The sequence below is a fragment of the Streptomyces sp. AF1A genome, from assembly GCF_047340315.1.
In the GTDB taxonomy this organism is placed as follows: Bacteria; Actinomycetota; Actinomycetes; order Streptomycetales; family Streptomycetaceae; genus Streptomyces.
The window spans coordinates 1-53248 of sequence record NZ_JBLEBI010000032.1; the positions used below are offsets into that span (position 1 = coordinate 1).

General features: G+C 71.5%; 47 protein-coding genes, 1 tRNA gene and 3 pseudogenes. 30 read left to right on the forward strand and 21 right to left on the reverse strand.

What is annotated here, in order from left to right; all coding sequences use genetic code 11:
- The 6 genes and pseudogenes from ACLU3S_RS12760 to ACLU3S_RS12785 all read left to right on the forward strand — a co-directional run.
- A pseudogene (locus tag ACLU3S_RS12760) lies at nt 1-652 on the forward strand (dTMP kinase); the annotation flags it as partial.
- A 169-nt stretch (nt 653-821) separates the two neighbouring features.
- The gene (locus tag ACLU3S_RS12765; protein WP_413951901.1) at nt 822-2027 is read left to right on the forward strand and encodes a DNA polymerase III subunit delta'; all 1206 of its coding nucleotides are present in this window, start codon (nt 822-824) and stop codon (nt 2025-2027) included.
- 120 nt (nt 2028-2147) lie between these two features.
- On the forward strand, nt 2148-3731 hold the full coding sequence (locus tag ACLU3S_RS12770) for an alpha/beta hydrolase (protein WP_413951902.1): 1584 nt from the start codon (nt 2148-2150) through the stop codon (nt 3729-3731).
- 108 nt (nt 3732-3839) lie between these two features.
- Nucleotides 3840-3916, forward strand: a tRNA-Thr gene (locus ACLU3S_RS12775).
- 137 nt (nt 3917-4053) lie between these two features.
- Nucleotides 4054-4316 (forward strand): annotated as a pseudogene (locus ACLU3S_RS12780) (IS256 family transposase); the annotation flags it as partial.
- A gap of 89 nt (nt 4317-4405) precedes the next feature.
- Nucleotides 4406-4792, forward strand: a complete 387-nt coding sequence (locus tag ACLU3S_RS12785) for a VOC family protein (RefSeq protein WP_413951903.1) — start codon at nt 4406-4408, stop codon at nt 4790-4792.
- 287 nt (nt 4793-5079) lie between these two features.
- Here the strand turns inward: ACLU3S_RS12785 and ACLU3S_RS12790 are convergent, their stop codons facing one another.
- The 5 genes from ACLU3S_RS12790 to ACLU3S_RS12810 form a co-directional block, all read right to left on the reverse strand.
- The gene (locus tag ACLU3S_RS12790; RefSeq protein ID WP_413951904.1) at nt 5080-6696 is read right to left on the reverse strand and encodes a glycosyltransferase; all 1617 of its coding nucleotides are present in this window, start codon (nt 6694-6696) and stop codon (nt 5080-5082) included.
- The gene (locus tag ACLU3S_RS12795; RefSeq protein ID WP_413951905.1) at nt 6693-6863 is read right to left on the reverse strand and encodes a hypothetical protein; all 171 of its coding nucleotides are present in this window, start codon (nt 6861-6863) and stop codon (nt 6693-6695) included. The genes ACLU3S_RS12790 and ACLU3S_RS12795 overlap by 4 nt, the downstream gene beginning before the upstream one ends.
- A gap of 161 nt (nt 6864-7024) precedes the next feature.
- Nucleotides 7025-8404: a UDP-glucose dehydrogenase family protein gene (locus tag ACLU3S_RS12800; protein WP_413951906.1), complete on the reverse strand. Its 1380-nt coding sequence runs from the start codon at nt 8402-8404 to the stop codon at nt 7025-7027.
- A gap of 554 nt (nt 8405-8958) precedes the next feature.
- A complete protein-coding gene (locus ACLU3S_RS12805) occupies nt 8959-9531 on the reverse strand; it encodes a hypothetical protein (RefSeq protein ID WP_413951907.1) in 573 nt (190 codons plus the stop codon).
- A 193-nt stretch (nt 9532-9724) separates the two neighbouring features.
- Nucleotides 9725-10054 carry a hypothetical protein gene (locus tag ACLU3S_RS12810; protein WP_413951908.1) on the reverse strand — a complete coding sequence of 110 codons (330 nt, stop codon included), beginning with the start codon at nt 10052-10054 and terminating at the stop codon, nt 9725-9727.
- A gap of 205 nt (nt 10055-10259) precedes the next feature.
- On the opposite strand from ACLU3S_RS12810, the gene ACLU3S_RS12815 reads away from it, so the two are divergent.
- Nucleotides 10260-12413, forward strand: coding sequence for an N-6 DNA methylase (locus ACLU3S_RS12815; protein ID WP_413951909.1), 2154 nt, complete (start codon nt 10260-10262; stop codon nt 12411-12413).
- Nucleotides 12414-12620: 207 nt separating this feature from the next.
- On the opposite strand, the gene ACLU3S_RS12820 is transcribed toward ACLU3S_RS12815, so the two are convergent.
- Complete coding sequence (locus tag ACLU3S_RS12820) at nt 12621-12929, reverse strand: hypothetical protein (RefSeq protein WP_413951910.1); 309 nt, start codon at nt 12927-12929, stop codon at nt 12621-12623.
- A gap of 336 nt (nt 12930-13265) precedes the next feature.
- Here ACLU3S_RS12820 and ACLU3S_RS12825 point away from each other — a divergent pair, with 336 nt between their 5' ends.
- The 5 genes from ACLU3S_RS12825 (at nt 13266) to ACLU3S_RS12845 (ending at nt 20806) form a co-directional block, all read left to right on the forward strand.
- A complete protein-coding gene (locus ACLU3S_RS12825) occupies nt 13266-13730 on the forward strand; it encodes an HIT family protein (protein WP_413951911.1) in 465 nt (154 codons plus the stop codon).
- A 368-nt stretch (nt 13731-14098) separates the two neighbouring features.
- Nucleotides 14099-14545 carry a DUF485 domain-containing protein gene (locus ACLU3S_RS12830; RefSeq protein WP_413951912.1) on the forward strand — a complete coding sequence of 149 codons (447 nt, stop codon included), beginning with the start codon at nt 14099-14101 and terminating at the stop codon, nt 14543-14545.
- 26 nt (nt 14546-14571) lie between these two features.
- A complete protein-coding gene (locus ACLU3S_RS12835) occupies nt 14572-16152 on the forward strand; it encodes a cation acetate symporter (protein WP_413951913.1) in 1581 nt (526 codons plus the stop codon).
- 207 nt (nt 16153-16359) lie between these two features.
- Nucleotides 16360-17253, forward strand: coding sequence for a glycosyltransferase family 2 protein (locus ACLU3S_RS12840; protein ID WP_413951914.1), 894 nt, complete (start codon nt 16360-16362; stop codon nt 17251-17253).
- A gap of 397 nt (nt 17254-17650) precedes the next feature.
- Nucleotides 17651-20806 (forward strand): BTAD domain-containing putative transcriptional regulator, encoded by a 3156-nt coding sequence (locus ACLU3S_RS12845; protein WP_413951915.1) that lies wholly within the window; start codon nt 17651-17653, stop codon nt 20804-20806.
- Nucleotides 20807-20825: 19 nt separating this feature from the next.
- Here ACLU3S_RS12845 and ACLU3S_RS12850 read toward each other — a convergent pair whose 3' ends face one another.
- Together ACLU3S_RS12850 and ACLU3S_RS12855 are read right to left on the reverse strand one after the other, a co-directional pair.
- Entirely contained in the window at nt 20826-22514 is a 1689-nt protein-coding gene (locus ACLU3S_RS12850; protein ID WP_413951916.1) for a bifunctional 3'-5' exonuclease/DNA polymerase, read from the reverse strand.
- Nucleotides 22515-22562: 48 nt separating this feature from the next.
- Entirely contained in the window at nt 22563-23303 is a 741-nt protein-coding gene (locus tag ACLU3S_RS12855) for a Clp protease N-terminal domain-containing protein (protein WP_413951917.1), read from the reverse strand.
- 159 nt (nt 23304-23462) lie between these two features.
- On the opposite strand from ACLU3S_RS12855, the gene ACLU3S_RS12860 reads away from it, so the two are divergent.
- Complete coding sequence (locus ACLU3S_RS12860; protein ID WP_413951918.1) at nt 23463-24572, forward strand: DUF2786 domain-containing protein; 1110 nt, start codon at nt 23463-23465, stop codon at nt 24570-24572.
- A 38-nt stretch (nt 24573-24610) separates the two neighbouring features.
- Here ACLU3S_RS12860 and ACLU3S_RS12865 read toward each other — a convergent pair whose 3' ends face one another.
- Together ACLU3S_RS12865 and ACLU3S_RS12870 are read right to left on the reverse strand one after the other, a co-directional pair.
- The gene (locus ACLU3S_RS12865; RefSeq protein WP_413951919.1) at nt 24611-25129 is read right to left on the reverse strand and encodes a DUF4232 domain-containing protein; all 519 of its coding nucleotides are present in this window, start codon (nt 25127-25129) and stop codon (nt 24611-24613) included.
- A gap of 484 nt (nt 25130-25613) precedes the next feature.
- Nucleotides 25614-26117, reverse strand: coding sequence for a hypothetical protein (locus ACLU3S_RS12870; protein WP_413951920.1), 504 nt, complete (start codon nt 26115-26117; stop codon nt 25614-25616).
- A 182-nt stretch (nt 26118-26299) separates the two neighbouring features.
- On the opposite strand from ACLU3S_RS12870, the gene ACLU3S_RS12875 reads away from it, so the two are divergent.
- From ACLU3S_RS12875 to ACLU3S_RS12890, 4 genes are all read left to right on the forward strand, one after another.
- The gene (locus tag ACLU3S_RS12875; RefSeq protein ID WP_413951921.1) at nt 26300-26674 is read left to right on the forward strand and encodes a VOC family protein; all 375 of its coding nucleotides are present in this window, start codon (nt 26300-26302) and stop codon (nt 26672-26674) included.
- Between the two features lie 7 nt (nt 26675-26681).
- Complete coding sequence (locus ACLU3S_RS12880) at nt 26682-27041, forward strand: ArsR/SmtB family transcription factor (protein ID WP_413951922.1); 360 nt, start codon at nt 26682-26684, stop codon at nt 27039-27041.
- A complete protein-coding gene (locus ACLU3S_RS12885; protein ID WP_413951923.1) occupies nt 27025-27498 on the forward strand; it encodes an SRPBCC family protein in 474 nt (157 codons plus the stop codon). The genes ACLU3S_RS12880 and ACLU3S_RS12885 overlap by 17 nt, the downstream gene beginning before the upstream one ends.
- A gap of 169 nt (nt 27499-27667) precedes the next feature.
- Nucleotides 27668-27937, forward strand: coding sequence for a DUF397 domain-containing protein (locus ACLU3S_RS12890; RefSeq protein ID WP_413951924.1), 270 nt, complete (start codon nt 27668-27670; stop codon nt 27935-27937).
- Nucleotides 27938-28037: 100 nt separating this feature from the next.
- On the opposite strand, the gene ACLU3S_RS12895 is transcribed toward ACLU3S_RS12890, so the two are convergent.
- A complete protein-coding gene (locus ACLU3S_RS12895) occupies nt 28038-28529 on the reverse strand; it encodes an ATP-binding protein (RefSeq protein WP_413951925.1) in 492 nt (163 codons plus the stop codon).
- 343 nt (nt 28530-28872) lie between these two features.
- On the opposite strand from ACLU3S_RS12895, the gene ACLU3S_RS12900 reads away from it, so the two are divergent.
- From ACLU3S_RS12900 to ACLU3S_RS12910, 3 genes are all read left to right on the forward strand, one after another.
- Complete coding sequence (locus ACLU3S_RS12900; protein WP_413951945.1) at nt 28873-29697, forward strand: helix-turn-helix domain-containing protein; 825 nt, start codon at nt 28873-28875, stop codon at nt 29695-29697.
- 69 nt (nt 29698-29766) lie between these two features.
- Nucleotides 29767-31227 carry an aldehyde dehydrogenase family protein gene (locus tag ACLU3S_RS12905; RefSeq protein WP_413951926.1) on the forward strand — a complete coding sequence of 487 codons (1461 nt, stop codon included), beginning with the start codon at nt 29767-29769 and terminating at the stop codon, nt 31225-31227.
- A 103-nt stretch (nt 31228-31330) separates the two neighbouring features.
- Nucleotides 31331-31873: a DinB family protein gene (locus ACLU3S_RS12910; protein WP_413951927.1), complete on the forward strand. Its 543-nt coding sequence runs from the start codon at nt 31331-31333 to the stop codon at nt 31871-31873.
- 63 nt (nt 31874-31936) lie between these two features.
- Here the strand turns inward: ACLU3S_RS12910 and ACLU3S_RS12915 are convergent, their stop codons facing one another.
- Nucleotides 31937-33343 (reverse strand): glutamate decarboxylase, encoded by a 1407-nt coding sequence (locus ACLU3S_RS12915; RefSeq protein WP_413951928.1) that lies wholly within the window; start codon nt 33341-33343, stop codon nt 31937-31939.
- 126 nt (nt 33344-33469) lie between these two features.
- Here ACLU3S_RS12915 and ACLU3S_RS12920 point away from each other — a divergent pair, with 126 nt between their 5' ends.
- Nucleotides 33470-34231, forward strand: a complete 762-nt coding sequence (locus tag ACLU3S_RS12920; RefSeq protein WP_413951929.1) for a MerR family transcriptional regulator — start codon at nt 33470-33472, stop codon at nt 34229-34231.
- Nucleotides 34232-34259: 28 nt separating this feature from the next.
- Here ACLU3S_RS12920 and ACLU3S_RS12925 read toward each other — a convergent pair whose 3' ends face one another.
- Nucleotides 34260-34625: a YbjQ family protein gene (locus tag ACLU3S_RS12925; RefSeq protein ID WP_413951930.1), complete on the reverse strand. Its 366-nt coding sequence runs from the start codon at nt 34623-34625 to the stop codon at nt 34260-34262.
- A gap of 142 nt (nt 34626-34767) precedes the next feature.
- Between ACLU3S_RS12925 and ACLU3S_RS12930 the strand changes: the two genes are divergently transcribed.
- Nucleotides 34768-35691, forward strand: coding sequence for a DedA family protein (locus ACLU3S_RS12930; protein WP_413951931.1), 924 nt, complete (start codon nt 34768-34770; stop codon nt 35689-35691).
- A gap of 34 nt (nt 35692-35725) precedes the next feature.
- On the opposite strand, the gene ACLU3S_RS12935 is transcribed toward ACLU3S_RS12930, so the two are convergent.
- Both ACLU3S_RS12935 and ACLU3S_RS12940 read right to left on the reverse strand, forming a co-directional pair.
- Nucleotides 35726-37378: a threonine/serine exporter family protein gene (locus ACLU3S_RS12935; protein ID WP_413951932.1), complete on the reverse strand. Its 1653-nt coding sequence runs from the start codon at nt 37376-37378 to the stop codon at nt 35726-35728.
- Nucleotides 37379-37525: 147 nt separating this feature from the next.
- On the reverse strand, nt 37526-38017 hold the full coding sequence (locus ACLU3S_RS12940; protein WP_413951946.1) for an inorganic diphosphatase: 492 nt from the start codon (nt 38015-38017) through the stop codon (nt 37526-37528).
- Between the two features lie 124 nt (nt 38018-38141).
- Between ACLU3S_RS12940 and dacB the strand changes: the two genes are divergently transcribed.
- From dacB to folE, 6 genes are all read left to right on the forward strand, one after another.
- On the forward strand, nt 38142-39698 hold the full coding sequence (gene dacB, locus ACLU3S_RS12945) for a D-alanyl-D-alanine carboxypeptidase/D-alanyl-D-alanine-endopeptidase (RefSeq protein WP_413951947.1): 1557 nt from the start codon (nt 38142-38144) through the stop codon (nt 39696-39698).
- Nucleotides 39699-39798: 100 nt separating this feature from the next.
- Nucleotides 39799-40932 carry a zinc-dependent metalloprotease gene (locus tag ACLU3S_RS12950; RefSeq protein ID WP_413951933.1) on the forward strand — a complete coding sequence of 378 codons (1134 nt, stop codon included), beginning with the start codon at nt 39799-39801 and terminating at the stop codon, nt 40930-40932.
- A gap of 192 nt (nt 40933-41124) precedes the next feature.
- The gene (tilS, locus tag ACLU3S_RS12955) at nt 41125-42156 is read left to right on the forward strand and encodes a tRNA lysidine(34) synthetase TilS (protein WP_413951934.1); all 1032 of its coding nucleotides are present in this window, start codon (nt 41125-41127) and stop codon (nt 42154-42156) included.
- Between the two features lie 76 nt (nt 42157-42232).
- Nucleotides 42233-42793: a hypoxanthine phosphoribosyltransferase gene (gene hpt / locus ACLU3S_RS12960; RefSeq protein ID WP_413951935.1), complete on the forward strand. Its 561-nt coding sequence runs from the start codon at nt 42233-42235 to the stop codon at nt 42791-42793.
- Between the two features lie 214 nt (nt 42794-43007).
- Nucleotides 43008-45047, forward strand: coding sequence for an ATP-dependent zinc metalloprotease FtsH (gene ftsH / locus ACLU3S_RS12965; RefSeq protein WP_413951936.1), 2040 nt, complete (start codon nt 43008-43010; stop codon nt 45045-45047).
- A gap of 132 nt (nt 45048-45179) precedes the next feature.
- Nucleotides 45180-45785, forward strand: a complete 606-nt coding sequence (folE, locus tag ACLU3S_RS12970; protein ID WP_413951937.1) for a GTP cyclohydrolase I FolE — start codon at nt 45180-45182, stop codon at nt 45783-45785.
- 21 nt (nt 45786-45806) lie between these two features.
- Here folE and ACLU3S_RS12975 read toward each other — a convergent pair whose 3' ends face one another.
- From ACLU3S_RS12975 to ACLU3S_RS13000, 6 genes are all read right to left on the reverse strand, one after another.
- Nucleotides 45807-46295: a DUF3180 domain-containing protein gene (locus ACLU3S_RS12975; RefSeq protein ID WP_413951938.1), complete on the reverse strand. Its 489-nt coding sequence runs from the start codon at nt 46293-46295 to the stop codon at nt 45807-45809.
- Between the two features lie 58 nt (nt 46296-46353).
- Nucleotides 46354-46965, reverse strand: coding sequence for a 2-amino-4-hydroxy-6-hydroxymethyldihydropteridine diphosphokinase (gene folK, locus ACLU3S_RS12980; protein WP_413951939.1), 612 nt, complete (start codon nt 46963-46965; stop codon nt 46354-46356).
- Nucleotides 46962-47321, reverse strand: a complete 360-nt coding sequence (gene folB / locus ACLU3S_RS12985) for a dihydroneopterin aldolase (protein ID WP_413951940.1) — start codon at nt 47319-47321, stop codon at nt 46962-46964. Before folB ends, folK begins: the two co-directional genes overlap by 4 nt.
- Before the next feature lie 257 nt (nt 47322-47578).
- Nucleotides 47579-48115, reverse strand: a complete 537-nt coding sequence (locus tag ACLU3S_RS12990; protein ID WP_413951941.1) for a nuclear transport factor 2 family protein — start codon at nt 48113-48115, stop codon at nt 47579-47581.
- Nucleotides 48112-49083 carry a dihydropteroate synthase gene (gene folP / locus ACLU3S_RS12995; protein WP_413951942.1) on the reverse strand — a complete coding sequence of 324 codons (972 nt, stop codon included), beginning with the start codon at nt 49081-49083 and terminating at the stop codon, nt 48112-48114. The genes ACLU3S_RS12990 and folP overlap by 4 nt, the downstream gene beginning before the upstream one ends.
- A gap of 120 nt (nt 49084-49203) precedes the next feature.
- Nucleotides 49204-51018 (reverse strand): phosphatidylglycerol lysyltransferase domain-containing protein, encoded by a 1815-nt coding sequence (locus ACLU3S_RS13000; protein WP_413951943.1) that lies wholly within the window; start codon nt 51016-51018, stop codon nt 49204-49206.
- A 227-nt stretch (nt 51019-51245) separates the two neighbouring features.
- On the opposite strand from ACLU3S_RS13000, the gene ACLU3S_RS13005 reads away from it, so the two are divergent.
- The gene (locus ACLU3S_RS13005) at nt 51246-52370 is read left to right on the forward strand and encodes an alpha/beta hydrolase (protein ID WP_413951944.1); all 1125 of its coding nucleotides are present in this window, start codon (nt 51246-51248) and stop codon (nt 52368-52370) included.
- Between the two features lie 96 nt (nt 52371-52466).
- A pseudogene (locus ACLU3S_RS13010) lies at nt 52467-53248 on the forward strand (hypothetical protein); the annotation flags it as partial.

Here is a 53248-nt window from a genome sequence, read left to right on the forward strand (position 1 = left end):
GCCCCTGCCGAACGCACCGGGCGTGGCACCGGACGCCTCGACCGTGCCCACGCCGGTCGTGGCGCCGCGGACGGACGCGGCAGGCGCCCGACCGGGCGCGACGCCGGGCGCCGAGGAGACCGTTCCGACACCGGTGGTCTCGCCCGGCACGGACGGGACGGCGGTGCTGCGCCGGGTGACCGGGGAGCGCGACGGCTCCGCCGGGCAGAGCGCCGACGCCGAGGTGACCGCGGAGCTGCCCCAGCCGGCCGTGTCCGGTGCGGCGGACGAGACGGCGGTCCTTCCGCCGGTGCCGACCGGCCCTGCCGACGAGACCGCGGTGCTGCCGCCGGTGCCCCCGACCGCGGCCGACGAGACGGCCGTCCTGCCTCCCGTACGCGACGAGGACCCGGCGCACCGGGTACCGCCCGGCTTCTTCCGCGAGGAGCGGTCCGCCGTCGGCCCCGACGGCACCGAGGACCGCACCCGCGAGATGCCCCAACTCGACGCCGACGGCACGCCCCGCCGCCGGCCGCGCCCCGACTGGGCCGAGGAGACCCCGCTGGACGACCTGCCGAGCCTGGCGGACGAGCTGCTGGGCTCCTACGACGACCAGGACCACGGCGACCACGACGGGGGCCAGAGCGGCAGGGGCCGGGGCCGTCGCGGCTGACGCCCGCTCGGCAGCGAGCAGGGGCGGCGCCCACCGGGAGAACCGGTGGGCGCCGCCCCTTTTTCTTCCCGGCCGCGCCCGTCTCCCCCGTCGGGAGCCGCGCGTTGTCAGTGGGCACCCGCACAATGGATTCCGGAACGCGGAGTGTGACGGAAGGGCGGCGTGACCGGTGACCGTGTGGGACGACCTCGTCGGGCAGGAGAAGGTGAGCGCGGTGCTCGATGCCGCCGCGCGGGACGCCGACGCCCTCGTCACGGCCGCCGCGGCCGACGAGCCGCTGCCCGAGACGTCGAAGATGACCCACGCCTGGCTGTTCACGGGCCCGCCCGGAGCGGGCCGGAACCAGGCGGCACGGGCCTTCGCCGCGGCCCTGCAGTGCGTGAGCCCCGACCGCGCCCTGGGCGGAGCCCCCGGCTGCGGCTTCTGCGACGGCTGCCACACCGCGCTGCTCGGCACGCACGCGGACGTGTCCACGGTCGCCGCGGTCGGTTCCGAGATCCTGGTGAAGGACATGCGGGACACGGTCCGCAAGTCGTTCACCGCACCGGCGAACGGCCGCTGGCAGATCATCCTGGTCGAGGACGCCGAGCGGCTGAACGAGAAGTCGGCCAACGCCGTCCTCAAGGCCGTGGAGGAGCCCGCCCCCCGCACGGTCTGGCTGCTGTGCGCCCCCTCCATCGAGGACGTCCTGCCGACCATCCGCTCCCGCTGCCGCCACCTGAACCTGCGCACCCCGTCCGTCGACGCGGTCGCCGACATGCTGGTACGGCGCGACGGCATCGAACCGGAGGTCGCCGCGGCCGCCGCCCGCGCCACCCAGGGACACGTCGACCGTGCCCGGCGCCTGGCCACCGACCCGGCGGCCCGCGAGCGCCGCGCGGCCGTGCTGAAGCTGCCCCTGCGCCTGGACGAGGTGGGCGCGTGCCTCAAGGCCGCCCAGGAGCTGGTCGACGCGGCGGCCGAGGACGCCAAGCAGCTTGCCGAGGAGATGGACGGCAAGGAGGCCGAGGAGCTGAAGGCGGCGCTCGGTGCGGCCCAGGGCGGCCGGCTGCCGCGCGGCACGGCGGGCGTCATGAAGGACCTCGAGGACATGCAGAAGCGCCGCAGAACCCGGACGCAGCGCGACAGCCTGGACGTCGCCCTCGGCGACCTCACCGCCTTCTACCGCGATGTCCTCGCGCTCCAGCTCGGCTCCCGCGTGGCGATCGCCAACGCCGACGTGGAGGACGCGTTGGAGCGGCTGGCCCGGGGCAGCCGCCCCGAGTCGACCCTGCGGCGCATCGAGGCGATCGCCGCCTGTCGTGAGGCCCTGGACCGCAACGTGGCCCCGTTGCTGGCCGTGGAGGCGATGACGATGGCCCTGCGGGCGGGGTGAGGGCAGTCCGCGAGGAGGCCGACGACGATGATCCTGCCGCGAAGCCGCCGCTGTCCCTCGTACGAGGCCACATTGCGCACGCACCGCATGCGTGACGTCGCTCAGCGTTACGCTCGCCTGATGCACACCAGGCCATCTCCCGGCACTCGCACCACGGCCCGCCTCACGGCCGCACTCCTCATGGCCGCAACCCTGCTCGTGTCCGCCTGCTCCTCCGGCGGCCCGACCGCGTCGGACGGTGCGGCGCACGCGGCGCTGGCCGCGCTGCCGCGTGCGACGCCCGCGGCACTGACGCCGTACTACACGCAGCGGCTGACGTGGCGCAGTTGCGGCGTCCCCGGATTCCAGTGCGCGACGATGAAGGCCCCGCTGGACTACGCCAGGCCCGGCGCGGGCGACGTGCGGCTCGCCGTCGCGCGCAAGAACGCCACCGGCCCGGGCAAGCCGCTCGGTTCGCTGCTGGTCAACCCGGGTGGTCCGGGCGGCTCGGCGATCGCCTACCTGCAGCAGTACGCCGGCGTCGGCTACCCCACCGGAATCCGCGCCCGCTACGACATCGTCGCGATGGACCCGCGCGGTGTCGCCCGCAGCGAGCCCGTCGAATGCCTCGACGGCCGCCAGATGGACGCGTTCACGCAGACGGACCAGACCCCCGACGACCAACGGGAGCGCGACGCGCTGGTCACGGCGGACCAGGAGTTCGCGCAGAGCTGCGGAGCGCACTCCGCGCGGCTGCTGCGGCACGTCTCGACCGTGGAGGCGGCACGGGACATGGACATCCTGCGGTCGGTACTGGGCGAGCAGAGGCTGAACTACGTCGGGGCGTCGTACGGCACCTTCCTCGGGGCGACGTACGCCGGCCTGTTCCCCGGCCGGGTGGGCCGCATGGTCCTGGACGGCGCGATGGACCCCTCCCTCGACGCCCGCACGATGAACCTCGACCAGACGGCGGGCTTCGAGACGGCGTTCCAGGCCTTCGCCAAGGACTGCGTGCGGCACACGGACTGCCCGCTCGGCGGCAGCGGCACGACACCCGGGCAGGCCGGCGACCGCCTCAAGGCCTTCTTCCGCGAGCTGGACGCCCACCCCATCCCGGCGGGCGACGCGGACGGCCGCCGGCTCGGCGAGGCACTGGCCACCATCGGCGTGATCGCGGCGATGTACGACCAGAGCGCGTGGGAGCAGCTGCGCGAGGCGCTGACCTCGGCGATGCAGGACCACGACGGGGCGGGCCTGCTCGCCCTCGCCGACACCTACTACGAGCGGGACGCGAGCGGCCACTACAGCAACCTGATGATGGCCAACGCCGCCGTGAACTGCCTGGACCTGCCGCCCGCATTCACCGGCCCCGACCAGGTGGAGAAGGCGCTGCCCGCCTTCGAGAAGGCGTCCCCCGTCTTCGGGGAGGGGCTCGCCTGGGCCTCGCTGAACTGCGCGTACTGGCCGGTTGAGGCCACGGGGGTGCCGCACCGCATCGAGGCCAGGGGCGCCGCGCCGATCGTGGTGGTCGGCACCACGCGCGACCCGGCGACCCCCTACCGCTGGGCCCAGTCCCTGGCCCACCAGCTCTCCTCCGGCCGCCTGCTGACCTACGTCGGCGACGGCCACACCGCCTACGGCCGCGGCAGCACCTGCATCGACTCCGCGATCGACACCTACCTCCTCACCGGCACCCCGCCGGCCGAGGGAAAGCGCTGCTCATAGCCCTCGTACTGGCCCCGGACCCACCCGCTCCGGGGCCAGTACGAAGCACCCCCGGAAACTGTGTAGACTTACCGACGTCGCCGATCGCACCATAGGTGCGGGCGACGCGCCGCTTTAGCTCAGATGGCCAGAGCAACGCACTCGTAATGCGTAGGTCTCGGGTTCGAATCCCGAAAGCGGCTCCACGCGAAAGGCCCGGGTCGTAGTCTCTGACCTGGGCCTTCATCGTTCTTGTGGTCAGCGGGCGGGTCCAGTCCACTGCCCTCTGAAGTCGGAAAACCGGCCCGATGGGTCCAAGGTGGTCCGGCGCGTAGTCGCAGGCTACGACTTCCCTGCCGTGCACTGGATCCACCCGCGCATCACCAACCCCATCGAGACCATCTTCGCCACCGTCCGCCCGCGGACCAAGGTCACCCGCGGGGCCGGCTCCCGCACCGCCGCCCTCGCGATGGTCTTCAAGCTCGTCGAGACCGCCCAGCAGCGGTGGCGGGCCGTGAACGCGCCCCATCTCGTCGCCCCCGCCCGTGCCGGAGCCCGTTCGAACGCGGCCGGCTCGTCGAACGACGCGAGCTCAGCGCGGCCTGAGCCCCGTCAACTGATCTACCATCCTCACCAGTTACCCACGAGAGACGTTCGAGTCACCTCGCTCGTGTTCCCTTCCTGAAGGGAGTCCTGTGGCATCCATCAAGGACATCGTCTTCGACAGCCCTCATCCGGCGTCATCCGCCCGATTCTGGGCGCAAGCCCTGGACGACTACGAAATCGCTCCGTACGACGAGGAGGAGCTGGCCCGGCTGCGTTCCCTGGGTATCAACGACCCGGAGGACGACCCCACTGTCCTGCTCGTTGGCACGGACAGCAGGTTGCCCCGCGTCTTCTTTCAACTGGTCCCAGAAGACAAGCGGACCAAGAACCGAGTCCATCTCGACCTGAGCACGACCGATGCGGCCGCAGAGGTCAAACGGCTGTGCGCCCTCGGGGCAACGGTTCAGGTTGAGCGTGAGGACTGGATCACGATGCAGGACCCCGATGGCAACGAGTTCTGCGTCATGCGCCCGTGAGCGGGGGCCGGCCTTCGACCTCATCGAAGGCCTTGTCAGCCTCGCGACATGATCGGCCTCAACTGATCAGGGATTGACAATTACTCCCTCCGGCCCGGTGGAAACCGTTGAGGCGCCGGTCGTATCGCGTTGGGAGCTGAGCGTAGGTGCCGCCGAACGCAGCTCAGCCAGTGCCCCAACCCGTTCGTAACCATGACACTGGCCCGGTAGCAGTCCGGCCATATGTGAGGGCAATGGTTGTTCAGTGCCTGTCCCCGCTGCTGCGGGTGGTCACCGGGGACAGAGGGTCAGGGTGAGGGGGTGGCGGTGGGCGGCCAGTAGTGGTGGGTGGCTGCTTCTTCGTGCCAGGGGTCAGTCGGGGCGTATACCGTCTGCGCGACCTGAGTGGTCGGCGGTACGGCCGCGGGGGCTGGGGTCGGGGTGCTGCCGGCGAGGGACACTTCGGCGCCGTTCTGGCGGGTGCCCCAGCCGGTTTTGGCGCAGGTGGAGATGCCGTACCAGCGCAGCCAGCGGAACCAGGTCCAGGCCATGATGATGGCCAGGGGCATCATCAGCCAGGTCATGATCCTCGAGCGGATACGTTCGTCGGTGCGGATGATGCCGAGGTAGCGGAGACCCTGGGCCCAGCCGAGGAGGAAGGGGATCCACAGCATGCTCAGCGGGGGCCTGTTGTCGTAGGCGACGGGTTCCACCAGGATCAGCCAGATGGTGACGAGCTGGGTGAGAACCATCTGGATCCAACGGATGGCGTGGAGCCAGAAGGCGGGCCGGGCCATGGAGAGGTAGCGCATGCGCCAGATGGAGCGGATCGTGGAGCCGCGCATCCAGCGCAGGTACATCCGTCCGAAATGGTTCCAGCGTTCGGGCATGGCGGTGAAGACGATGGCGGTGGTCTGCTGGACCGTCAGGCCGCGCTCCTGCGCGTAGAGGGTGAGCATGCTGTCGTCGCTGAAGGCGACACCGCGGCCCATGAAGGTCTCGTTCAGGTAGGAGCCGAGGTTGTCGCGGACGACGGCGGCCCGGTAGGCCGCCAGCGGGCCGGAGTTGACCATGACGGCGCCTACGGCGGACTGCCCGGAGCGGTCGACCATCTGCGAGGTCACGAACCACAGGTCCGTGGTGCGGGCCAGGAGTTGACTGCTGCGCCAGTGAAGGAGGGCCTTGCGATGGTCCCGCTTGGCCCGCCGGATGGCCTTGCGGGAGCCGTGTCCCGGCGGCGGGCTGTACACAGGGCGGCTGGGACCCTTGTTGTTCGTCGCGATGACGATGCCGGCGACCGACTGCACGCGGCGCTTGGAGAAGGGCTTGAGGATCTCCTCGACCGCGTGCGGATCGAGGTAGGAGTCGGAGTCCACCGTGATGTAGATGTCGGCGTCCGGGCTGGCTTCGACGCCGTGCGCCTGGGCGTGCCGCTTGCCGCCGTTGGGGACACGCTGCCAGGTCGTGGCAACACCTGCCTGCGGGGCGGCCTGCAACCACCAGTCACGCACTTCGGCGTAGTCCGTGGCGGTGGAACCGTCGTCGACGACGTGAACGCTGTCGGGACGGCGGGTCTGCTGCAGGAACGATTCCAGGCCGAGCCTGAGGTAGCCGGGGTCCTCGTTGTAGACGGGCATCAGGATCGACACGTGGAGCCGGTCGAGGCGTTCACGTGCCTTGGCGGATACGCGGGTGGGCCGGTCCAGGTGGTAGAGGGTGACCTGGATGACGAAGAGAATGAACGTGCTCAGCCACACGAAGGACAGCCGTCCGGTGGTCTTGGAGTCCCAGCTGGAGACCACGAGCACGTGGTGGGCAGTCCAGACGGTGAGCAGGGCCAGGCCAAAGATGGCGATGAGGACCGTGCCCGACCGGTGCTGCCACGCGGACAGCACCGGTGCCTGGCCGCGTTGTCTGCGGCTCACTCCTCACCCACGGACTGACGCCTGCGGAAACCCACGCGGGTGACGAATATCCCCGCAAGGACGATGCCGGCGGCTACCGCGAGCATCCACCAGCCGGTGTAGATCGTCACGCCGGCAATCGTGAGGCCGCCGGCACCCGTTGCAGCAAGCTGTTGTCCATCAGACATGAGAGCTCCCCTCGGAGTAGGAAAGATGGAGAAAATGTGAAGATTGCATGTGCAGGTTGAACGGAATCTCAGGTGTCGCTTTGTGATCCAGAACGCATTGCGCAACGCGACGTCAGTTGCTGGGGGTCTTAGGTGAATTAGGGCTTTGGAGCCCGCGGGCTTCAGGGCCGGCCGAGGGCGCGGTACTCCCAGCCGGCCGCACGCCACTGGGCCGCATCAAGGGCGTGGCGGCCATCGACGATGCGCCGGTGGGCGACAGCGGCACCCATGGCATCGGGATCGATGTGACGGAACTCGTTCCACTCGGTCAGCAGGACGACTACGTCGGCACCCGCCGCTGCAGCAAGGGCATCGGTGGCGTAGGTGAGCTCTGGATGGCAGCGCCGCGCGTTATCGGTGGCGGCAGGATCGACGACAGTGACGACGGCCCCCATGCGATGCAGACTGCGCGCGACGTCCAGGGCCGGCGCGTCACGGATGTCGTCGGAGTTCGGCTTGAAGGCAGCCCCCAGCGCCGTCACCCTCACACCGTGCAGGCTGCCGCCCGCTAGTTCCCTGACGAGGTCCACCGTGCGGGTACGGCGACGCTTGTTGATCGCGTCCACCTCGCGCAGGAAGCCGACCGCCTGACCCACCCCGAGTTCTTCGGCACGGTGCGCGAACGCCCGGATGTCCTTGGGAAGGCAACCCCCGCCAAAGCCCAGCCCGGGACTGAGGAAGCGCCCACCGATCCGGTCGTCGTAGGCCAGCGCCTCGGCCAGTTGGGTCACATCCCCGCCGACCGTCTCGCAGACCTCCGCCATGGCGTTGATGTAGGAGATCTTGGTGGCCAGGAAGGAGTTGGCCGCCACCTTGACCAGCTCGGCGGTCGTCAGGTCAGTCACCACCACCGGCGTACCCTCGGCGATGACAGGCGCGAACGCCGCGCGCAGCTGCTTCTCCGCCCACTCCGAGGAGACACCGAAGACGAGTCGGTCGGGCCGGAGCGTGTCGTCGACGGCGAATCCCTCGCGCAGGAACTCAGGATTCCAGGCCAGTTCGACCTCGTCACCAGCCGGCGCCACACGCCGCACCAGCTCCGTCAGCCGAGCCGCGGTACCAACAGGCACCGTGGACTTGCCGACCACCAGAGCACGCCTGCGCAGATGCGCCGCCAGTTCCTCCACCGCACTGTCGACGTACCGCAGGTCCGCCGCATCGGAATCCGGCCGCTGAGGCGTGCCCACGCAGACGAAGTGGACGTCACCGAAGTCAGCGGCTTCGGCGAAGCTCGTGGTGAACCGCAGCCGGCCAGAGTCCAGCGCCTTGGTCAGCAACTCAGGAAGGCCCGGCTCGAAGAAGGGCACCTGCCCTTCGTTGAGCCTGTCAACCTTGCCCGCGTCCACGTCCACGCCCAGGACGTCGAATCCCAGAACCGCCATGCAGATCGCGTGGGTGGCGCCGAGATAGCCCGTTCCGACGACCGTAAGGCGCGGGGCCGGAGCACCGTCATCGGCCGCCGCCGCGGCAACCGTGGGCCCCTGGGCGGCATTGACTCCCATGTCTAGCTCCATAGCTGTTCCCCGTTGACCATCGGGGACGAAGGGCAGTCACGGTTCGACCGTGCGCAAGGCCAGGGTGCGGCAGCACACACGGCGTGGCAGCGCGGCCTCACATGCGGATGGGCAGAGTCATGCCCGGATCGGGCAGGTCTGCATCCGTCTGCAATTCGTCCCCTTGTTGTTGAAAGCTGCATCAAGTTACATCCAGCAGGCCGATATGTGTGAGAGTTGTGAAGGTGTGTGATGTTCTTGTGATCTTCGGTGTGTCCAACTTGTTTGCCTGCAGCACCGGACAGCATGTCGTCGCGCAGGGCACGCATGGCTGAAGGCGTCCATGGGTACGGCCGTCCGACTGTTGGCCGTGACGGCGTCGGACATGTCGCTGCCCGCAGCGGAGATCGCGGTGGCAAGGGCCGCGACGGCGAGGCAGTCGAGGCCAGGTCTTGGCCTTGCTCTTCTTCTTCGGTGGTATCTGAGCGGGCGGCTGAAACGGCTGCTGCCGCGTGGACGAGGTCCCGCCGTCGCGGGCCGGCGGGACCAGTCGGGTGGCAAGGTCAGTAGTTGCCGTTCGCGATCATGTCGCCGTCCTTGCCGTACACGGTGACGAGCCCGTTCTTCGACTCGTAGCACGACGCGAACGCCGACGCGATCAGCTTCGCGTCACCCTGGTTGGGGCTCATGAGCCCGCCAGTGAAGTCGGTGTACACCTCGGCCGAGTCCAGGATGTCGTTCCGCTTGTCCGTGCCGGTCACCTTCGTGACGTGCTGGACGGCCTTCTTCTCCGTGGTCGTGCCGGACTTGGCGACGCAGGCCTCGAATTGCTCCGCCTGCGTCTTCGTCTGCTGAGCGGGCGTCGACTGAGCCTTGTGGGACTTCGGTGTGCGGCCGGCGGCGACGGCCTTGTCCTTGGCGCCGGTGTCGGTGGAGTCGCCGTTTCCGCCGCCGGCCGCGGCGGCGATCCCGATCAGGACGAAGAGGGCGACGACGCCGAGGCAGCCGAAGCCGACGATCTTCCCTGCCTTCGACTTCTTCGGCGGCTGCGGCTGGAACGGCGGAGTGCCGTAGCCCTGCTGCTGCGGGCCGCCCCAACCGGGCTGCGGCTGCTGCGGGTACTGCTGCTGGCTCATGGTCCCCCCATGGGATGTGGATGCGCCTTGCGGGTGCGTGTGATGTGTGAAGCTGGAATGTGTGTCAGGCCGCCCAGGTGGCGAGGGTGCCTGGAGCCCACAGCGGGACCAGGCGCGGCAGTTCGAGGTGCGGGACGGCGCCGCGCATGCAGCGCGGGCCGGGCTTGGCCGGGAGTCGGCGGCCTCGTGTGGATCAGGCGCCGGTGACGCTCGACGGGTGGACCTGGCCGTAGACCGTGAGGAACAGCTCCAGCTCGGCGCGCTCGTCGGGCCCGACGTGACCGGAGGCGAGGCGGGCGCGAGCCTCGCGGTGGGCGCGGCGGAGGTAGCCGCTGCGCTCCAGGTGGCGCCACAGGAGGCGGAAGGCCTGCTGGTGGTCGTAGAGGTTGGTCTCGTAGGACTTACCGGTGATGTGGCGGGCCTGGCCGAGCAAGGCCCGGAAGTTCTCCCCGTCCTCGCGCTTCGGCAACTGCGCCAGGTGGCGGTGGTACACGGTCAGTTCGGGCTCGCCCGTCTCGGTCAAGCAGGTCTCCCCCCTCGTGAGGCCTCATCTGGTGTCCCAGGGCAGGCCGAAGCGGCCAAAACGGCCCCGGGTGCCTCCGCCGGGCTCACTGCCGACCGGAAGCGTCTACAGATAAGCAGCACACTGAAAGCACTGTCAAACCTGTTAACAGGTTTAGGTAGAGGTATCGTGGCCGCTGTCCCCCCATGAGAGGTGAGAACGCGTCATGGCCCAGCCGTCAGCCCAGGTGACAGCCGCGGAGATCTCCCGCATCGCGGGGGTCACGCGCGCCACCGTCAGCAACTGGCGCCGCCGGCACGAGGACTTCCCGGCACCGACCGGCGGCACCGAGACCAGCCCTCTCTACGACCTGGAAACCGTGCGCGCCTGGCTCCGCTCCCGCGGACAGACCACCGCCGCCGCCCCCGCCGAGGAACTCCGCACCCTGCTGCGACTGCGCCCCGCGGGTGCCGACTCGGCCGCACCGCTGCTCCCGCTCGTCCTCGCCACCTCCGGCCGCTCCCCGCACGAGCTGACCGCGCTGGCCGGCCTGCCGGACGCGGACCTCGCCGCACACGCCGACGCCGCCGTCGCCGAGCTCGCCGACGCAGTGCCGCTGACCGAGGTCGTCCCCTTCACGGCGGCCGACGCAGGCATCGTGCGGGCGCTGATCCACTGCGTACGGGAGGAGGGCGCGCAGGCCGTCCTCGACGTGCTCGCCGAGCGGGAACTGGAGGACAGCGCCTCCACTGGCACCTACCAGACCCCCGACCGCCTGGCCGACCTCATGGCACGTCTGCTGCCCACCGGCACGACCCGCGTCCTGGACCCGGCGTGCGGCAGCGGCACCCTGCTGGCCGCCGCCGCACGCCACGGTGCCCGCGAGCTGTACGGCCAGGACGCCCTGCCGGTGCAGGCCCAACGCAGCGCGGTACGCCTGCTACTCGCCACGCCCGACGCGGCGGTGGCCGTACAGGCCGGTGACAGCCTGCGCCACGACGCCTTCCCGCAGCCCCCAGTGGACGCGGTGCTGTGCAACCCCCCTTACGGCGACCGCGACTGGGGCCACGACGAACTGGCCTACGACCCCCGCTGGGCCTACGGCGTCCCACCGCGCATGGAGTCCGAACTCGCCTGGATCCAGCACGCCCTGGCCCATCTGCGCCCCGGCGGTTACGCGGTGCTGCTCCTGCCCCCCGCCATCGCCGCACGCGCCTCGGGTCGCCGCGTACGCGCCCAACTGGTACGCAGCGGCTCCCTGCGCGCCGTAGCCGCCCTCCCGCCCGGCGCGGCCGCACCCCTGCACATCGGACTCCAGCTGTGGATCCTGCAAGCCCCCGAGCCAGACGGCCCGGACCGCACCTCGGTGCTGTTCGTGGACGCCGGCGGTGAGCGGCAACAGGACAGGCCACGCAGCCGGGCCGACAGCACGCTCGGCCCGCTGGGGACGCGCCGGCGCCGCGGCGCCCTCGACTGGGACGAGTTGACCGACACCGTCCTGGACCACTGGACGGCCTTCCGAGCCGACCCGGAGTCCTTCTCCGACGAGCCCGGCATCGCCCGCGCGGTCCCCGTCGTGGACCTCCTCGACGAGGTCGTCGACCTCACTCCAGCCCGCCAGGTCCGCGCCCTGCCCGCCGACATCGACCCAGCCCAGGTGGCACGGCAGGCCGAGGAGCACCGCAAGCAACTGACCGAGCACACCGGCCTCCTCGCCGAAGCCGCCCAGGGCACATGGCAGCCCACCGGCGGCTTCCCACGGCAGTGGCGCACAGCCACCATCTCCGACCTCGCCCGCGGCGGCGCCCTGGAGATCCTGCGGGCGGCGAACGACGTCCGGGAGAAGACCGAGGGTGCGCGATGGAGGGCCGAGAACGCTGGACGGTTGGTCCTCTACGGCACCGACATCGCGGACGGCGTATCCGCCTCGGGCACCTTCCTCGACAGCGTGCCTTTGAAATCGTCACCGGCCATCGCCGAAGGCGACGTTCTGGTGCGGATGTTCCCCGGGGGCAGCGGGAGCATGGCCCGACTGGCCGAAGAGCGGGACATCGGTGTTCTGCTCGGCCATGACCTCTACCTTCTGCGTCCCGACCCGACACGACTGGACCCCTGGTTCCTCGCGGGCTTCGTCGGCGTGCACGACAACATCACCGGGGCATCCACCGGCAGCACCACCATCCACCTCCAACCCGGCCGACTGCGCGTACCGCTCCTGCCCCTCCAGGAGCAACGCCGCTACGGCGAAGCCTTCCGCCGCGTCCACGAACTACGCACCGCCGCCCGCCAAGCCACCGAACTGGCCCGCGACTACGCGGATCTCCTGACCACCGGCCTGACGGCGGGGGTGCTGCTTCCGCCCGAACCGGCAGCGACCTGACGGGACGCGAAGGCCAAACCGCCGACCTCGCCTCGGACAAGCCTGACGCGGACTGGCATCCACTCCTGGTACGCGGGACCGGTCTTCGACCCGTGCGAGAAAACCTCTTCCGGTCCGGGGCAGAGGAAGGGTGCGTGAAGACCCAGGTCGCTGTCATGGACCTGGGTCTTCTTCGATTCCGGCGTGGGCCTGTGCTGTCTCCCTGACTCAGCCCAGCACGACCACCACGGGGCCGCCGTTGAACCCGGGATAGCCGTAGCCGTAGCCGCCGTAGCCGTAGCCGTAGCCGTAGCCGCCGAAGCCGCCGTAGCCGAAGCCGCCGTTGCGGAAGAAGCCGCCCCGGTTGCCGTAGCCGTAGCCGTAGCAGTCGCCCGACCAGCAGCGGCCGTGGTTGGTGGGGGCGTGGGTCGGAGCGGCTGCGGAGGCCGTTCCCGCCGCGCCGATCGTGGCCGCGCCGGCCATGAGAAGGCCGACCGCGGATGCTGCGAACAGTCGCCTGGCGCGTTGTGCCTTCATGGGCCTTCCTTCCTTCCACCCCCGGCCCGGCCCGTCGTCGGGTGCCCGGCACCAAGGGGATGCCGCGGCGGACCCAAGGAGACTCGTCGCGGTCGTCGATGTCGCCGTGGAGGCGGAGCACGCCTGCGCCTGGCGGCCCGGACACCAGGGCCCTCGCCGTCGGCGGCGGGCGTACGCCCGGATCGCGGCCCTTTCCCTCCACGCTAGTCACCCCTTGACCACCCAGCATCTCGGGCTGTGCCGACCCTGGACGCCCCGGTGGCGGTCGCGAAGGGAAGGGCATCGGGCCCCTCGGACCCAGGGCGGCCTGCCCTGCATGCGGGCATCATTCCGGACATGACACATGAGCTCGGGCTGCCGGACTGCTTCGTCTGCGGCAAGCACCGTGAGGAGTCCCTGATGCCGGGAGGCCCGGTATGGAACGACGATCTTGTGGTCGTCTCGCACCTGTCCCCGCGGGCGCCCGGCGGCTCCGATGCGGTCTACCTGGGCCATCTGCTCGTGGAACCGCGTCGGCACGCTCCTGGTCTGGCCGATCTCACGGACGCGGAGGCGCAACGGGTAGGGCAGTGGTGTGCCCACGCGGCGCGCCGGCTCCGCGAAGTCGCCGGTGCCGAGCATGTGTACGCCGCCGTCATCGGGGACAACGTTCCGCACCTGCACGTTCACCTCCTTCCCCGCTACCCGGGAACCCCGCGTGACTACTGGTGGGACCGGGTCGACGAGTGGCCCGACGCTCCGCGAGGCGGGGAACAGGAGGCGGTCGCCCTGGTACGGCGGCTGAACTCGGCCACGCCCTGACCTGTCGGTGCGCTGTTCCGCGGCGCTCCGGCCCGTCGGTGCACCCGTCGGTGCGCTGCTCGGCCCACGCCCCGGCCCGTCCGTGCGCCTGTCGGTGTGGCGCGCGGCCACGCCCTGACCCGTCGGTGCACCCGTCGGTGCGCTGCTCGGCCCACGCCCCGGCCCGTCCGTGCGCCTGTCGCAGGCGGAGGCCCTTCATGGAGCCCGGCCGGTGCGGTCGGCCCGTCCTCCTGTGACCAGCGCCTCCCCGCATACCGACTATTCAGTTTGCGGAAACCCTCGCCTAAACGCCTACCTGCCAGTAGCGTGCGCACACCCCCCGCTCCCTGCGGTCCGCACGGGCCCCGAGCCACGCAAGGAGACACGGGATGACAGACGCGTTCTCGTCCCCCGAATACCAACCGCACCACCCGCCACCGCCCTACGACCCCTTCCTGCCGTCCGCTCCACCGTTCGTCCCCTCCTGGCCGCCGCAGCCGCAGAGTGCAGAAACGATGCGCCTCGCGGTGGTCGGCCGGCCCAGTGACCTCGGGTCCCTGCGAGGCGCCTACCGCCGGCAGCGGCGTGCGGCGACGTTCACGGCGCTCGGTTACTTCTCGCTCTTCCTCCTGCTGTCCGCCTTCGCGCCGTCGTTGATGACCGGCACGGTGTCCGGTGGCGTCCCGACCGGGCTGCTGCTCGGGCTGCTGCAGTTGCCCGTCACCTGCCTGTCGATCTGGCTGTACGAGTACACGGCGCGCCGCAGGGTCGACCCGATAGCGGACCGCATGCGCAAGCAGGCCGAGGCGGACGCGCGGCGGGGGGCGGCACGGTGAGCGGGTTCGGCGATTCCGAGCAGGCGATGTCTCTGGTGGCGTTCACGGCGGTCGCCACGGTCATCCTGCTGCTGTGCGTGATGACGGGGCCCGACCGGGACGACCTCGACGAGTTCTACACGGGGTACGGATCGCTGTCGTCGATGCGCAACGGCCTGGCCATCGCCGGGGACTACATCTCCGCGGCGACGGTCCTGTCCACCGGCGGGGTGATAGCGCTGAACGGGTACGACGGCGTCGTCCTCGCGCTGAGCACGGCCCTGTCCCTGATGCTGCTGATGTTCCTGCTGGCCGAACCGCTGCGCAACGCGGGCCGGTTCACCATGGGCGACGTCCTGGCGCGGCGGACCCCGGGACGGGCGGTGCGCATCGCCGCGTGTGCCACGACCATCGCGGCGCTGGTTCCCATGATGCTGATCCAGCTCGCCGGCACCGGCGATCTGCTGTCGTTCATCCTCGGCTTCTCCAGCGACTCGCTGAAGACCGGCTGCATCGTCGGAATCGGCGCGCTCATGATCAGTTACGCGGCGATCGGCGGCATGAAGGGCACGGCCCTGGTCCAGATCCTGAAGATCGTCATGCTGCTGGGCTCCGGCGCCATCGTGGCCTTCCTGCTGATGCGGCAGTTCGACTGGGACGCGGGCAGACTGTTCTCCGCGGCGGCGGCGCGGAGCGGGGTGGGGACGACCTATCTGCACCCCGGCATGGAGTTCTCCGGCGGGTCGTACCCCAGGCTCGACATGATCAGCTCGGAGCTCACCGTCGTCCTCGGCGCCGGCTGCCTGCCGCACGTCACCATGCGCATGTACACCGCGAGCAGCGCCCGCCAGGTGCGCCGGTCGATGTCCTGGGCGGTGCCGTGCGTCGCCCTCTTCGTGCTGATCATCACCGTCATCGGCTTCGGCGCGACGGCGGTGATCGGGCGGGCCGCGATCGCGGGCGCCGATCCCCAGGGCCGCACCGCCTATCTGCTGGGCGTGCGGGCCGCGTTCGGGGCGGACGTGTCGACGGGCGAGACCTTCCTGTTCACCATGGTCACCACGGCGCTCTTCCTCACCTTGCTGGCCTCGGTCGCCGGGATGATCCTGGCGTGTGCGAACACCCTCGCCCACGACCTCTTCGCACCCAACCTGCGCTCCACGACCCCGCGCCGCGAGATGACGCTCGCCCGGGTGTCCGCCCTGGCCGTGGGCGCCCCCACCATCCTGCTGGCCACGCTCGTCCAGCACCACAACCTGCAGCCGCTGGTGCTGCTGTCGGTCTCCATCGGCGCCTCCGCCCTGGCACCGGCGCTCGTCTACAGCCTCTTCTGGCGCCGCTACACCCGCATGGGCCTGCTGTTCACCCTCATCGGCGGCACGGTGTCCACCGTCGTCCTCATGACCGGATCCAACCTGGTCTCCGGCTCTCCCCTCTCCGCCTTCCCGCAGGCCGACTTCAACTGGTTCCCCTTCACCACCACCGGCGTGGTGAGCGTTCCCCTGGGCTTCGCCCTCGGCTGGGCCGGCACGATGCTCTCCGGGCGCCGGACGGCGGAGGAGCAGCGCCGGCAGTACGAGGCGGTCGAGGGTCTGATCCTTGCGGGGGCGGTACGGCGTGGCAGCTAGCGCCGGGGCCGGAAGGGTGTGCGCAGCACTGGCTTCGCCGGCCGTGCGCGGAGCCGGGAAACAGCTGTCGGCGGCGAAGCGGCGCAAAAAGGATGCACAGCGAAGGGGAGCAGGTCCGATCCGGGGATCTGAGGCAACATCGTGGTGAACTATGGGCACCGCGCGGGCAGATGGTGCCGCGGTCGGCCGGATGATGGGGTGAGGGACGTGGTGGAACCGAGGATCGCCGTCGCCGTGGTGACCATGGGCAACCGGCCTGCCGAGGTCGACGCCCTGCTGGAGTCCGTGGCCAAGCAGGACCTCGCCCCCGCGCGCATCGTCGTCGTCGGCAACGGGTGCCGGCTGCCCGAGTTCGCCGCCCGGCTCTCCCTGCCCGGCGAGGTCACCACCCTCGACGTGGACGAGAACCTCGGGTGCCCCGGCGGCCGGAACGTGGCCCTCGCCCGGCTGCGGGAGTTCGGGGACGTCGACGTCGTCGTGGAGCTGGACGACGACGGGCTGCTCGTCGACGCCGACGTGCTGCGGCGGGTGCGGGACCTGTATGCCGCCGATCCGCGCCTCGGCATCGTCGGCTTCCGCATCGCCGACCAGCACGGCGAGACCCAGCAGCGGCACGTGCCGAGGGTCGGCAAGTCCGATCCGATGCGCGGGGGTTACGTCACCGGGTTCCTCGGCGGCGGCCACGCCCTGCGCATGGACATGCTGGCCGAGACCGGCGACTGGCCCGCCCACTTCTTCTTCGCGCACGAGGAGACGGACCTCGCCTGGCGGGCCGTCGATGCCGGCTGGAAGATCCTGTACGCCCCCGAGCTGCTGCTCCGGCACCCGAAGACCTCGCCGGCGCGGCACGCCATCTACTACCGGGTCAACGCCCGCAACCGCGTCTGGCTGGTCCGGCGCCGGCTGCCGCTGCCGCTCGTCCCGGTGCACCTCGCGGTGTGGACGCTGCTCACGCTCGCCCGCATCCGTTCCGCGGCCGGGCTGAAGGCGTGGTTCGGCGGGTTCGTGGAAGGGCTGCGGGAATCCGCCGGCGAGCGGCGCCCCATGCGCTGGCGAACGGTGTGGCGCCTCACCCGCCTCGGACGCCCGCCGGTGATCTGAGCCGGCCGGACGAACGGGACGCGGCCCCGGTCGTTCACCTCCGCCGACCGGGGCCCGTGTGCGTCCCCGGATCCGGCCTGCGGCGACACTCCCCCGAGTTACGCGACTCACGCGCGCGCCGTCGGGCCAGATCCGATGCAAAGATCACATCAGGACTCACCAACGGATCGCTAACATGTGGCCAACGGTTCGTCGGCGGGTCGTGCACCGGTTGGCCGGAAGTCGTTCGGTGGTCAGGGAAACGGGCCGCTGGACAGGCCGTTCCGGGCCGGAACGGCAGGCAAGGGGTGGCGGGAAACCGCTGTGGACAGGGCGGAATTCCGCCACGGGACGGCGGGCGTGCCCGCCGCGGAGCGCGGGCGGCCCCGGCCGCCCGGAAGGGCAGTGGAGCGGCGTGATGCGGCGGTGCGAGCTGCGGTTCGGACTGCTGGGCCCGCCGGTCCTCTACGACCGACCGCCGTACGGTATCTCGCACAACGCCCCCCGGCCGCCGCGGCAGCCGGCCGACGACGCCCCCGACAACGGCGTCCGGCCCATCGGCAGCCCCAAGGTGCGCACCCTGCTCGCCGCGCTGCTGCTGGAGTCCGGCCGGGTGGTCTCGGTCGAGTCGCTGAAGGACGCCCTGTGGGGCGGCGCACCGCCCGTCTCCGCGCAGGCGTCCCTGCACAACCACGTCACCCGGCTGCGCCGGCTCCTGGACGAGCCCGAACGGCTCAGGGCCGTGCCGCCGGGTTATCTCCTGCGCGTCGACCAGGGCGAGTTGGACGTTGACGTGTTCGATGCCCGGGTCGCCGAGGCGCGCGCCGCGCACGCCCGGCAGGACTGGCCCGCCGTCGCGCGGGCCTGCACGGCCGCGCTCGCGCTCTGGCGCGGCACCCCGCTCAGCGGGCTCCCCGCCGACCTCGGCGGCTACGCCCTCGTCCAGCGCCTGGAGGAGGCGCGGCTGCTCCTGCTGGAGTGGCGTCACGACGCCGAACTCGCCGTCGGCGGAGCCCGGTTGACGGCGCTGATCCCCGAGTTGGCGGCCCTCGTCGCCGGGCATCCGCTGCGCGAGGCGTACCACCGTCAGCTGATGCTCGCCCTGCACCGCACCGGCCGCCAGGCGGAGGCCCTCGCCGTGCACCGTGATCTGCGCTCCCGGCTGATCGAGGAACTCGGCGTCGAGCCCGGCCCGGCGGTCCGCGAGGCGCATGTCGAGGTGCTGCGGGGAAGGGGCGGCACGGCGGCGGCGCGGGACCGGGAGGAGAGGCGCGGTGGGCACGAGCAGCCGGCCGCGGGTGCGCGCCGGGCGGAGGAGACGGGTGTGGACGCGGCGGCCGCCGGCGACGGTGAGCCGGCCGTCGCCGCCGTATCGCCGTCCGAGGAGGTGCCGGCCTGGCGGCAGACCCCGCGCCCGGCCCAGCTCCCGGCCCCGCCGGCCCACTTCACCGGCCGCGCGGACGTACGGCGCGCGCTGCGGCAGGCGCTGACCGAGCGGCCCGCACCCGCTCCTGCCGTCGCCGTGATCTCCGGCATGGCGGGCGTCGGCAAGAGCGCGCTCGCCCTGCACGTGGCACACGCGCTGCGGGAACGTTTCCCCGATGGTCAGCTCTACGTCGATCTGCACGGCGCCACGCCCGGTATGACCCCGCTCAGCTCCGCGCAGGCGCTCGCCGCGCTGCTGCGGGACCTCGGCGCCGAGCCCCGGAACATCCCCGAACATGCGGACGCGGCCGCCGCGTTGCTCCGCTCCCTGCTCGCCCCCGCCCGCCTCCTGCTGGTGCTGGACGACGCGGCGCACGCGGCCCAGGTACGGCCGCTGCTGCCGGCCGGGCCCGGCTGCGCGGTCATCGTCACCAGCCGCTCGCCGCTGGCCGCCCTCGACGGTGCCCGCCGATTCCCGCTCGGCCCGCTGACCGGCGAGGACAGCGCGGCCCTGCTGCGCGCGGTGAGCGGCCGCGAGGGGCTGGACGCCGGCCACGCCCTGGTCGAGCTGACCGGCGGGCTCCCGCTGGCCCTGCGCGTGGTCGCCGCCCGGCTCGCCGCCCGGCGGGCGCTCACCCCGGACGTGCTCGCCGGTCAACTGGCCGCCACCGGAGGGCGGTTGCACCACCTGGAGTACGACGACCTGAGCGTCCGGCGCTCCCTGGCCGTCGCCCACGACGCGCTGGCCGCCGCCGAGCGTGAGGCCGACCGGGACGCGGCGCTCGCCCTGCGCCACATCGGCGCCCTCGACCTGCCGACCTACGGCGCCCCGCTCGTCGCCCGCCTCACCGGCACCGACGAGCGCCGGGCCGAGGCCGCCCTGGACCGCCTGGTCGACGTGGCCCTGCTGGAGGAGACGGCCTACGGCCGCTACACCCCCCACGACCTGGTCCGCGACTTCGCCCGCGAACTGGCGGACGCCCGCACGGACGGCGCGTCGCCCTCGCCCATGGACCAGGACCCCGATCTGATCGCCCTGCGCTGGTACGCGGCGGCCGCCGAGCGGGTCCTGGTGAGGGTCGTGGAACCGGGGCTCGATCAGGAGGACCGGCTGCGGCCCACCTCGGCGCAGCCCGCCGAGCACGCAGCGGACGTCGCCGCTCTGCCGCTGTTCGAGTCCGCCGAGCAGGCCTTCGCCTGGGCGGAGATGGAGCTGGAGAACGTCGTCGCGCTGGTGGAGCGGAACGCGGACACGGGCGACCTGCGCAAGGCCGCCCGTCTGTCGGTGCTCGTGCGGCTGTTCTTCCCGTATGTGCAGCGGCGCGGGCGGGTCGCGGAGATGGAGGTGCTCGGGCAGGCCGGGCTCGGGGCGGCACGGCGGCTGAAGGACTCGGCGGCGGAGGCCTACGCGCTCGGTGATCTGGCGGGGCTGCACTTCCTGACCGGCCGGCAGAACGACGCCCTCGCCCTGACCGACCAGGCCCTGGAGATCTGGCGGCGGCTCGGTGCTCCGTCCCGGATCCGGCGCTGCCTGAACAACCGGGGGCTGCTGCTGGAGGGGCTCGGACGGTTCGAGGAGTCGGAGGCGGCGCTGCGGCAGAGCCTCGGCTGCTCCCGGCTGCTGAACGACCCCTACGGCGAGGCCGTCACCCACAGCCACCTCGGCAACCTCTACGAGCACACCGACCCGCGCGCCGCCATCGAGCAGCACCGGCGTTCGCTGGCGATCGGGGACGCGATCGGTGCCGTCATCGTGCGGCACGCGGCGCACTGCAACATCGGCTACGCCCACCTCACGCTGGGCGAACCGGCCGCCGCTGCCCGGCACTTCGAGGAGAGCCTGCGCATCCTCGGCGGCCACGGCGACTGGCACGGCGAGTCGCAGACCCGGCTCGGCCTGGTCCGCGCGCTGCGGCAGCTGGGGGAGACCGGACGGGCGGGCCGCGAGTGCGCGGAGCTGCTGTGCCGGGCAGACGCCCGCGCCGACCGCTACATGGGCGGCCTGGCCCGGCACCAGCACGGTCTGCTGCTGCGCGAGCAGGGGCGGAGGCCGGAGGCGCACGACAGCTGGCGCGCGGCGCTCGCGGCGCTGGACGGCACGGACGAGCAGGCGGTGCTGGCGGAGCTGCGGGAGCTGCTGGAGGAGTGAACCGGCACCGCGGACCGGCCTACTTGGCGTCGGCGTAGCACTCCACCACCGCCGTGGTGAACGGGAACCGCACCGGTGTATCGCCGAAGGTCAGCCGTCCGGCGAGGTCGGCGGCCTCGCGGATGGCCCGGACGACGGTGTCGGCCTCTTCGGCGGGGCAGTGCACGATCACCTCGTCGTGCTGGAAGAAGACCAGCTCGGCCTCAAGGTCCGCGCAGGCCCGGCGCAGCGCGGCGAGCAGCAGCAGGGCCCAGTCGGCGGCGCTGCCCTGCACGACGAAGTTGCGCGCGAAGCGGCCCCGGGCGCGGGAGTTGGTGGAGGCGTAGCCAGGGCCCCAGGAGGTCTCGGCGTCCGAGTCCTCGTCGCCGACGGGGATGCCCGCCTCCTCGGCCGCGTCGTCGCCCGAACCGGCGGCCGGCGGGCAGGTCCGGCCCAGCCAGGTGCGCACCAGCCGGCCCTCCTCACCCGCGCGTGCCGCCTCGTCGACGTAGGCGACGGCCTGGGGGAAGCGACGGCGCAGCGCGGCGAGGTTCTTCAGGCCGTCGCCGGAGGTCTGGCCGTAGATGGCGCCGAGCACGGCCAGCTTGGCCTGGTTGCGGTCGCCGGAGAAGGCGCGGTCGGAGACGGCCTGGTAGAGATCGCTGTCGCGGCCGGCGACCGCCATCAGGCCGGGGTCGCGGGAGATCGCGGCCAGGACGCGCGGCTCCATCTGGTCGGCGTCGGCCACCACCAGCCGCCAGCCGGGATCGGCGACCACGGCCCGCCGGATCACCTTGGGGATCTGCAGGGCGCCACCCCCGTTGGTCACCCAGCGCCCGGTGACCGTGCCGCCGGCGAGGAACTCCGGGCGGAAGCGGCCGTCGCGCACCCAGTCCTGCAGCCAGGACCAGCCGTGTGCCACCCAGATGCGGTACAGCCTCTTGTACTCCAGCAGCGGTTCGACGGCCGGGTGGTCGACGGACCGGAGCTCCCAGCGGCGGGTGGAGCGCACCTTGATCCCGGCCTGAGCGAAGGCCTTGACCACGTCGGCGGGGAGGTCGGGCCGCACCCGGCGGCCGAAGGCGGCGGAGACCTCGTCGGCCAGCTCGGCGAGGCGGCGCGGCTCGCCCCCGCCCGCGTACCGCTCGCCGAGCAGGTCGTGCAGCAACGCGCGGTGGACCTCGGCGCTCCAGGGCAGGCCGGCGTGGTTCATCTCGGCGGCCACCATCATCCCGGCCGACTCGGCGGCGGTCAGCAGCCGCATCCGGTCGGGGTGGGCGGTCTTCTCGTGCCGCCGCTGCTGGTCGGCGTAGACCGCGAGCAGGTCCGCCAGGGGCAGGCGGGTGCCGGTGGGCTCGAACAGCGGGGACTGGGCTCCCGGCGCGGCCGCGCGCTGCGGCGGGTCGGTCGGTACGGGGCCGCCGCGGAGGCGGGCCAGGGCGGCGGCGGCCGAGCGTGGCTCGCCGTACCGCCCCTCGTGGCCCAGCAGGAGTGTCTCGGCGTCCTCGATGTCGTAGCACCGCTCCACTCGCACCCCCGTGGCGAGCAGTCGCGGGTAGACCTCGGGGGTCGACCGCCACACCCAGCGCGTCACCTCCGGGCGGCTCCGCACCGCCTCGGCGGGATCGCTCTCCCGCCGCACCGGTCCGGCGGGCAGCCCGTCCGGGCCGAGGGGGGCGACGTCCACGCCACCGTCCTCGGCCGGTGCGAGCGCCCACCGGTCGGTCATGACTGCGAGTGTGGCAGGCGGCACTGACAATGGCCGTGACCTGGTGATTCAGTCCTTCGGGCCCTCCTGTTCGCGCTGCTGCACGAGCAGCGCCAGCACCTGGGCGACGTACTCCTCGGTCGCGGCCTTGGTGATGCCGAGGTGGCTGAGCACGCCCTTGCCGTTCTCGTGCTCCAGCAGGGCCAGCAGGATGTGTTCGGTTCCGATGTAGTTGTGCCCGAGCCTGAGGGCCTCGCGGAAGGTGAGCTCCAGGGCCTTCTTGGCCTCCGGTCCGTAGGGGATGAGGTCGGGGACCTCGTCCGCGGCGGGCGGCAGCGCGGCGGTCGCGGCCTGCCGCACGGCGTCCAGCAGGACGCCCTGCGCGGTGATCGCCTTGGCGGCGAGGCCCTCCGGCTCGGCCAGCAGTCCGAGGACCAGGTGCTCGGGGCGGCCCTCGGGGTTGCGGGCGGCCACCGCCTCGTTGTGCGCGGCCATGACCACGTTCCGCGCGCGCGGGGTGTAGCGGCTGAAGTCGCCGGCGTCGAGTCCGGCCGATTCCTTGGGCACGAACCTCTTCTGTGCCGCCTGCCGGGTCACCCCCATGCTCTTGCCGATCTCCGTCCAGGACGCGCCGGAACGGCGGGCCTGGTCGACGAAGTGACCGATCAGATGGTCGGCCACGTCCCCGAGGTGGTCCGCGGCGAGCACCGCGTCCTGCAGCTGTTCGAGGGGTTCGGTGTGGACCTTCTTGATGGCCTCGATGAGGTCGTCGAGGCGAACGGAGGAAGTGATGTTCTGGTTGGTCGCCATGTGTCAACCGTAGGTTGCATCCCCTCGGGGTGTCAACCAATAGTTGACAGTGCCTGCCTCCTGCGCACTCCGGGTGCCGCGGCGTGAGCGCGAAGAAGTTGTCCACAGGCTGTGGACAGACGCCGGGCGCTGTCGGCGGGGCATGGCACGATCGGCGGTGTGACCAGTACTGCCGCGACCGTCGAGCGGGCCTTTCGGGCCTCGCTCTACGACGACACCGAAACCGGGCTCGACACCGGCGCCTCCCTGCTCGCCGCCGACCCCGCCGCGGACGCCGAACTCGCGCGGCGCGGCGAGGAGTTCGTGGCGACGGCGTGGCGGCGCGGCTGGCAGCCCGCCGATGTCGTACGGCTGGTGCGGCGCGAGCTGGAGGAGGCGCACGTACGCCTGGCGGCCGGGCTGATCCGGGCCCAGTCCGGTCGCGACCGCCCGCGCGGGCGCCGCTGGGCCGCGCAGCTGGCGGACCTGCCCGACGACCCCGCGCGGGCGACGGACCGCTTCTCGCACGCCACGGCCGTCCTGGAGCTGTACCGCCTGCTGCTCCGGCTGCCCGTCCTGGAGCCCATGGAGGAGGCACCCCGTCACGGTCCCGCCCCGGCCGCGTCCCGCATGCTCGGCCGCATCCGCGCGCTGCTCGCCAAGGCAGAGGCGACCGGCTACCCGGAGGAGGCGGAGGCGCTCAGCACCAAGGCGCAGGAGCTGATGGCCCGGCACAGCGTCGACGAGGCGCTGCTCGCCGCCGCGGCGCCCGCGCCGGACGCGCCCGGCGCCTGCCGGATCGGGGTCGAGCCGCCGTACGAGCAGACCAAGGCGGTCCTGCTGGACGCCGTGGCCGGCGCGAACCACTGCCGCGCGGTGTGGCACGAGGCCTTCGGCTTCTCCACGGTCGTCGGCTTCGAGGCGGACCTGGAGGCGGTCGAGCTGCTCTACACCTCGCTGCTGGTGCAGGCCACTCGCGCGATGACCAAGGCGGAGGCGGCCCAGAGAGCCGGCGGACGGAAGCGGACCAAGACCTTCCGGCAGTCGTTCCTCGCGGCCTACGCCCACCGGGTCGGCGACCGGCTCAGGGCAGCCGCCGAAACCCAGGTCACCCATGATCTGCTGCCGGTGCTGGCCACGCGCGCGGCGGCCGTCACCGGTCGACTGGAGCGCATGTTCCCCGAGACGACCACGACCCGGCTGCGCGGGGTGAGCGACGCGGCGGGCTGGACGGAGGGCGCGGCCGCGGCGGACCGCGCCCAGGTCGAGGCCCGCCCGCGGCTGGAGTGAGATCAGTTGCGGCCTGCGTTCAGTGCCCGACCCTGCGTTCAGTCCCCGACCTGCTGGAAGGCGCTGACAGTGGCGTTCGGCTTGCCCTGGGCGCCCTGACCGGCGATCGGGCCGAACTTCCAGGGGAAGTTCTGCGTGGTGTCGTCGCCCGGCAGGGCGATGCGCATCTGGGTGGCCGCGAGGCTCGTGGCGTCCCCCGTCCTGCCGCGCACGTACGAGATGGTGAAGGTCGCGGAGTCGCCCTTGGCGAGCTTCAGCTTCTGCGCCTTCGCCTCCTTCTGGGCGGACAGCTTCGCGGACACGTCCTTCTGGACGAGGGTGACGCCGGGGAAGTGGTCGAGCGTGCACGGCGTGCTGTGGTTGGTGATGCTGACGGGCACCTCGCCGGTGTCGCCGGCCGCCGGTGCCACGCTCGCCGACCCGACCTCCAGCGAGACGCCGCCGAGCCGGCAGGCGGAGCCGTCCTTGGCGCCGCTCTTGTCGCTGCTGCCGTCGTTGCAGGCGGTCAGCAGCAGGGCGGCGGCGAGAGCGGTGACGGTGAGCGGAATGGCGCGCATGAGCAGGTCCCATCGAGGTCGTGACGGTGTCCCAGCATCATGGCGCCTGCGCGGCGGGACCGTTCGCGCGCCCCTCCGGAATCACCGCTTCAGGTGCTTCCCCGAAACAAGCTGCCACCGCCCGCGCTCCCGAGTCACGGCAACAGCCCGGGCACCCGCATCATCGTCTCGCGCCCGCGCACCGGCGCCGGCGTACCCGCGCACCCGCTCGCCTCGCCGCTGCACACGGGCCGGCCGATTCATTGCTGCACGCCCGTTCATTGCTTCACGCCCGCGCACCCGAGTCGCCGCCTCGCGCCGGTGCGGCGCGCCCGCGTCGCCACTGCACGCCCGCGCGCCCGAGTCACTGCAACAACCGTGCCGCATCCGAGAGTCGCTGCCTCGCGCCCGCGCACCCACGTCACCGAAACAACCCGCGCCGCACCCGAGTCATCGCCCCCCCCGCCCGCGCACTGGCGTGGCCCGCCGCACGCGCCGACCCGCGTCACTGCTTCACACGAGTCGGCAGCCCGGTCGGCAGCTTGCCGCCCTCGGCCTTGGTGTACGTCTCCTGGCCCACCTTGCCCGACCAGGTCACCTTCATCGCCTTGCCGTTGACGGAGTCGACCATGCCGGAGACCCGGTCCTTGCTGCCGTCGGTGCAGGACAGGTGGATCATCTGCATGCCGGCCTCGCTGCCCGCGGTTCCGCTGCAGACGGTCCCGCCGGTCGCGAAGATCCCGGCCTGCTTCCCTGTGATCACCAGGGCCACGATCTTGCCGCCGCTCGTCGTGAGCCAGCTGCCCTGGAGCTTGGCGGAGGCGCCGGTCACGGCCGGGGAACTCGCGGCCGACGACGGAGCCGGGCTCGCGCTGGGCGTGGCGGAGGGACGGTCCGTGGAACCACCGCCGCCGCTGCTGCACGCCGTCAGCGTCAGCGCGCCGACCAGCCCCGCGGCCAGGGCCGCGACCCGCACCCGTGAACTCACCGAAGCAGTAGCCGAAGTCACGTCAGGCTCCCAAGCTGTAGCGTCCGGCCGCCCTCGGCCGGACGGCCCGCAGCAAGCTACCAGCAGCCACCAGGGGCGCCCCCCGTACGCCGGACAGGAATCCCGTGTGAAGCACCGGCAACAACGCGTAGGGAACTTCCTACGCTTGACTGGTAGGGGATTGCCTACCTATTGTCCTCCGCATGACTGTCACTCACGCCTCCTTCGTCACCCTTCCCGTCACCGACCAGGACCGGGCCCTGCGCTTCTACCGGGACGTCCTCGGCTTCGAGGTCACCGCCGATCTGCAGATGCCGCCGGGCCGCTGGCTCCAGGTCGCGCCCAAGGGTGCGCAGACCGTCTTCACGCTCTCCGGTCCGGGCATGGGGGATTTCGAGCCGGGTTCGGCCCGGGGGATCATGCTGGTGACGACCGATGTCGACGCCGACTGCGCACGGCTCGCCGAGGCGGGCACCGAGGTGCAGGGCCCGGACGAGTACCCGTGGGGCCGGATGGCCTCCTTCCGGGACCCGGACGGCAACGGTCTGATGCTGCTGACGGAGAAGGAAGGCTTCTGACCGCTCCATGAACGGGACGGGTACCGCCGCCGAGGACCGCGTCTTCGCCGCGCTCGCCAACGCCACCCGCCGCGAGGTGCTGCGGCTGCTGCGCGAGCGCGGGCCGCAGCCCGTCCAGGCGCTCGCCGACCACTTCGACATGCGCCGTCCGAGCCTCTCGGAACACCTCAAGGTGCTCCGGGAGGCCGGTCTCGTCTCCGAGCAGCGCGCGGGCCGGAAGCGCATCTACCGCCTCGAGGCCGCCCCCCTCGCCGACGTGCAGGACTGGCTCCATCCGTACGAGCGGTTCTGGCGCGAGCAACTGAAGGGCCTCGGCGATCTCCTCGACCGCATGCCCGACGATGAGGCTCATGAGCACAGTGCCTGACGGCGACCCGGACGACCTCACCACGATCCGCGTCGACCAGTACTTCCCCCATCCGCCCGCCAAGGTGTGGCGCGCCCTGACCGAGCCCGAGTTGCTCGCCCGCTGGCAGATGCCGGGCGCCGAGGACTTCCGGCTGGAGGTGGGCCATCGGTACCGGATGACCTCCGTCCCCCGTCCCAACACCCGGTTCTCGGGCGTCGTCGAGGTGCGGGTGCTCGCCTACGACATCGAGCGGATGCTGTCCCTCCGCTGGGCGGACGCCGATCCCGCCCATCCCACGGACTGGACCATTACCTGGACCCTGGAACAGGAAGGGCGCGGTACGCGTCTGTTCCTAGTGCACGAGGGGTTCGATCCGGACGACCCGGCTCAGCTGATGGCGCGCAAGATCATGGGTGGTGGCTGGAAGGGGCATGTCCTGCCCGCACTGGGGCAGGCGCTGGAACAGCTCGGGTGAAACACCGGCACACCGTCAGGTAAAGCGTGCGTCAAAGCTGTAACCGTGGGACGACTCCCCGTGCACGTGCATCTGCTCATGCAAGTGCACGTGAACGGAGTTATGATCCGGGTCAGTTGACCACCGCATCTATGGCCACACCAGCCAGTGCACCACCGGGGAGCGACCTGTGGACCGCGACGTTGACGGCGTGTACAGGGAGTACGACGTGTACAACGGCATGGCTGCCACGCAGCTGGACGGAGTGGCCTGGCAGAAGAGCAGACACAGCAATTCGCAGGGCTCCTGCGTGGAGTTCGCGCGACTGCCCGGCGGCGAGGTCGCCGTGCGCAACTCGCGCTTCCCGGACGGGCCGGCGCTCGTCTACACGCGCGCGGAGATCGAGGCCATGCTCCTGGGCGTCAAGGACGGCGAGTTCGACCACCTCATAGCGAGTTGACGCGCCGGCGGTGCGGACACGGCGGATGGCAACGATGTCGAGGCCGTCCTGGAACCCGTGACGCGCGTAGAATTGGGGCGTGCGTCGGCGCCGTTCCGCGTCAGCAGGTCGTCTTGAGCCGGAACATGGCCCAGACGACTTTGCCGTCGAGGGTCCCGGCGAGCGGGTGCCACCCCCAGCCGTCGGCGAAGGAGTCCACCAGGAACAGCCCGCGACCCGACTCGGCCGAGAAGTCGTCCGAGTCCCGCGGCGCCGGCGTCTCGTGGCTCGGGTCGCGCACCGCGCACACCAGCCGCTCGGTCCAGCGCATCAGGTGCAGCCGTACGGACGGGGTTCTCTCCGAGCAGGCGTCCGCCGGCAGCGCATGGCGCAGGGCATTGGTGACGAGTTCGGAGACGACCAGGCATATGTCGTCGAAACGGTCGCCGATGTCCCACTGGTCCAGGGTGCCCCGGGTGAACCGCCGGGCCTCGCGCACCGCCTCGTAACGGGCGGGCAGGGCGCAGGACGCGGCATCGGACACGGCCGCGGGGTCCAACGGCGGAAGGCCCTGCCGTAACGGCTTGAGCATGGTCGATCCATTCGTCCCCATGCGAGGCACTCCCGGGAATTCGCGGTCGTTGCGATGCAGCGGTGGTGCGGGACCATGGTTTCGGATGCGCAGAGCAGATGCAAGGGCAGATGCACGTGCACGCGACCGAAATGGACCTGTCCGCACCGCTTCTTGGCCATTTTTTCTGCCCTCGTGGCGGCCGTGGTCGCCAGTGGTCCCCACCTCTCCCGGCCGCGGCGCGACAGAAACGGCCGACCTCTTTCCGTTTCTGTAACCGGACGAGTACTGCGCGAAGCGTTTTAGTGGCAGACTGCGGCACCTAAGACGGTTGGGGAGGCTGGCGAACGTGAGCGCGGGAGAGCCCGGATCGGTGGTGCGGCGGATGCTGCTCGGCTCGCAACTCAGGCGACTGCGTGAAGCCCGGGGGATCACGCGCGAGGCCGCGGGGTACTCGATCCGTGCGTCGGAGTCGAAGATCAGCCGGATGGAGCTGGGCCGGGTGAGCTTCAAGACCAGGGACGTGGAAGACCTGCTGACGCTGTACGGCATCACCGACGAGGCCGAGCGGCAGTCGCTGCTCTCCCTCGCCCGCGAGGCCAACGTGGCGGGATGGTGGCACAGTTACACCGACGTCCTGCCCAGCTGGTTCCCCACCTATGTGGGCCTGGAGGGCGCCGCCTCGCTCGTCCGCGTCTACGAGGTGCAGTTCGTGCACGGCCTGCTGCAGACCGAGGAGTACGCGCGCGCGGTGGTCCGGCGCGGCATGAAGGGCGCGAGCGCGGACGACGTCGAACGGCGGGTCGCGCTGCGCCTGGAGCGCCAGCGGCACCTGCTGTCGGACAACGCCCCCGAGCTCCACATCGTCCTCGACGAGGCCGCCCTGCGCCGCCCCTACGGCGACCGCCAGGTGATGCGCGGCCAGCTCCAGCACCTGATCGACGTCTCCCAGCGGCCCAACGTACGGCTGCAGATCATGCCGTTCGGCTTCGGCGGGCACTCCGGCGAGAGCGGCGCCTTCACCATCCTCAGCTTCCCCGAGTCCGACCTGTCCGACGTGGTCTACCTCGAGCAGCTGACCAGCGCCCTGTACCTCGACAAGCGCGAGGACGTCGCCCAGTACGAGCAGGCCCTGAAGGAGCTGCAGCAGGACAGCCCCGGGCCGGACGAGAGCCGGGATCTTCTCCGCGGACTGCTTCAACTCTCGTGACCCACAAGTAGGATGACGTGTGATCAGACCGTGACCGGGATCTGGCACCTCTAGTGATTGAGGGATCACATGTCGTCCTACTTCAGCGACTTGGCCCAGCAGTACATCGACGGTGAGTGGCGACCGGGCACCGGTTCCTGGGACGTCATCGACTTCAACCCCTACGACGACGAGAAGCTGGCCGCGATCACGGTGGCCACGGTCGACGAGGTGGACCAGGCCTATCGGGCGGCCGCCCGGGCCCAGAAGCAGTGGGCCGAGACCAGCCCCTACGCCCGGCGGGCCGTCTTCGAGCGGGCGCTGAGGCTGATAGAGGACCGCGAGCAGGAGATAGCCGAGCTGATCATCACGGAGCTGGGCGGCACGCGCGTGAAGGCCGGCTTCGAGCTGCACCTCGCGAAGGAGTTCCTGCGCGAGTCCATCCACCTGGCGCTGCGCCCCGAAGGCAAGATCCTGCCCTCCCCGACGGAGGGCAAGGAGAACCGCGTGTACCGGGTGCCGGTCGGCGTCGTGGGCGTGATCAGCCCCTTCAACTTCCCCTTCCTGCTGTCGCTGAAGTCCGTCGCGCCGGCCCTCGCGCTCGGCAACGGCGTCGTCCTCAAGCCGCACCAGAACACCCCGGTCGCCGGCGGCACCCTGATCGCCAGGATCTTCGAGGAGGCCGGGCTGCCCGGCGGCCTGCTCAACGTCGTCGTCACCGACATCGCCGAGATCGGCGACGCGTTCCTCGAGCACCCGGTCCCGAAGGTCATCTCCTTCACCGGTTCCGACGCCGTCGGCCGGCACGTCGCCACCGTCTGCGCCGCGAACTTCAAGCGCTCGGTGCTCGAACTGGGCGGCAACAGCGCGCTGGTGGTGCTGGACGACGCGGACGTGGACTACGCGGTGGACGCGGCGGTCTTCAGCCGGTTCGTCCACCAGGGGCAGGTCTGCATGGCCGCCAACCGGGTCCTCGTGGACCGCGCGGTCGCCGACGAGTTCACCGAGAAGTTCGTCGCCAAGGTGCGGGGCCTCAAGGTGGGCGACCCGCGCGATCCGCAGACCGTCATCGGCCCGGTGATCAACTCCACCCAGGCCAACGCCCTGTCCGGCGCGGTCGAGCAGGCGCTCGCCGAGGGGGCCACGGCCCTGGTGCGCGGCACCGTGGACAACAACCTGGTCGAGCCCACCGTGCTGACCGGCCTCCCGGCCGACTCCGCACTGCTGCAGCAGGAGATCTTCGGCCCGGTCGTCTTCCTCGTCCCGTTCGACGGCGAGGAGGAGGCGGTGCGGATCGTCAACGACACCCCCTACGGCCTCAGCGGCGCCGTGCACACGGGTGACATCGAGCGGGGCGTCGCCTTCGCCAAGCGGATCGACACCGGCATGTTCCACGTGAACGACGGCACCGTGCACGACGAGCCGATCGTGCCCTTCGGCGGCGAGAAGCACTCCGGCATCGGCCGCCTGAACGGCGAGACGACGCTCGAGGCCTTCACCACCGTCAAGTGGATCTCGGTGCAGCACGGCCGGAGCGGATTCCCGTTCTAGTCCGGCTCGCCCCGGGTCAGCGGACAGAATCTGACCTAAAGAGCCCGTAGCGTCGTCCGTACCGGGCGGACAGCCCGGGCGAACCGACGAGAGGCGGCCGGTCATGGTCACGCACGTGTCCGCGGAGGCGAAGGGCGACGAGCGAGGGGCGCTGCTGGCGTTCATCGAGGAGCAGCGCGGCGGGATCCGCCGGGCACTGCTCGGGCTGACCGAGGAGCAGGCCCGGTCCCGTCCGAGCGCCAGCGAGCTTTCCCTGGCCGGCCTGCTCAAGCACGTCGCCGAGGTCGAGCAGAGCTGGATCGCCCGGGCCAGGCAGGAGCCCCCGGCGGTCCGGCGCGACGAGTCGAACTGGCACGAGACCTTCCAGCTGGTCGGCGAGGAGACGGTGGCCTCGCAGCTGGCCCACTGGGAGCAGGTCGCGGCGGAGACGGAGAAGTTCATCCGCTCCGCGCCCAGCCTGGACGACACCTTCCCGCTGCCGCCCGACCCCTGGTTCCCGCCGGAGGGCCGGGTCTCGCTGCGCTGGCTGTGCCTGCATCTGATCCGCGAGACGGCCCGCCACGCCGGTCACGCCGACATCATCCGGGAGTCCCTGGACGGCAAGACCGCGTTCGAACTGGTGGCCCTGGCACAGGCGGGGGAGTGAGCAGGCGGCACAGGGCCGCATCGGCGCCCGGCCCCGGCGACGCGCCGGGGCCGGGCGTGCGTGCTAGTGGTGGAAACCTGTGGCGGCGCTCTTGTCGTGGGTGAGCGGATGCGGCTGGCGGCGCAACTCGGGCAGTAGACGGGCCAGGTCGTCCATGAACAGGTCGGCCAGGTCGTGGGAGAAGCCGTTGCGGCACACGATCCGCAGCACGGACAGGTCCTCGCGGTTCGCCGGGAAGGTGTACGCGGGCACCAGCCAGCCGTTCTCGCGCAGCCGCCGGGAGACGTCGAAGACGTCGTACGCCGTGACGTCGTCGGCCGTGGTCAGTGCGAACACCGGCAGCTGGTCGCCGCGCGTGAGCAGCCGGAAGTCGCCGAGCGCCTCGATCCGGCCGGCGAGCGAGCGGGCCACCTCCCGCGTCGACTGCTGCACCGCCCGGTACCCCTCGCGGCCCAGCCGCAGGAAGCTGTAGTACTGCGCGACGACCTGGGCGCCCGGCCGGGAGAAGTTGAGTGCGAAGGTCGGCATGTCGCCGCCCAGGTAGTTGACGTGGAAGACCAGCTCCTCCGGCAGCGCCTCCGCGTCCCGCCACAGCGCCCAGCCGACCCCGGGATACACCAGCCCGTACTTGTGCCCCGAGGTGTTGATCGAGGCCACGCGCGGCAGGCGGAAGTCCCACACCAGGTCCTCGTCCACGAACGGCGCCACCATCGCGCCGGACGCCCCGTCCACGTGCACCGGGACGTCCAGCCCGGTCCGCTCCTGCAGGGCGTCCAGGGCCTCGCACAGCTCGGCGATCGGCTCGTAGGAACCGTCGAAGGTCGAACCGAGGATGCCGACGACCCCGATGGTGTTCTCGTCGCACAGCTCGGCCGCCGCCTGCGGGTCCAGGTGGAAGCGGTCGCCCTCCATGGGCAGCAGCCGGGCCTCCACCTCCCAGAAGTTGCAGAACTTCTCCCAGCACACCTGGACGTTGATGCCCATGACCAGGTTCGGGCGCGCCCCCGGATAGCGGTCGGCGTTCCGTTTCATCCAGCGCCGCTTCAGCGCCATGCCGGCGAGCATGCACGCCTCGCTGGAACCCGTGGTCGAACAGCCCACGGCGGCCGCGGGATCCGGCGCGTTCCACAGATCCGCGAGCATCGCCACGCAGCGCCGCTCCAGTTCGGCGGTGCGCGGGTACTCGTCCTTGTCGATCATGTTCTTGTCGCGGCACTCCGCGAGCAGCACGTCGGCCTGCGGCTCCATCCAGGTACTGACGAAAGTGGCCAGGTTCAGCCGGGAGTTGCCGTCCAGCATCAGCTCGTCGTGCACCAGCTGGTACGCCGTGTGCGGGGAAATCGGGGCGTTCGGGAGCCGGTGCGTGGGCGGAGCCTCGGTCATGCCGCCGACCGGGTCGGCCTCTCCGAAGAACGGGTTGACCGACAGCACCCGCTCGTCGTGCTTCCCGGGACCTTTGTGCAGAGCCATGGGCACGCCTCCTCTGGGCCACCATAGGCGGACGGCGCGGGCCCGACATCCGGAACGACCCGGACTTGCACCTCACGTGACGTGAGGCTGCAGCGTGGAGGCGTACCGACGACAAGGAGCGGAAAAGTGAGCTACTCCGTGGGACAGGTCGCGGGGTTCGCCGGCGTCACGGTGCGCACCCTGCACCACTACGACGAGATCGGCCTGCTGGTGCCCGGCGAGCGCACGTACGCCGGCCACCGGCGCTACACCGACGCCGATCTCGACCGGCTCCAGCAGATCCTGTTCTACCGGGAGCTCGGCTTTCCGCTCGAGGAGGTCGCGGCCCTGCTCGACGATCCCGGCACGAACCCGCGCGAACACCTGCGGCGCCAGCACCGACTGCTGACCGCCCGGATCGAGAAGCTGCAGAAGATGGCCGCGGCCGTGGAGCACGCCATGGAGGCACGCACGATGGGCATCAACCTCACCCCCGAGGAGCGGTTCGAGGTGTTCGGGGACAAGGACCCCGAGCAGTACCGCGAGGAGGCGGAGGCGCGCTGGGGCGACACGGAGGCGTACGCCGAGTCGCAGCGCCGCGCCGCCTCCTACACCAAGGAGGACTGGAAGCGCATCCAGGCCGAGGTCGACGACTGGCAGGAGCGGTACGCCGCCCTGGTGGCCGCCGGTGAGCAGCCGGCCGGCGAGGCGGCCATGGACCTGGCCGAGGAGCACCGGCAGCACATCAGCAGGTGGTACTTCGAGGTGTCGTACGAGATGCACCGGTGCTTCGCCGGGATGTACGTCTCCGACGAGCGCTTCAAGGCGTACTACGACGCCATGCGCCCCGGTCTCGCCGAGCACCTGCACGACGCGATCCTCGCCAACGCCGGCCGGCGCTCCTCCTGACCGGTCCCGGCCCGGGCGCGCGCGGGGGTCACTCCCGGGCCAGGACCACCGCCGTGCCGTAGGCGCACACCTCGGTGCCGACGTCGGCGGCCTCGGTCACGTCGAACCGGAACGCGACGACCGCGTTGGCCCCCCGCGCGCGTGCCTGCTCCATCAGGCGCTCCATGGCCTGGTTGCGGGTCTGCACGAGCGTCTTGGTGAGCCCCTTCAGCTCGCCGCCGATCATCGACTTCAGGCCCGCGCCGATCTGGCTGCCCAGGTGCCGGGAGCGCACGGTGAGCCCGAAGACCTCACCGATGACCTGCTGCACCCGGTGTCCGGGCACGTCGTTCGTCGTCACGACCAGTACGTCCGGCTGGGGCCCCTGGCCGCCGCCGTAGTCCTCGAGTCCCATGCGTCACAGCTTTCTCCCAGTCATCCCACAGTGCATCCTGGAGGCGTCGGGGGAACCTGGGGCGGTCACATCGCGTTGATAGCTTTGTGCGGCCGTACCCGGACACCGTCGCCGCCCTCATTCCTCTCAGGAGCCCGGACCCGTGATGACACTCGCCCTCGGCCCGAGCTGGCTGGACCCCAACTATCTGCTCGACACCTACAGCATCTGGGGTCTGCTGCTCGTCGTCTTCGCCGAGTCCGGACTGCTCATCGGGTTCTTCCTGCCGGGCGACTCGCTGCTGTTCACCTGCGGTCTGCTGATCACCTCGCACCAGATGGACTTCCCGCTGTGGGGCGCGATAGCCCTGATCTGTCTCGCCGCGGTCCTCGGCGACCAGGCGGGCTACATGTTCGGCAGGAAGGTCGGCCCGTCCCTCTTCAACCGGCCCGACTCCCGTCTGTTCAAGCAGGAGAACGTCACCAAGGCGCACGAGTTCTTCGAGAAGTACGGCCCGAAGTCCCTGGTCCTCGCCCGGTTCGTGCCGGTCGTGCGGACGTTCACCCCGATCATCGCGGGCGTCAGCGGTATGCGGTACCGCTCGTTCCTGGTCTTCAACGTCATCGGCGGCACCCTGTGGGGCGCGGGCGTCACCCTGCTCGGCTCCTGGCTCGGCCAGCACGCGGTCGTGAGGAACAACATCGAGGCGATCCTCATCCTGATCGTCCTCGTCTCGGTGGTCCCGATCGCCATCGAGTACCTCCGCGCCCGCGGCAAGAGCAGGAAGGAGGCCGGGGCCGCCCCTCGGACCCCGCAGCAGCCCCAGGCCCCGCAGTACGGGCACCGGCCGGTAACGCCGGTCATGGACACCTCGACCACCCAGCTGCGCCGCATCGAGCCGGAGCAGCCGTACGAGCAGCAGTACCAGCAGCCGTACTGGAACCAGGGCGGCTACGAGGACCCGTACTACGACCAGCAGCAGTACCAGGAGCCGTACCCGCAGCAGTACCAGGAGCCGCACCAGGCGCAGTACCCGCAGCCGCAGTACGACCCGAACGGGTACCCCTACGACCAGCACCGGCGGTGACCGGGCGCGAGCACCACCGGCGGTGACCGGGGGCTCAGAAGCCCCTGGTCCGCTTGGCGGCCCGGCGCTTGCCGGCGGAGCCGACGCGGAGGAACAGCCGGAAGACCTCCGACCCGAGATTGACCCCGATCGCGATGGCCATGGCCAGGGACGCCGCGTTCGCCAGCGACACCAACCCCTTGTCCACCTGGTTCTGGGCCATGTTCAACAGCCCGAAGTAGGTGGCCGAGCCGGGCAGCAGCGGTCCGATCGCGGCCGTCGTGTATGGCAGCGCCGAGGCGAACCGGTACCGGGACAGCAGCTGCCCGAACAGCCCGACCAGCCCCGCCGCCGCGGCCGTGGAGGCCACCGGCGAGATGTCGGCCACGTAGTGCATCGCGCCGTACACGGTCCACGCGACGCCGCCGTTGAGCGTCACCCAGAGCACGGTCGACCGCTCCTGCTGGAGCAGCACCGCGAAGGTCAGCGACAGCAGCATGGAGGCCGCGATCTGGATCAGCGGCCGCTGGGAGATGCCGAGCGCCGCGTCCGGATTCAGCTTGCCGCCGAGCTTCACCCCGAAGTACAGGACGACCAGCACCCCGGTGACGATGCCCACGAAGAAGTACAGGACCTCCAGCAGACGTGCGGAGGCGGTGATGTAAAAGCCCGTCAGGCCGTCCTGCACCCCCGCCACCAGCGCTCGCCCGGGCAGCAGCGCGAACAGCCCACCGGTGACCACGGCGGACGCCTTCACGTCCACGTCTGCCAGCGCGAACGCCACCCCGATCGCGGCGGGCGGCATCGCCGCCACCGTGAACTGGTAGAACTCCGGCAGTCCGCGCCCCGCGCACAGCCACGCCAGCCGGTCGCCGAGCATCGCGCCGGCCGCCGCCGCGACGAACACGATCAGGTCACCGCCGACCAGCATCGAGGCCGCGCCGGCCAGCAGCCCGCTGGCCAGGGTCAGCGCCCAGCCGGGGTAGGGGTGCCGGTTGCGGCGGATCTCCGCCAGGCGCCGGTAGGCCTCCTCCAGCGAGACGTGCGTCTCCGGGTCGGTCAGGTCGTCCACCAGCCGGAAGACGGCCGCCAGCCGCGTGTAGTCGGTGCCCCGCCGCCGTACCGTCCGGGACGCCGTCACCGGGTCGTCCACCAGGGACGGCTGGTGCGAGATCGACAGCAGCGTGAAGGTGACGGTCGGCTCGCAGCGGTCCAGGCCGTAGGACCGGCACACCGCGAACATCGCGGCCTCCACGTCCTCGGCGCCCTCGCCGCCCGCCAGCAGCAGCTCCCCGATGCGCAGGGTCAGGTCGAGCACGCGCGGGACGGCCGGGCCCTCCTCCACCGGCTGCACCGGCTCGGGCGCCGGCCGCTCGGCCACCGGCATGCGCAGCATCGTGCGCATCCGGTCCTGCCAGGGCGCGTCCTTGACCAGGCTGACCAGCGGCACCCCGGTGGCCGGCGTGAACGCGGCCTGGGCGCCCTGCGGGCTGTAGGTGCTCGGCGTGCTGAACGCCGACCCCTCCGGCTCCGCACTCGGCGGCTGCGGCGCCTCCAGGCCCTGCGGCACCGCGAACTCGGAGGTCGTCTCCGGCTCACCGCCCGCCCTGGGGACGTCGAGACCCGCGGGGACGGCGAACTCCGATGTGATCTCCGGGTCGTACCGCGCCTCGTCCGACCGGGACTTGCGGTCCTCCGCCTCCGTCACCTCGCACCGCTCCCTGAACGACACCGTCCGCCGGCCTCAGTATGCGCACGTATACCCGGACGGGCTGCACGCGTGCGCGCACGCGGGTGCATGCGAAAAGGGCCGCACGCACGCGTGCGGCCCGATCGCGCGGGACGAGCGAGGGCGTCAGTGACCGCCCTGCTCCTTGAAGCGCTTGTACGACCGCTCGATCTCCGCCTCGGCGTCGGAGCGGCCCACCCAGTTGGCACCCTCGACGGACTTGCCGGGCTCCAGGTCCTTGTACACCTCGAAGAAGTGCTGGATCTCCAGGCGGTCGAACTCCGACACGTGGTGGATGTCGCGCAGGTGCTCCACGCGCGGGTCCGTGGCCGGAACGCACAGCAGCTTGTCGTCGCCGCCCGCCTCGTCCGTCATGCGGAACATGCCGATCGTGCGGCACGTGATGAGGCAGCCCGGGAAGGTCGGCTCGTCCAGGATGACCAGCGCGTCCAGCGGGTCGCCGTCCTCGCCGAGGGTGTTCTCGACGAAGCCGTAGTCGGTCGGGTAGGCGGTCGAGGTGAAGAGACGACGGTCCAGGCGGATCCGACCGGTCTCGTGGTCCACCTCGTACTTGTTGCGCGAACCCTTCGGGATCTCGATCGTGACGTCGAACTCCACCGGTGGCTCCTCCATGATCAGCACATAGTTCTGGTGGTTAAGTGTCCCTCACGCAGGTGTGTGATCGCGAAAGGGGCTGGTGGTCGTGCCAGAGCTGAGGCCTTGGCGTGCCGCGAGACCGCAGGTGGTGCGGATCGTGAACGCCGTACGACCGCGTCTGGCGCGCGCCACGTCGGCCGCGAAACCGCGGGTCGCGCGGCTGGCACGGACGGTGCGGCCACTGAGCGCCGCCCTTTCCCGTCCGCGTTCCCACAGGACCTGGCGGTACACCGCGGGCGCCGCCACCGCCGGCCTGGCGCTGACCGCCGGAGTGGTGACCCTGGCGGGCCCCTGGGACGCCAACGGTCAGCGTACGGCCGAGCGGCACCGGGCCGCCGTTCTGGAGCGGGCAGGTGGCACAGATCACGACGGCTCCTCCACGGTGCCGGGGGCGCCGCGGCCCGCACCGAGCGCCGGGCCCGTCCTGGCGGGCGTGGGCCGCGCCACGAGCCCCGTGGACACCGGGAAGGCCGCGCCGGGCGAAACGTCTCTCTCCAACGTCCTGGGGCCCCTCTTGAGCGCCCCGTCGCTCGGCACCGCGCACGCCGCCGCGGTGGTGGACGTGGCCACCGGCCGGCGCCTCTACGGCGCCGGTCCCGACAAGGCCCTCACCCCCGCCTCCACCACCAAGATCGCCACCGCCGTCGCCGCCCTGTCCGCCCTCGGCCCCGACCACCGCCTCACGACCCGCACCGCCCTCGAACCCGACACCGGCGAACTCGTCCTGGTCGGCGGCGGCGACCCCACGCTCACCGCGCACCAGCACGCCGACGGCTGGGCCAGCCTGCGCACCCTGGCCACGCGGACCGCACAGGCCCTGCAGAAGCGCGGCATCCACAGGATCACGTTCTCCTACGACACCACCCTCTACACCGGCCCCGCGCTGCACCGCATCGGCGTCAACGACAACCTCGCCCCGGTCACCGCCCTGATCGCGGACGAGGGCCGCACCAACGGCTCCACCAGCGGACCGGTGATCCGTGTGACCGACCCGGCGAAGGACGCGGCCACGAAGTTCGCGGGCTTCCTCAAGGCCGCCGGCATCACCACGACCCCGCCCGGCCCGTCCAAGGCCACCAGCCGCGCCGAGACCCTCGCCACCGTCTCCTCGCCCCCGCTGTCCGCCCTCGTCGAGCGCATGCTCACCAACAGCGACAACGACATCGCCGAGGCCCTGGCCCGGCAGACCGCCCTCGCGACCGGACGGCCCGCCGGCTTCGACGGCGGCGCCAGGGCGATCGCCGCCCAGCTGACCAAGCTCGGCCTGCCCATGTCCGGCGCCTCGTTCCACGACGGCAGCGGCCTCGACCGCGACGACAGGCTGACCGCGAACCTGCTCACCGCCCTCCTGGTCAAGGCCGGCGCCCCCGACCAGCCCGGCCTCCGCCCCATCCTGACCGGCCTCCCCGTGGCCCACTTCACCGGCACCCTCGCCGCCCGCTACACCGACGGCGGCGCCGGCGTCGTACGCGCCAAGACCGGCACCCTCACCGGCGTGAACACCCTCGCCGGCACGGTCGTCGACGCCGACGGCCGCCTGCTCGCCTTCGCCTTCCTCGCCTCGGGCACAACCGACCCCCTGGCGGCCCAGTCCGCCCTGGACCGGACGGCAACGGCCCTGGCGGGATGCGGATGCGGCTAGACCGCCGGCCCCGCGGCACCGGGCGCCGGGGACACGCGGCCGTGCCCCCGGCGCCCGTCACGGCCTGCCCCCGGCGGCAGCGCTCACGTACCGTTGACGCATGACAGGCTTCGGTGGCACCGCATCTCCCGGGATGGTCGACTGGAACCTCGCGGTGGCGACCGCGACACGGCTCGTACGACCGGGCCCCGACGTCAGCCGTGACGAGGCCAGGGCCGTCGTCGCGGAGCTGCGCCGGCACGCGAAAGCCTCGGAGGAACACGTCCGGGGCTTCACTCGTCTGGGCACCGAGGAGACCCACGACACCCCCGTCCTCGTCGTCGACCGCCCCGGCTGGGTGAGGGCCAACGTCGCCGGCTTCCGCGAGATCCTCAAGCCCCTGCTGGAGAAGATGCAGGAACGGCGGGCCGGCAGCCCGGGCAGCGCGGTCCTCGGCGCCGTCGGCGGCAAGGTCACCGGCGTCGAACTCGGCATGCTGCTGTCGTTCCTGTCCTCCCGCGTCCTCGGCCAGTACGAGACCTTCGCCCCCGCCACCCGCGAGCTCCCGGCCGGAGCGAACGGCGGCGGCCGTCTGCTGCTCGTCGCGCCCAACATCGTCCACGTCGAACGCGAACTCGACGTCGAACCGCACGACTTCCGGCTCTGGGTGTGCCTGCACGAGGAGACCCACCGCACCCAGTTCACCGCCGTGCCCTGGCTGCGCGACCACCTCGAGGGCGAAATCCAGTCGTTCTTGGCGGAGACCGACGTCGACCCCATGACCTTCCTGGAGCGCATCCGGGAGGCCGCCCAGTCCCTCGCCGGCGGCCGCCCCGAGGGCGAGGAGGAGGACGGCGGGCGCTCCTTCGTGGAACTGGTGCAGACCCCGGCCCAGCGCGAGATCCTCGGCCGCCTCACCGCCGTGATGTCCCTGCTCGAGGGCCATGCCGACTACGTCATGGACGGTGTCGGACCCAGCGTCGTGCCGACCGTCTCCGAGATCCGCGAGAAGTTCCAGCAGCGCCGCGCCAAGGGCGCCTCCCGGCTCGACCAGGCCCTGCGCAAGCTGCTGGGTCTCGATGCCAAACTCCGGCAGTACCGGGAGGGCGAACGCTTCGTGCGCGCCGTCGTCGACGAGGTCGGCATCGCCGGCTTCAACCGCGTGTGGACCTCCCCCAACACCCTGCCCACCAAGGGGGAGATCGCCAAACCGGCGGACTGGGTCGCACGGGTGCACCGCCGGGCCGAGTCGTGAACGGCACGGGCACGTCGTGAACCGAATCCGGCCGACGGCAGGAGAACGCCCCTGCAATCACCCGTCCGAGGGACCGTGAGCCATGCGTGGGCGTGCAATGCTCGGGGAACGGCCCGCTTCTGTCACCATCGACACACTCTGAGTGACCGAACTCGGGCTCACCCCCCGAAAACTTCATGAAGGGAACCGGACATGGGTCCCCATCCTGCGGTCGCGGCGATACGCCTGGCGGTCCGCCGCGTCCTCCACGACATCCTGAACGACCACCCGACCTCCGGCGAGCACCCGGACCAGGCAGCCGAGCGGCCCCCCTCCCCGCTCGTGCTCGTCGCGTGCTCCGGCGGCGCCGACTCCATGGCGCTCGCCTCCGCGCTCGCCTTCGAAGCGCCCAGGCTCGGTATCCGCGCCGGCGGCGTCACCGTCGACCACCGGCTGCAGTCCGGCTCCGACCTGCGCGCCGCCGAGGTCGTCCTCCGGATGCGCGGCCTCGGCCTCGACCCCGTCGAGTCCGTCACCGTGACCGTGGGCCGCGAAGGCGGACCCGAGGCCGCAGCCCGCGACGCCCGCTACGCCGCCCTCGACGCCGCCGCCGAACGCCACGGCGCCGCCGCGATCCTGCTCGGGCACACCCGCGACGACCAAGCGGAAACCGTCCTGCTGGGCCTCGCCCGCGGCTCCGGCATCCGCTCCCTGTCCGGAATGGCCGCGGTCTCGGGGGCCGGCGGCCGTTACCGGCGCCCCTTCCTGCACCTCGACCGGCAGACCGCCCGCAAGGCCTGCATGGTCCAGTCCCTCCCCGTCTGGGACGATCCTCACAACGCCGACCCCGCCTACACCCGCTCCCGCCTCCGCCAGGAGGGCCTGCCCGCCCTGGAGAAGGCCCTCGGCAAGGGCGTCGTCGAGGCGCTCGCCCGCACCGCCCAGCTCTCGCGCGACGACGCCGACGCCCTCGACGCCTGGGCCCGCCAGGCCGAGGCCTCCGTACGGGACGCCGCGGGCCTGCTGGAGTGCGCCAAGCTCTACGCCCTGCCGCCCGCCGTGCGCCGTCGCATCCTGCGCCACGCCGCCATCGAGGCCGGGGCCCCGGCCGGTTCGCTGTTCGCCCGCCACATCGAGGAAGTCGACCGCCTGATCACGGGCTGGCGCGGCCAGGGAGCCATCAATCTCCCGGGCAGAGTCGTCGCCCAGCGGCAGGGTGGCAGACTGGTGATTCGGCAAGGCTGAATCCCGACCCCCCGGAGCGACCTCCGGCGGCCGGTCCGGGCGGCCGGAGGCCGTAACTGCGGGACGACCGAAAGTGATGCGGGTGGACGCGAAAGACATGGGTGCCGACCTTCAGCAGGTGCTCATCACCAAGGAAGAGATCGACGCGAAGCTGGCCGAGCTGGCCGCGAAGATCGACGCGGAGTACGCGGGCAAGGACCTTCTGATCGTCGGCGTCCTCAAGGGCGCGGTGATGGTCATGGCCGACCTGGCCCGGGCGCTGTCCGCCCCCGTCACCATGGACTGGATGGCCGTGTCCTCCTACGGCGCGGGCACCCAGTCCTCCGGTGTCGTCCGCATCCTCAAGGACCTCGACACCGACATCAAGGGCCGGCACGTCCTGATCGTCGAGGACATCATCGACTCCGGCCTGACCCTGTCCTGGCTGATCAACAACCTCGGCTCCCGCGAGCCCGCCTCCCTGAAGGTGTGCACGCTGCTGCGCAAGCCGGACGCCGCCAAGGTCGCCATCGACGTGGAGTGGGTCGGCTTCGACATCCCGAACGAGTTCGTCGTCGGGTACGGCCTCGACTACGCCGAGAAGTACCGCAACCTGCCGTTCGTCGGTACGCTCGCGCCCCACGTCTACGGCGGCTGAGCCGCGGGTGCCGGTGTGAGCCAGTCGGCTCAAGCCTTCGCGGAGGATCGGGAACCCCTGAGGGTCCCGTGCCGTTGAAGCATCCAGAGACGGGTTTCCCCGCCGCCGAGACGGATCCGTGCGGCTTCGGGCAACAATGCTGGGGTACCGTCAGAAGAACTGTCTTATCAAACTCACTATGGCAGGAGGGACGGGGCGGCACCGCTCCGTATGGATGGACGTGAAGCGATACTTCCGTGGGCCGGTCATGTGGATCGTGCTGGCCGTCCTTGCCGTGGTCGTGTTGATGCAGGTCGTCGGCTCGTCCGGCGGCTACAAGACGGTGGACACCGGCCAGGTCGTCGCGGCGATCAATGACAACAGGGTCCAGTCGGCCAAGCTGACCACAGGCGACGAGCAGAGCATCAAGGTCACCCTCAAGGACGGCCAGAAGGTCGACGGCAGCTCGAAGATCCAGGCGAGCTACATCGGCGACCAGGGCGTGACCATCGCCGGCACGCTGCAGACCAAGTACCAGGACAAGCAGATCCCGGACGGCTACACGGTCTCGCCGTCCAAGCAGAACCCGTTCCTCGGCGTCCTGCTCTCGCTGCTGCCCTTCGTTCTCATCGTGGTCGTCTTCCTGTTCCTGATGAACCAGATGCAGGGCGGCGGCTCCCGGGTCATGAACTTCGGCAAGTCCAAGGCGAAGCTCATCACCAAGGACACCCCGAAGACGACCTTCTCCGACGTCGCGGGCTGCGACGAGGCCGTCGAGGAGCTCCAGGAGATCAAGGAGTTCCTGCAGGAGCCGGCCAAGTTCCAGGCCGTCGGCGCCAAGATCCCCAAGGGCGTGCTCCTCTACGGCCGCCCCGGTACCGGCAAGACGCTCCTCGCGCGCGCCGTCGCCGGCGAGGCGGGGGTGCCGTTCTACTCGATCTCCGGTTCCGACTTCGTCGAGATGTTCGTCGGTGTCGGTGCCTCCCGAGTGCGTGACCTCTTCGAGCAGGCCAAGGCGAACGCCCCGGCGATCGTCTTCGTCGACGAGATCGACGCGGTCGGCCGCCACCGCGGCGCCGGCCTCGGCGGCGGTCACGACGAGCGCGAGCAGACCCTGAACCAGCTGCTCGTCGAGATGGACGGCTTCGACGTCAAGGGCGGCGTCATCCTGATCGCCGCCACGAACCGCCCCGACATCCTCGACCCGGCCCTCCTGCGCCCCGGCCGCTTCGACCGGCAGATCGCCGTCGACCCGCCGGACCTGCAGGGCCGTCTGGAGATCCTCAAGGTCCACCAGAAGGGCAAGCCGGTCGCGCACGACGTCGACCTGGCCGCCGTCGCCCGCCGTACCCCGGGCATGACCGGCGCCGACCTCGCCAACGTGCTGAACGAGGCCGCACTCCTCACCGCCCGCGGTGACCAGAAGCTGATCGACAACCGGGCGCTGGACGAGGCGATCGACCGCGTGGTCGCGGGCCCGCAGAAGCGGACCCGGATCATGTCGGACAAGGAGAAGAAGATCACCGCGTACCACGAGGGCGGTCACGCCCTGGTCGCGGCGGCCTCGCCGAACTCCGACCCGGTCCACAAGATCACGATCCTGTCCCGCGGCCGCGCACTCGGCTACACGATGGTCCTGCCCGACGAGGACAAGTACTCGACCACGCGCAACGAGATGCTCGACCAGCTCGCCTACATGCTGGGCGGCCGCGCGGCCGAGGAACTGGTCTTCCACGACCCGACCACCGGTGCCGCGAACGACATCGAGAAGGCCACCAACCTGGCCCGCGCGATGGTCACGCAGTACGGCATGACCGAGCGGCTCGGCGCGATCAAGTTCGGCGGCGACAACAGCGAGCCCTTCCTCGGCCGTGAGATGGCTCACCAGCGCGACTACTCCGAGGAGGTCGCCGCGCTGGTCGACGAGGAGGTCAAGAAGCTCATCGAGACCGCGCACAACGAGGCCTGGGAGATCCTGGTCGAGAACCGCGACGTCCTCGACAACCTGGTCCTGGCGCTGCTGGAGAAGGAGACCCTGGGCAAGGAGGAGATCGCCGAGATCTTCGCCCCGATCGTCAAGCGTCCGCCGCGGCCCGCCTGGACCGGCTCCTCCCGCCGTACCCCGTCCACCCGCCCGCCGGTGCTCTCCCCGAGGGAGCTGGCACTGACCAACGGTGCGAACGGCGCGACGGCCGCGATCAGCACGGCCAAGTCCACGGCCACCGAGTCCGCCCCGGTGACGGACCAGGCCCCGGACGACCGCTCCGAAGGCTGACACTTTCCGGCCACCCCGGCCCGGAATGAACGCCGCGCCCGCCAGGTTCTAGCCTGGGGGCGCGGCGTTCGTATGTCCGCAGACAGGCGCATGGCCGCTGCCAGGCGTGAAGGCACAGGAACGAGGAACCACATGACCGACCCGGTGACGCTGGACGGCGAGGGCCCCATCGGCGAGTTCGACGAGAAGCGCGCCGAGAACGCCGTACGGGAACTGCTGATCGCGGTCGGCGAGGATCCGGACCGCGAGGGGCTGCGGGAGACCCCGGGCCGGGTGGCACGGGCGTACAAGGAGATTTTCGCGGGCCTGTGGCAGAAGCCCGAGGACGTGCTGACCACCACGTTCGACCTGGGACACGACGAGATGGTCCTGGTGAAGGACATCGAGGTGTACAGCACCTGCGAGCATCATCTGGTGCCGTTCAGGGGAGTCGCCCACGTCGGCTACATCCCGTCCGTCTCCGGGAAGATCACGGGCCTGTCCAAGCTGGCCCGCCTGGTGGACGTCTACGCCCGCCGGCCGCAGGTGCAGGAGCGGCTCACCACGCAGATCGCGGACTCCCTGATGGAGATCCTGGAGCCGCGGGGCGTCATCGTGGTCGTGGAGTGCGAGCACATGTGCATGTCGATGCGCGGCATCCGCAAGCCGGGCGCGAAGACCATAACGTCCGCGGTGCGCGGTCAGTTGCGGGACGCGGCGACGCGCAACGAGGCCATGAGCCTGATCATGGCGCGCTGAACCGGCACCCGGCGGAACCGGTCACGCCACCGGTTCCGCCCCCGTGTGGTTCTGGTCGTCGTCCTCGGGGAGTTTGCAGACGCGCTCCAGGAACAGCGCCGCCGCTATGACGCCGACGCCGGCGAGGACCGAGAAGCCGGCGTAGATGGCCTGGTCGCGGCGGGTGGGGATGTCGAGGAGTTCCAGGAGGAAGACGCCCGTGCCGCCGTACATGCCGGCGACGAGCGCGGCGACCAGGGCGCTCGCCTGGCCGAAGACGACCGCGCGGGCGGCCATGAGCGGGTCGACGCCCTTCGCGCCGGGGCGGCGCTCGCGCTGGGCCTTGAGCCGGGCGCGCAGCGAGAGCGCCGTGGAGAGCAGGACCACGGCGATCAGGGCGAGGACGATGGGGGCGGCCAGGGGGACGCTGGGGAGAGTCCCGATCGAGTTCCAGAGGCGGGCGCCCGCCCAGGACAGGATGCCCGCCACGAAGAACACGCCGACCAGCACCCTGATGCGCAGCTCTCTCACGGTGTCCCTTCAGTTCCCCCGGACCGGTCCCGGACTGTCGTCGTCTTGACCTTAACGACTACTCGGGCAGTCGGAGTTCCAGATCGCCGCGCGGTTCGACGCCCTCGCGGGTGACGGCCGCCAGCAGATCGGCCACGGTGCCGCGGCCGGGCAACTGGGCCTGGGGGTCCACGTCGTGCCAGGGGGCGAGCACGAAGGCGCGTTCGTGGGCGCGCGGGTGGGGCAGGGTGAGGCGCGGGTCGTCGGAGGTGACGTCGGCGTAGGCGACGATGTCGACGTCCAGGGTGCGAGGGGCCCAGCGTTCGTCGCGGACGCGGTTGAAGGCCTCCTCGATGGCGTGCGCCCGCTCCAGCAGGGAGGACGGGGGCAGGGTGGTCTTCAGGGCCACGATCGCGTTGAAGTACGACGGCTGGGTGCCGGGCGCCACGCCCCACGGCTCCGTCTCGTAGACGGGAGAGACGGCCTTCACGCGGACGCCCGGGGTGTCCTCCAGCGCGTCGACGGCGCCCTGCAGGGTCTCCAGGCGGTTGCCGAGGTTGGAGCCGAGGGAGATGACGGCCCATTTCGGGTTCTGCAGGGTGGTGTCGGCGGCGTCGACCTTCTGGACGACCGAGGCGGGCACCGGCTGGACGGTCGGGTCGCTCTGACCCTGGAGGAAAGGTCGGGTCATACTCGGCTCCGGGTGATGGTGACGGTCACGTCGTCGAAGGGGACGGTGATCGGCGCGTCCGGCTTGTGGACGCAGACCTCGACCTCCCGGACCCCTTCGTGCTTGAGGCAGGTCTGGGCGATCCGCTCGGCGAGCGTCTCGATGAGGTTCACCGGCTCGCCCTCGACCACGGCCACGACCTCCTCGGCCACGATGCCGTAGTGCACGGTCTTCGCCAGGTCGTCGTCGGCCGCGGCCTGCCGGGTGTCCACGCCGAGGACCAGGTCCACGAGGAAGGTCTGGCCCTCCTCGCGTTCCTTGGGGAACACACCGTGGTGCCCGCGGGCCCTCAGGCCGCGCAGCGCGACACGATCCACGCGAATCACTCCTGCAATCGTCGGGAACGACCGGCTCGTACCGCGTGCGGACGGTACACCGGTCACAGACGAATCTACCTGCGGGCACCGACAAAGCCGGGTCACGAAGCCGTGGGCCCGGGCCGGGGCCAAACCGTTCACCTTCTGTTTCCCCCGGGGACCCGGCCATGTCGTGGGTTGGTAGCCGCTCCTACCCAGGGGTAGGTGATTCCAACCACTTCCTGGTCCCCGCGGGCGCGTGCCGGACGGCCACCCGCTCAGGCGAGGGGGCCGGCGTCCGGATCCACGCCGTTCACGCCGCCCTCGTCGTCGTCCGTGTCGTCGCTCTCGGCGAGGACGGGGGAGGCGTGGTGCGACCAGAGCTTCCAGCCGGCGGGCGTGCGCCGGAACACGTTGGTGGCGACGACGAGCTGGCCCACCAGCGGTCCGAGCTCGGCGCCCTCCTCGGGGGCGGGGCCGCCGCTGAGGATGTTCTCGGTGCAGGTCACGAGGGCGGTGTCGCCGGTGACGGAGACGTGCACGTCGGTGAGGAAGAACTGGATGTAGTCGGTGTTGGCCATGATCAGGGCGTACGACCGGAGGACCTCGCCGCGGCCGGTGAGCACCGGCCAGCCGGGGTGCACGCAGGAGATGACGCCGCTGTCCGCCGGGTCGTGGTACTCCTCGTCGACGCCCAGGTCGGCGGGGGTGAGCCAGAGCGCGGCGACCTTTTCGAAGTCGCCGCGTTCCAGTGCCTCGTAGAAGGCGGTGTTGGCGGCCTCCACCTGCTCGACGTCGGTGTGGGGGGCGCTCACCGGGTTCCGTCCGCCCCGTGCTCGCCGCCGGTCTCAGCCGCGGGGCCGGCCCCGCGCGCTCCGCGTGCGTGGTCCGTGCCCGGTGCGGACGATGGGGCGCGTGCTCCTGTGCGTGCTCCCTCCAGGGCGCGCGCGACGCGTACCGCGTCCGCGGTGGCGCGTACCTCGTGGACGCGCACGGCCCATGCGCCGGCGTGGGCGGCGAGCGCGGACACGGCGGCCGTGGCGGCGTCGCGTTCGCGTGCGGGCGGGGGAGCGCCTTCGGGTCCGGCGAGCACCCGGCCGAGGAACCGCTTGCGGGAGGCGGCCACGAGCAGGGGGTGGCCGAGGGCGTGCAGGCGGTCGAGGTGGGCGAGCAGGGACAGGTCGTGCTCGGCCTCCTTGGAGAAGCCGAGGCCGGGGTCGACGACGATCCGGTCGGGTGCGATGCCGCCGGCGAGCACGGCGTCCACGCGCGCGTGGAGTTCGTCGACGACCTCCGCGACGACGTCCTCGTAGTCGCCGTGGATGGTGCCGCCCTGCAGGAAGCCGCGCCAGTGCATGACGACGAAGGGGGCGCCCGCATCCGCGACGACCGGGATCATCTCGGGGTCGGCGAGGCCGCCGCTGACGTCGTTGACGAGGGCGGCGCCGGCCGCGAGGGAGCGAGCGGCGACGGAGGCCCGCATGGTGTCGACGGAGACGACGACGCCTTCCGAGGCCAGGCCGCGCACGACGGGGATGACGCGCCGCAGTTCCTCGGCCTCGTCCACGCGGGTGGCGCCCGGGCGGGTGGATTCGCCGCCGACGTCCACGAGGTCCGCGCCCTCGGCCACCAGGTCGAGGCCGTGCTTGACGGCGGCGGTGGTGTCGAACCAGCGGCCGCCGTCGGAGAAGGAATCGGGGGTGACGTTCACGACCCCCATGACCGCGCACCGGTCCCATGCCGGAAGGCCCGCCACACGGCCGCGCCCGCTGAGGTTGTTCATACGTTCAGCGTAGGCCCAGGAGAGCGCCGGGAACGCGCGGCGGCCCGGGCGGAAGCCCCGTGCTGGAGGGGGGTGGGGCTTCCCGCCCGGGCCGGTTTGTGGGCCTGCCCGGCGCCGGCCTCAGGCCGCTCGGACGTCCTGCTCGGCCAGCGCGTGGGCGCACGGGCGCTCGGCGGCCGCCCGGCGGCGCCGCAGGGCGCGCGGCAGCGGCAGAGCGAAGGTGACGAAGCCCTCGGCCTGCATGGTGGCGAAGCCGATGCGCGGCAGGTCGGTCGTGGCCCGGTAGACCATGAACCGCGGCTCCCAGCGGGGCTGGAACTTGGCGTTGAACTTGTACAGCGACTCGATCTGGAACCAGCGCGAGAGGAACACCAGCAGTCCGCGCCAGGCGCGCAGCACGGGACCGGCGCCGATCTTCTCCCCGCGCGCGAGCGCGGAGCGGAACATCGCGAAGTTCAGCGAGATCCGGGTGATGCCGAACTTGGGGGCGGCCTGCAGGGCGGCCACGATCAGCAGTTCGTTCATGCCGGGGTCGGCGCTGCGGTCGCGGCGCATGAGGTCGAGCGAGGCGCCGTCCCTGCCCCAGGGCACGAAGTGCAGGATCGCCTTCAGGTCGCCGTACTCGCCCGGCTTGTCGTCGGCCTTGTGGGCCGTGGCGATCAGGCAGTCGCCGTCGGCGGGGTCGCCGATGCGGCCGAGGGCCATGGAGAAGCCGCGCTCGGTGTCGGTGCCGCGCCAGTCCTCCGCGGCCCGGCGGATGCGCTCCAGTTCGGCTTCGCCCACGTCACGGATGCGCCGTACTCGGGTTTCGTAGCCGGCCCGCTCGATGCGCTTGACCATCTGGCGCACGTTGCGCATCGCGCGTCCGGCGAGTGAGAAATCCGCCACGTCCACCACCGCCTCGTCGCCCAGTTCGAGGGCGTCCAGGCCGGTCTCCCGGGTCCAGACCTCGCCGCCGGTCTCCGAACAGCCCACGACGGCGGGGGTCCAGGAGTGGGCCTTGGCCTCGTCCATGAAGCGCTCGATGGCGCCGGGCCAGGCCTCGACGTCGCCGATCGGGTCGCCGCTGGCGAGCATCACGCCGGAGATGACGCGGTAGGTGACGGCAGCCTTGCCGCTGGGCGAGAAGACGACGGCCTTGTCGCGGCGCAGGGCGAAGTGGCCGAGGGAGTCGCGGCCGCCGTGCTTCTCCAGCAGGGCCCGCAGGCGCGCCTCGTCCTCCTCGGTGAGGCGGGCGGCCGGGTGTTCGGGGCGGAAGGCGAGGTAGACGGTGGTGACCGCGGTGATCCAGCCCAGGGCGCCGAGGGAGAAGGCGACGGTCCAGGAGGTGTTGCCCTGGTAGTCGACCGGGCCCTCGAAGCCGAACAGGCCGTAGACGACGTGCGTCAGACGGTCCGCCAGGCTCGGGTTGCCGATCGTCCGGTGGGGGTGGACGCTGACGATGACGAGTCCGAGCGCGAGCGAACCGGCGCTCATGAGGACGAAGTTGGCGAGGGCGCGCCACCGGCTGCGCGGATCCGGCAGGGCGGCGAACTCGCCGCGGTGGCGCAGCAGCGGCACGAGCAGCGCGACCGCGATGAGCGCGCCGACCAGCGAGTGCCGGTACGCGAACTGAGCGGCGGCGCCCGCCGGCAGCAGCGCGACCGCCGCGCGCCACGCCCGGCGTTTGCGCCGCTTGAGCCCGTGCGCGAGGAGGAGCAGCAGCACGCCCGCGCTCAGCGAGAGCGCGGCGGCGAAGGGCCCGAAGGAGCCCGGCAGCACCTCGGCCATGGCGTGCATACGGCTGTGACGGAAGCGCGGGAACACGCCCGCGGCGATGTCCAGGGCGCCCACGAAGGCGACCGCCCTGCCGACCAGCGCGGGGACGGCCTCGGGGCGCGGGCCGCGCAGTATGCGCCGCGCCCGGCTGAATCGGCCCGGAACCCCGCCCGACATTTCCCCATCTATCCTGACAGACATCGCATCCCGTAGTTCTGCGAGAGACCTTGAACCCGGGCCCGATCGGGCATCCGGCGACATTGCGCCCTCTAGGACGGTGTCTCGGGGAGGGAGGTTCACTCCCCGCCGGAAAGTCGGGTCAAAGGCCAAGGAAAGCCCCGGGCAAGCCCGCGCAACGACGCGCGGGGCCGGCACGGGCGGAAAGCGCAGGCAGGTAGCAGCCCATGGGTCTCACGAGCAACAAAGTGCTGGTGCTGGCGGTTCTGGTCGCCGCCGTGCTGTTCGTCGCCACGGTGTGGCTGTGGCCGCGGCTCGCCGAGCGGAGCTGGCGGGCCGTCGGCGGACGGGTCGGACTTCTGCTGAGCACGCAGTTGGCGCTGTTCGCCTCGGTGGGCCTCGCCGCCAACCAGGCGTTCGGCTTCTACGCCAGCTGGGCCGACCTGTTCGGTCAGGAGACCGGCCAGGGAGTGGTCGTCGACCACATAGCGGGACGCAACACCGGCCCGATCCAAGTGGTGTCCACGTCCCGGGTCGTGGGGGTGAACAGCGCACTGCCGCAGGTTGCCGGGCAGATCCAGAAGGTCGACATCATCGGCCGTACGACCCACATCGCCGCACCGGCGTTCGTGTATCTGCCGCCGGAGTACTTCCAGCCGCAGAACAGCGCGCGCAAGTTCCCGGTGGCCGTCGTCCTCACCGGTTACCCCGGCACGGCGCAGGCGCTGGTGGACAAGCTGCAGTACCCGAGCACGGCTCAGAAACTGGCGGCGGGCGGGAAGATGCAGCCGATGATCCTGGTGATGCTGCGGCCGGCCGTGGCGCCGCCGCGGGACACCGAGTGCGTGGACGTGCCCGGCGGCCCCCGGACCGAGACGTTCTTCGCGCAGGACCTGCGCGACTCGGTGATGGCCCACTACCGGGTGGACCGGACGCCGGCGAGCTGGGGCATCATCGGCGACTCGACGGGCGGCTACTGCGCGCTGAAGATCGCCATGCACCACCCGAGGGCGTACGCGGCCGCGGCCGGCCTGTCGCCGTACTACAAGGCACCGATCGACCCCACCACCGGGGACCTCTTCCACGGCGACCGGAACCTGCAGAATCGAGCCGATCTCTTCTGGGCGCTCAAGCACCTGCCGGCGCCGGAGACGTCACTGCTCGTCACCACCAGCCGGGTGGGTGAGCACAACTACAAGGACACCCTGGAATTCATCAGGAAAGTGCAGGACACGAACGTGACCAGGATTTCGTCGATCATCCTTCCGAGCGGCGGGCACAACTTCAACACCTGGCGCCGGGAGATCCCGGGGGCGCTCCAGTGGATCGGCTCGCGTCTGGTCGCGCACTGACCCGGTCGCGCCCGGTCCTCGCCGAGGGTCTCGGAATGGCTGTGTTTTTACGGGGCGGGGGTCCGCGATTCGCCTACGCGCGGTAAGTTTCTGGCCATGCCACGTGGACGCCACCGCCATTCACCCCCTCTGCACCGGCTGTTGCCTCCCTCCGCGATCGCCGGCGTCTCCGTCGTCTGCGCGCTGGGTCCCTGGGTGTTCTCCGAGGCCGCGGTGTTGCGGGTGCTGGCCGCGGCCGCCGCCGCGACCGCGCTCACCGGCGCGTTCGTGATGCGCCGCTGGGACATCCACGCCGGCAAGCAGGTCGCCGACCTCATCCGTGCGCGTGCCGGCGACGAGTGGCGGTTCGACGAGCGGCTCGCCGAGCTGGAGGCCGACCTGGAGGAGTCCCGCGAGCTGCGCGGCAAGCTGGAGCAGCGGCTGCGCGCCAAGCGGGCGGAGCTGGCGGGCCTGCGCAACGAGCACGCGGCCCTGCTGCGCCGCTACGCCACCGCGGAGACCGAGCGCGCGAGCGCCCTGGAGGGCCGTCGGCTGCTGGAGATCGAGGCGGCGGCGCCGTCGCCCGCGCTGCCGCCCGCGCGCAGCGCCGAACCCGACGAGACCGAGCAGGCCGAGCAGGCCGGTGCGGACTCCGAAGACGCGCCGAAGACCTGTGCGGTGTTCTCGCCGGAGGGTGCCGAGCTGTACCGCAGGGCTGCCGTGGCCCTGGCCGCGTTCGACCGTGACGCCCAGAGCGGACCCGCGCCCGAGCGCGGGGCTTCCGAGGCCGGGCCCGACGCCAAAGGAGCCGAGGCGGCCAAAGGAGAGGGCGCCGCGGACACAGTGACCTCCCCGGACGGCACGGACGCGCCGTCCGCCGAGGTGGAGGACGGCGCCGA

Coding starts and splice junctions, on each gene's coding strand:
- ACLU3S_RS12770 (WP_413951902.1), top strand. CDS start 2,148: ATGCACACCAGGCCATCTCCCGGCACTCGCACCACGGCCCGCCTCACG.
- ACLU3S_RS12795 (WP_413951905.1), bottom strand. CDS start 6,863: ATGTCTGATGGACAACAGCTTGCTGCAACGGGTGCCGGCGGCCTCACG.
- ACLU3S_RS12800 (WP_413951906.1), bottom strand. CDS start 8,404: ATGGGAGTCAATGCCGCCCAGGGGCCCACGGTTGCCGCGGCGGCGGCC.
- ACLU3S_RS12805 (WP_413951907.1), bottom strand. CDS start 9,531: ATGAGCCAGCAGCAGTACCCGCAGCAGCCGCAGCCCGGTTGGGGCGGC.
- ACLU3S_RS12815 (WP_413951909.1), top strand. CDS start 10,260: ATGGCCCAGCCGTCAGCCCAGGTGACAGCCGCGGAGATCTCCCGCATC.
- ACLU3S_RS12820 (WP_413951910.1), bottom strand. CDS start 12,929: ATGAAGGCACAACGCGCCAGGCGACTGTTCGCAGCATCCGCGGTCGGC.
- ACLU3S_RS12825 (WP_413951911.1), top strand. CDS start 13,266: ATGACACATGAGCTCGGGCTGCCGGACTGCTTCGTCTGCGGCAAGCAC.
- ACLU3S_RS12830 (WP_413951912.1), top strand. CDS start 14,099: ATGACAGACGCGTTCTCGTCCCCCGAATACCAACCGCACCACCCGCCA.
- ACLU3S_RS12835 (WP_413951913.1), top strand. CDS start 14,572: ATGTCTCTGGTGGCGTTCACGGCGGTCGCCACGGTCATCCTGCTGCTG.
- ACLU3S_RS12845 (WP_413951915.1), top strand. CDS start 17,651: ATGCGGCGGTGCGAGCTGCGGTTCGGACTGCTGGGCCCGCCGGTCCTC.
- ACLU3S_RS12850 (WP_413951916.1), bottom strand. CDS start 22,514: ATGACCGACCGGTGGGCGCTCGCACCGGCCGAGGACGGTGGCGTGGAC.
- ACLU3S_RS12855 (WP_413951917.1), bottom strand. CDS start 23,303: ATGGCGACCAACCAGAACATCACTTCCTCCGTTCGCCTCGACGACCTC.
- ACLU3S_RS12865 (WP_413951919.1), bottom strand. CDS start 25,129: ATGCGCGCCATTCCGCTCACCGTCACCGCTCTCGCCGCCGCCCTGCTG.
- ACLU3S_RS12875 (WP_413951921.1), top strand. CDS start 26,300: ATGACTGTCACTCACGCCTCCTTCGTCACCCTTCCCGTCACCGACCAG.
- ACLU3S_RS12880 (WP_413951922.1), top strand. CDS start 26,682: ATGAACGGGACGGGTACCGCCGCCGAGGACCGCGTCTTCGCCGCGCTC.
- ACLU3S_RS12885 (WP_413951923.1), top strand. CDS start 27,025: ATGAGCACAGTGCCTGACGGCGACCCGGACGACCTCACCACGATCCGC.
- ACLU3S_RS12895 (WP_413951925.1), bottom strand. CDS start 28,529: ATGGGGACGAATGGATCGACCATGCTCAAGCCGTTACGGCAGGGCCTT.
- ACLU3S_RS12900 (WP_413951945.1), top strand. CDS start 28,873: ATGCTGCTCGGCTCGCAACTCAGGCGACTGCGTGAAGCCCGGGGGATC.
- ACLU3S_RS12905 (WP_413951926.1), top strand. CDS start 29,767: ATGTCGTCCTACTTCAGCGACTTGGCCCAGCAGTACATCGACGGTGAG.
- ACLU3S_RS12910 (WP_413951927.1), top strand. CDS start 31,331: ATGGTCACGCACGTGTCCGCGGAGGCGAAGGGCGACGAGCGAGGGGCG.
- ACLU3S_RS12915 (WP_413951928.1), bottom strand. CDS start 33,343: ATGGCTCTGCACAAAGGTCCCGGGAAGCACGACGAGCGGGTGCTGTCG.
- ACLU3S_RS12925 (WP_413951930.1), bottom strand. CDS start 34,625: ATGGGACTCGAGGACTACGGCGGCGGCCAGGGGCCCCAGCCGGACGTA.
- ACLU3S_RS12950 (WP_413951933.1), top strand. CDS start 39,799: ATGACAGGCTTCGGTGGCACCGCATCTCCCGGGATGGTCGACTGGAAC.
- tilS (WP_413951934.1), top strand. CDS start 41,125: ATGGGTCCCCATCCTGCGGTCGCGGCGATACGCCTGGCGGTCCGCCGC.
- hpt (WP_413951935.1), top strand. CDS start 42,233: ATGCGGGTGGACGCGAAAGACATGGGTGCCGACCTTCAGCAGGTGCTC.
- ftsH (WP_413951936.1), top strand. CDS start 43,008: ATGGACGTGAAGCGATACTTCCGTGGGCCGGTCATGTGGATCGTGCTG.
- folE (WP_413951937.1), top strand. CDS start 45,180: ATGACCGACCCGGTGACGCTGGACGGCGAGGGCCCCATCGGCGAGTTC.
- folK (WP_413951939.1), bottom strand. CDS start 46,965: ATGACCCGACCTTTCCTCCAGGGTCAGAGCGACCCGACCGTCCAGCCG.
- folP (WP_413951942.1), bottom strand. CDS start 49,083: ATGAACAACCTCAGCGGGCGCGGCCGTGTGGCGGGCCTTCCGGCATGG.
- ACLU3S_RS13000 (WP_413951943.1), bottom strand. CDS start 51,018: ATGTCGGGCGGGGTTCCGGGCCGATTCAGCCGGGCGCGGCGCATACTG.
- ACLU3S_RS13005 (WP_413951944.1), top strand. CDS start 51,246: ATGGGTCTCACGAGCAACAAAGTGCTGGTGCTGGCGGTTCTGGTCGCC.